At 68.7% G+C, this 51,910-nt stretch carries 43 protein-coding genes, 1 tRNA gene and 1 pseudogene; 25 read left to right on the top strand and 20 right to left on the bottom strand.

The features are described from left to right. Window positions 1–423 precede the first annotated feature (423 nt). The gene (locus GWI24_RS04765; protein WP_127353997.1) at window positions 424–990 is read left to right on the top strand and encodes a dihydrofolate reductase family protein; all 567 of its coding nucleotides are present in this window, start codon (window positions 424–426) and stop codon (window positions 988–990) included. Between the two features lie 171 nt (window positions 991–1,161). On the opposite strand, the gene GWI24_RS04760 is transcribed toward GWI24_RS04765, so the two are convergent. The 4 genes and pseudogenes from GWI24_RS04760 to dnaB all read right to left on the bottom strand — a co-directional run bounded on the left by GWI24_RS04760 (window position 1,162) and on the right by dnaB (window position 5,680). Continuing rightward, on the bottom strand, window positions 1,162–2,448 hold the full coding sequence (locus GWI24_RS04760; protein ID WP_210944631.1) for an FAD-dependent monooxygenase: 1,287 nt from the start codon (window positions 2,446–2,448) through the stop codon (window positions 1,162–1,164). A 270-nt stretch (window positions 2,449–2,718) separates the two neighbouring features. After that, window positions 2,719–3,402: a maleylpyruvate isomerase N-terminal domain-containing protein gene (locus tag GWI24_RS04755; RefSeq protein ID WP_210944630.1), complete on the bottom strand. Its 684-nt coding sequence runs from the start codon at window positions 3,400–3,402 to the stop codon at window positions 2,719–2,721. Continuing rightward, window positions 3,399–3,548 (bottom strand): annotated as a pseudogene (locus GWI24_RS44885) (M15 family metallopeptidase); the annotation flags it as partial. The gene GWI24_RS04755 and the pseudogene GWI24_RS44885, both read right to left, overlap by 4 nt. A 653-nt stretch (window positions 3,549–4,201) precedes the next feature. Beyond that, complete coding sequence (gene dnaB / locus GWI24_RS04745; protein WP_037954653.1) at window positions 4,202–5,680, bottom strand: replicative DNA helicase; 1,479 nt, start codon at window positions 5,678–5,680, stop codon at window positions 4,202–4,204. A gap of 460 nt (window positions 5,681–6,140) precedes the next feature. On the opposite strand from dnaB, the gene GWI24_RS04740 reads away from it, so the two are divergent. Beyond that, window positions 6,141–7,481 carry an MATE family efflux transporter gene (locus tag GWI24_RS04740; RefSeq protein ID WP_210944629.1) on the top strand — a complete coding sequence of 447 codons (1,341 nt, stop codon included), beginning with the start codon at window positions 6,141–6,143 and terminating at the stop codon, window positions 7,479–7,481. Window positions 7,482–7,639: 158 nt separating this feature from the next. Here GWI24_RS04740 and rplI read toward each other — a convergent pair whose 3' ends face one another. The 4 genes from rplI to rpsF all read right to left on the bottom strand — a co-directional run bounded on the left by rplI (window position 7,640) and on the right by rpsF (window position 9,388). Next, window positions 7,640–8,086 (bottom strand): 50S ribosomal protein L9, encoded by a 447-nt coding sequence (rplI, locus tag GWI24_RS04735; RefSeq protein ID WP_020869991.1) that lies wholly within the window; start codon window positions 8,084–8,086, stop codon window positions 7,640–7,642. A gap of 18 nt (window positions 8,087–8,104) precedes the next feature. Continuing rightward, the gene (gene rpsR / locus GWI24_RS04730; RefSeq protein WP_003978893.1) at window positions 8,105–8,341 is read right to left on the bottom strand and encodes a 30S ribosomal protein S18; all 237 of its coding nucleotides are present in this window, start codon (window positions 8,339–8,341) and stop codon (window positions 8,105–8,107) included. An 85-nt stretch (window positions 8,342–8,426) separates the two neighbouring features. Further along, entirely contained in the window at window positions 8,427–9,014 is a 588-nt protein-coding gene (locus GWI24_RS04725; RefSeq protein WP_037954647.1) for a single-stranded DNA-binding protein, read from the bottom strand. 83 nt (window positions 9,015–9,097) lie between these two features. Then, window positions 9,098–9,388 carry a 30S ribosomal protein S6 gene (gene rpsF, locus GWI24_RS04720; protein ID WP_210944628.1) on the bottom strand — a complete coding sequence of 97 codons (291 nt, stop codon included), beginning with the start codon at window positions 9,386–9,388 and terminating at the stop codon, window positions 9,098–9,100. Between the two features lie 229 nt (window positions 9,389–9,617). Here rpsF and GWI24_RS04715 point away from each other — a divergent pair, with 229 nt between their 5' ends. The 3 genes from GWI24_RS04715 to GWI24_RS04705 all read left to right on the top strand — a co-directional run bounded on the left by GWI24_RS04715 (window position 9,618) and on the right by GWI24_RS04705 (window position 12,270). After that, window positions 9,618–9,935 (top strand): hypothetical protein, encoded by a 318-nt coding sequence (locus GWI24_RS04715; RefSeq protein ID WP_210944627.1) that lies wholly within the window; start codon window positions 9,618–9,620, stop codon window positions 9,933–9,935. 118 nt (window positions 9,936–10,053) lie between these two features. Beyond that, window positions 10,054–11,172 (top strand): peptidoglycan bridge formation glycyltransferase FemA/FemB family protein, encoded by a 1,119-nt coding sequence (locus GWI24_RS04710; RefSeq protein WP_210944626.1) that lies wholly within the window; start codon window positions 10,054–10,056, stop codon window positions 11,170–11,172. 66 nt (window positions 11,173–11,238) lie between these two features. Further along, window positions 11,239–12,270, top strand: a complete 1,032-nt coding sequence (locus GWI24_RS04705) for an alanine racemase (protein WP_164435752.1) — start codon at window positions 11,239–11,241, stop codon at window positions 12,268–12,270. A gap of 54 nt (window positions 12,271–12,324) precedes the next feature. Here the strand turns inward: GWI24_RS04705 and GWI24_RS04700 are convergent, their stop codons facing one another. After that, window positions 12,325–13,809, bottom strand: coding sequence for a glycosyltransferase family 87 protein (locus GWI24_RS04700; RefSeq protein ID WP_210944625.1), 1,485 nt, complete (start codon window positions 13,807–13,809; stop codon window positions 12,325–12,327). Between the two features lie 214 nt (window positions 13,810–14,023). Beyond that, entirely contained in the window at window positions 14,024–16,696 is a 2,673-nt protein-coding gene (locus GWI24_RS04695; protein WP_210944624.1) for a transglycosylase domain-containing protein, read from the bottom strand. Window positions 16,697–17,053: 357 nt separating this feature from the next. Between GWI24_RS04695 and GWI24_RS04690 the strand changes: the two genes are divergently transcribed. The 3 genes from GWI24_RS04690 (at window position 17,054) to GWI24_RS04680 (ending at window position 20,319) form a co-directional block, all read left to right on the top strand. Next, window positions 17,054–17,764 carry a PadR family transcriptional regulator gene (locus tag GWI24_RS04690; RefSeq protein WP_201856565.1) on the top strand — a complete coding sequence of 237 codons (711 nt, stop codon included), beginning with the start codon at window positions 17,054–17,056 and terminating at the stop codon, window positions 17,762–17,764. A 49-nt stretch (window positions 17,765–17,813) separates the two neighbouring features. Beyond that, a complete protein-coding gene (locus tag GWI24_RS04685; protein WP_210944623.1) occupies window positions 17,814–18,896 on the top strand; it encodes an inositol-3-phosphate synthase in 1,083 nt (360 codons plus the stop codon). An 85-nt stretch (window positions 18,897–18,981) separates the two neighbouring features. Then, window positions 18,982–20,319: an MFS transporter gene (locus GWI24_RS04680; RefSeq protein WP_210944622.1), complete on the top strand. Its 1,338-nt coding sequence runs from the start codon at window positions 18,982–18,984 to the stop codon at window positions 20,317–20,319. A gap of 5 nt (window positions 20,320–20,324) precedes the next feature. Here GWI24_RS04680 and GWI24_RS04675 read toward each other — a convergent pair whose 3' ends face one another. Further along, the gene (locus tag GWI24_RS04675; protein WP_210944621.1) at window positions 20,325–21,815 is read right to left on the bottom strand and encodes a CCA tRNA nucleotidyltransferase; all 1,491 of its coding nucleotides are present in this window, start codon (window positions 21,813–21,815) and stop codon (window positions 20,325–20,327) included. A 180-nt stretch (window positions 21,816–21,995) separates the two neighbouring features. Here GWI24_RS04675 and GWI24_RS04670 point away from each other — a divergent pair, with 180 nt between their 5' ends. The 7 genes from GWI24_RS04670 (at window position 21,996) to trxA (ending at window position 31,817) form a co-directional block, all read left to right on the top strand. Then, window positions 21,996–24,356 (top strand): DUF6049 family protein, encoded by a 2,361-nt coding sequence (locus tag GWI24_RS04670; protein WP_210944620.1) that lies wholly within the window; start codon window positions 21,996–21,998, stop codon window positions 24,354–24,356. 48 nt (window positions 24,357–24,404) lie between these two features. Continuing rightward, window positions 24,405–26,795, top strand: a complete 2,391-nt coding sequence (gene murJ, locus GWI24_RS04665) for a murein biosynthesis integral membrane protein MurJ (protein ID WP_210944619.1) — start codon at window positions 24,405–24,407, stop codon at window positions 26,793–26,795. Window positions 26,796–26,905: 110 nt separating this feature from the next. Further along, on the top strand, window positions 26,906–28,621 hold the full coding sequence (locus GWI24_RS04660) for a protein kinase family protein (RefSeq protein ID WP_210944618.1): 1,716 nt from the start codon (window positions 26,906–26,908) through the stop codon (window positions 28,619–28,621). Window positions 28,622–28,657: 36 nt separating this feature from the next. Continuing rightward, window positions 28,658–29,347: an RNA polymerase sigma factor SigM gene (sigM, locus tag GWI24_RS04655; protein WP_210944617.1), complete on the top strand. Its 690-nt coding sequence runs from the start codon at window positions 28,658–28,660 to the stop codon at window positions 29,345–29,347. Further along, a complete protein-coding gene (locus GWI24_RS04650; protein WP_210944616.1) occupies window positions 29,344–30,342 on the top strand; it encodes a hypothetical protein in 999 nt (332 codons plus the stop codon). Before sigM ends, GWI24_RS04650 begins: the two co-directional genes overlap by 4 nt. A gap of 152 nt (window positions 30,343–30,494) precedes the next feature. Further along, window positions 30,495–31,445 carry a thioredoxin-disulfide reductase gene (gene trxB / locus GWI24_RS04645; protein ID WP_210944615.1) on the top strand — a complete coding sequence of 317 codons (951 nt, stop codon included), beginning with the start codon at window positions 30,495–30,497 and terminating at the stop codon, window positions 31,443–31,445. 42 nt (window positions 31,446–31,487) lie between these two features. After that, entirely contained in the window at window positions 31,488–31,817 is a 330-nt protein-coding gene (trxA, locus tag GWI24_RS04640) for a thioredoxin (protein ID WP_210944614.1), read from the top strand. Between the two features lie 75 nt (window positions 31,818–31,892). Here the strand turns inward: trxA and GWI24_RS04635 are convergent, their stop codons facing one another. From GWI24_RS04635 to rpmH, 9 genes are all read right to left on the bottom strand, one after another. Then, window positions 31,893–32,510 carry a GNAT family N-acetyltransferase gene (locus GWI24_RS04635; RefSeq protein ID WP_037954609.1) on the bottom strand — a complete coding sequence of 206 codons (618 nt, stop codon included), beginning with the start codon at window positions 32,508–32,510 and terminating at the stop codon, window positions 31,893–31,895. Window positions 32,511–32,835: 325 nt separating this feature from the next. Beyond that, entirely contained in the window at window positions 32,836–33,981 is a 1,146-nt protein-coding gene (locus tag GWI24_RS04630) for a ParB/RepB/Spo0J family partition protein (RefSeq protein WP_210944613.1), read from the bottom strand. Then, window positions 33,978–35,066, bottom strand: coding sequence for a ParA family protein (locus tag GWI24_RS04625; protein WP_078956777.1), 1,089 nt, complete (start codon window positions 35,064–35,066; stop codon window positions 33,978–33,980). The genes GWI24_RS04630 and GWI24_RS04625 overlap by 4 nt, the downstream gene beginning before the upstream one ends. A 226-nt stretch (window positions 35,067–35,292) precedes the next feature. After that, window positions 35,293–36,006 (bottom strand): 16S rRNA (guanine(527)-N(7))-methyltransferase RsmG, encoded by a 714-nt coding sequence (gene rsmG / locus GWI24_RS04620; protein ID WP_037954600.1) that lies wholly within the window; start codon window positions 36,004–36,006, stop codon window positions 35,293–35,295. A gap of 110 nt (window positions 36,007–36,116) precedes the next feature. Continuing rightward, entirely contained in the window at window positions 36,117–36,626 is a 510-nt protein-coding gene (locus GWI24_RS04615) for a R3H domain-containing nucleic acid-binding protein (RefSeq protein ID WP_210944612.1), read from the bottom strand. Between the two features lie 15 nt (window positions 36,627–36,641). Next, window positions 36,642–37,784, bottom strand: coding sequence for a membrane protein insertase YidC (gene yidC, locus GWI24_RS04610; RefSeq protein ID WP_210944611.1), 1,143 nt, complete (start codon window positions 37,782–37,784; stop codon window positions 36,642–36,644). A 3-nt stretch (window positions 37,785–37,787) separates the two neighbouring features. Continuing rightward, window positions 37,788–38,105, bottom strand: a complete 318-nt coding sequence (gene yidD / locus GWI24_RS04605; protein ID WP_020869966.1) for a membrane protein insertion efficiency factor YidD — start codon at window positions 38,103–38,105, stop codon at window positions 37,788–37,790. Then, complete coding sequence (gene rnpA / locus GWI24_RS04600) at window positions 38,102–38,485, bottom strand: ribonuclease P protein component (protein ID WP_164434876.1); 384 nt, start codon at window positions 38,483–38,485, stop codon at window positions 38,102–38,104. The genes yidD and rnpA overlap by 4 nt, the downstream gene beginning before the upstream one ends. Before the next feature lie 24 nt (window positions 38,486–38,509). After that, complete coding sequence (gene rpmH / locus GWI24_RS04595) at window positions 38,510–38,647, bottom strand: 50S ribosomal protein L34 (protein WP_003956500.1); 138 nt, start codon at window positions 38,645–38,647, stop codon at window positions 38,510–38,512. Between the two features lie 436 nt (window positions 38,648–39,083). Here rpmH and dnaA point away from each other — a divergent pair, with 436 nt between their 5' ends. The 10 genes from dnaA to GWI24_RS04545 all read left to right on the top strand — a co-directional run. Then, window positions 39,084–40,946 carry a chromosomal replication initiator protein DnaA gene (gene dnaA / locus GWI24_RS04590; protein ID WP_210944610.1) on the top strand — a complete coding sequence of 621 codons (1,863 nt, stop codon included), beginning with the start codon at window positions 39,084–39,086 and terminating at the stop codon, window positions 40,944–40,946. 860 nt (window positions 40,947–41,806) lie between these two features. Continuing rightward, window positions 41,807–42,937 (top strand): DNA polymerase III subunit beta, encoded by a 1,131-nt coding sequence (gene dnaN, locus GWI24_RS04585; RefSeq protein ID WP_210944609.1) that lies wholly within the window; start codon window positions 41,807–41,809, stop codon window positions 42,935–42,937. A gap of 105 nt (window positions 42,938–43,042) precedes the next feature. Next, window positions 43,043–43,924, top strand: coding sequence for a phosphogluconate dehydrogenase (NAD(+)-dependent, decarboxylating) (gene gnd, locus GWI24_RS04580; RefSeq protein ID WP_210944608.1), 882 nt, complete (start codon window positions 43,043–43,045; stop codon window positions 43,922–43,924). A gap of 57 nt (window positions 43,925–43,981) precedes the next feature. Beyond that, window positions 43,982–45,124, top strand: a complete 1,143-nt coding sequence (gene recF, locus GWI24_RS04575; protein WP_210944607.1) for a DNA replication/repair protein RecF — start codon at window positions 43,982–43,984, stop codon at window positions 45,122–45,124. Beyond that, a complete protein-coding gene (locus tag GWI24_RS04570; RefSeq protein WP_210944606.1) occupies window positions 45,121–45,681 on the top strand; it encodes a DUF721 domain-containing protein in 561 nt (186 codons plus the stop codon). The genes recF and GWI24_RS04570 overlap by 4 nt, the downstream gene beginning before the upstream one ends. 307 nt (window positions 45,682–45,988) lie before the next feature. After that, complete coding sequence (gyrB, locus tag GWI24_RS04565) at window positions 45,989–48,019, top strand: DNA topoisomerase (ATP-hydrolyzing) subunit B (protein WP_210944605.1); 2,031 nt, start codon at window positions 45,989–45,991, stop codon at window positions 48,017–48,019. Between the two features lie 42 nt (window positions 48,020–48,061). Next, window positions 48,062–50,686, top strand: coding sequence for a DNA gyrase subunit A (gene gyrA, locus GWI24_RS04560; RefSeq protein WP_210944604.1), 2,625 nt, complete (start codon window positions 48,062–48,064; stop codon window positions 50,684–50,686). A 3-nt stretch (window positions 50,687–50,689) separates the two neighbouring features. After that, window positions 50,690–51,463, top strand: a complete 774-nt coding sequence (locus GWI24_RS04555) for a DUF3566 domain-containing protein (RefSeq protein ID WP_210944603.1) — start codon at window positions 50,690–50,692, stop codon at window positions 51,461–51,463. 62 nt (window positions 51,464–51,525) lie between these two features. Then, window positions 51,526–51,599, top strand: a tRNA-Ile gene (locus GWI24_RS04550). A gap of 191 nt (window positions 51,600–51,790) precedes the next feature. Continuing rightward, window positions 51,791–51,910 (top strand): DLW-39 family protein (locus GWI24_RS04545; RefSeq protein ID WP_210944632.1); only part of this gene is annotated, 120 nt, incomplete at its 3' end.

The following is a 51,910-nucleotide window of genomic DNA, read 5'->3' as shown; positions in this document are numbered from 1 at the left end:
ACGAGCACCCCGTTGGGCTCCCCGCTGAAGAGCTGATCACGACTGCCGTACATGTCGTCCCAGAACTGTCTGTCCATGCCCACCAACCTGCCCCCACCCAGGACAACCTGACAAAGTTCTTTGCGAGAGCAGCAAAGTGTGGGTCGGACAGCGGTGCAGGGTCTCGCCGCTCGTGACCTGTCGATCTTGCGTGACCTGGGCGTTCTTGGCTGTCTCACGGCCTTGTCACCCATGAACAGTCTCAAATCCGTAGCATTTCCCCGCGAGGGCGAGGTCGAGATCAGGCGGCTTGTCCGAGTCGGCCGAGTACACCGCGCTGAGCCCCGAACACGAGGACTACCGGCGAGCCCAGATCGCGCACCGATGAGTTTCCCGCGCCGCGCTGGTCTATACGCCGGAGACCCACGGATGGAAGGCTGCGCCATGCGGAAACTGATCTACGGCATGAACCTGACCCTGGACGGCTACATCGCCGCGGCCGGCGACGACATCGGCTGGAGCGGACCGCCGAGCGACGAGCTGTTCCAGTGGTGGCTCGACCACGAGCAGGCGAGTGGCCTGTCGCTGTATGGGCGCAAGCTGTGGGAGACGATGAGCTCCTACTGGCCAACCGGCGACCAGCAGCCCAACGCCACCCCGGCGGAGATCGAGTTCGCGCGCAACTGGCGGGACACGCCGAAGGTGGTGTTCTCCTCGACGATCGACAAGGTCGACTGGAACACCCGCCTGGTCACCGGCGACGCGATCGCCGAGATCACCCGGCTCAAAGCCGAGGACGGCGGCCCAATGAACATCGGCGGCGCAACGCTCGCCGGGGCGGCCATGCGCGCCGGGCTGATCGACGAGTACGCGATCGCCGCCTATCCGGTCCTGGTGGGCAGCGGCACGCCGTTCTTCACCGCGCTGGACAGCTGGGTGAACCTGAACCTGGTGGAGACGCGGACGTTTCCCGGCGGCGTGGTCCTGACCAGGTACGAGACGAGGCGCTGAGCGGCAGCACCGATTCTCATCCGTCTTGTCAGTTTTCCGAGCCAACACCGCCTCATCGGAACGTGGCCTGGCCGCCGAACGGGCGCTCCAACGCGCACCATGTGGCATGAGCGGAGGTCGTCCGGCGGTGTCCTACCGAAGCGTGGTCCCTCTCGACACGTGATGTGACACCTACGGCTTGGCCGACGAGGTGATCGGCGATCCGGCCGGGGCTGCGGAGTCCACCCCCGCGTAGTCGGGCAGCTCGACGCCGTTGATCGCGCGCCCGACCAGCTCCGTGAACCATTCGCTGGCGAAATCGGGGCGCGGCTCGGCGTCTGGCCCGGGGACGTCGCGGCTGCGGGCGTTCAACCGGCCGATCTCCTGGTTGGCCTCGACGAACGAGCGCATCCGCGCCTCGTAGCGGGCGAACCCGGCGTCGGGGTCCCATCCGGCAGCGGCCAGCTCTCCGGCCAGCAGGTAGGCACCGACCAGTGCCAGCCCGGTGCCCTGCCCGGACATCGGCGACGAGCTGAACGCCGCGTCCCCGAGCAACCCCACCCGTCCACTCGACCAGCGGTCCATCACCACCTGGGCGACCTGGTCGAGGTAGAAGTCCGGAGTGTCGTCCAGGTGCGCGAGGATGTCCGGGGTCAACCAGCCCAGGCCCGCCATCCGCTCCCGCAGCAGGACCTTCTGGGCCGCTACGTCACGGTGGTCGACGTCGAAGTCGGCCGAGGCGAAGTAGAACACGGCCATCGCCCGGGTGGCGTCCTGGATGGGCCGCAGGAGGGCGGAGCGCCCGGACTCCTGATCCTGGTACTCCAGCAGCCAGTGGTCCAGCCCGAACTCGTTGGGCACACTGTAGAAGGCCAGCGCGTGCCCGAGGTGGCGGAGGAACCGCTCATGCGGCCCGAAGACCATCGCTCGCAGCTCCGAGTGCGGCCCGTCTGCCCCGACCACCAAGTCGAAGCGCCGCCGGTTGCCGCCCGCGAAGACCACGTCGACCCCGTCCGCGTCCTGTGCGAGCTCGGCGATTCGGTCGCCGAAGACGTACTCGACGCCGTCGCGGGTGTCGTCGTAGAGCACCTGGGACAGGTCCCCGCGCAGGATCTCGATGTCCGCGATGAACCCGTCGCCACCGTCGTCGTCCACGCGGAAGGTCTCCAGCACCTGCCCGTCCGCGTCCACGGTGTGCGCGCCGGCGGTGTCGGTGCACGCCGCGCGCACCGCCGGGTCCAACCCCATGCGCCCGATGACCTCCCTGGCGACCCCGCGCGCGTCCACCGCCTGCCCGCCGGGACGCAGCTCGGGAGCCCGCTCCACCACGGTCACCTCGGCCCCCCGCCGGCGCAGCCAGTGGGCCAGCGCGGGTCCCGCGATGCTCGCCCCCGCCACCAACACCCTGGGACCGCTCACCCGCGTCCCCTGCCCGCCCGTCCGGATCGCGTGCCCCTGGTCGGAGTCGTCGGCGCTCATCACAGCCTCCATGTGCTTCCTCCCGCGCTGGAACGTCCCCAGCACAGGCCCACCGCTGTCGGTGTATCCAGCCGTATCGACCACGGATCCGCACAAAACTCATCGGTCACGGCAGACATTGATGAGGAACGCCAACTCCGATGAGACTCACATCAACGTCTCACGGTGACGCTCGGTGGCATAGCTTCCGTCTCACGGACGTGTCATTTCCTCGGGCGACGGCCACGGTCCCCCGGCCCGACGCCCTGTAGATCCACTCCAACGACGTTTTCACCCCAGCGCGAGCCACCGGATGCCCAGGCGGTCGACGTCACCCGCTTCTTCCCTTGTGATCGGCTCACGTCCGGTCGCCTTGCGCAGGAAGCGAAGCTGCCCCCAGCCCAGCTTCTCCAGTGCCGCCACGCCATCCGGGTCGAGCAGAAGGTCCTGCACCAGATCTGCGGCCTGGGAAGTCAGCCACGGTTCGCGTCCCAAGGCGTCGGCCAGGTCCAGGCCGTGCAGGGCGACCTCAACCACCCGCGTCAGCAGGAACTCCGACAGGAGCATCGGATCGCCATGCCTGGTGCAGACCACGCGCCCTTCCGGCTCAGCACGGCATAGTCGGTCCACACGCCGCCAAGTGGCTTTGAAGTCCTCGACGAGCGCGGTGCCACTCACTTGCTCGGCCGCATGAGCCTGGGCCAGAGCGATCCGAGCCGCGTTGGTTTCCGGAGCGAAACGGTCGTCGGGCCGGTAGTACTCCGCTGCCGAGACCTCGGCACGAGTCGGCGCCGGTGCGGTCAGCATGTCGGGAAGCCAGGCAATCACCACCCGAACATGCGCCAGCAAGTCGCACGCTTTCCACGGTTCACACCGCGTCGGCAAACGCCACTCAGCCTCCGAAACCTCAGTCATCGCCCGCGCGAGTTGCCCGGCCTCAAGACGAAACGCTTTAACTACCCGATCGTGGTTCATACCGTATCCAGTTCCTTGGGCCCGTAATGGGCGGCATCCGCTCCCGTCATCAAGGCCCAGTAACGGTCTCCGTATGACCAGTGCCACCACTCTGTGGGGTAGTTGACCAGGCCAGCAGCGGTAAGCGCCGTGCCCAGGATGTCTCGATCATCGACGAGCAGAGAGTTGTCCCGTCGCACATCGACGAGCCGTTCACCACACTCCTGAACGGCACGGCTGCGACCCTCGGGTCGGACATCAAGACGATCTCAGTCATGACGCGATCATCTCGTGGCCTTGTGCCTCCATAGCTCTCTTCCCCTCACTCGCCGAGGAAGGACTCTCGGCCTGCCACTGCCTGTGTTGTTGCGGCCATCAGTCTGGGGCGGTGAGACGCTTGGTGGCCTCTGCCACCTTCCTGCCGAGGGAGTGGGCCGCATCCTGCGGCCTCGTTCAGCACGTTCAGCACGGTCTGAAGCAGGAAGGGCTGAGCCACGATGCCGTGGACGCTGCGATCGAAGTCTGCGAAGAGCAATCGGGCCGGCTCCAGGCGGGATTCGTAGAGCACGTGGTCGCGCGTGGTCGCTGACCAGTAGGTACCCGATTAGTGCTTCTGCCCTCGGTGCCAGCGGAAAACCCCAGACCGTGGTTCGTACGACCGGACTCTCCGCCGTCGAGAGCAGACGCCTGAGTTTCGAGCCAAGGAGCCCGAAAGAGTGAACGCGCCGACCTGCTTGTCTCACGGCCGCTTCATAAGTGCGGCCGATATGAAGCGGAGCGTGAGACTGTGCAGCGAAATCTGAGGCGCTACAAGCGGCTGTCAGGTCTGGGCCATGTCCACGAAGCGGGAGTAGTGACCCTGGAAGGCCACCGTGATCGTGGCCGTCGGACCGTTACGGTGCTTGGCCACGATCAGGTCCGCCTCGCCCGCGCGCGGCGACTCCTTCTCGTAGGCGTCCTCGCGGTGGAGCAGGATGACCATGTCGGCGTCCTGCTCGATGGATCCACTCTCTCGGAGGTCCGAGACCATCGGCTTCTTGTCCGTGCGCTGCTCGGGGCCTCGGTTGAGCTGGGAGAGCGCGATGACCGGTACTTCCAGCTCCTTGGCCAGCAGCTTCAGGTTTCGCGACATGTCCGAGACCTCCTGCTGACGGCTCTCGGGGCGCCGGGCGCCGCCGGACTGCATCAGCTGGAGGTAGTCGATGACGACCAGTTGGAGGTCATTGCGCTGCTTGAGGCGGCGGCACTTGGCGCGGATCTCCATCATCGACAGGTTCGGGGAGTCGTCGATGTAGAGGGGGGCCTGGGAGACGTCCGGCATCCGGCGGGCCAGCCGGGTCCAGTCCTCGTCGGTCATGCTGCCCGAGCGCATGTGGTGGAGCGCCACCCGGGCCTCGGCGGAGAGCAGACGCATGGCGATCTCGTTGCGGCCCATCTCCAGGGAGAAGATGACGCTCGGCATGGCGTGCTTGATGGAGCAGGCGCGCGCGAAGTCGAGGGCCAGGGTGGACTTACCCATGGCGGGGCGGGCGGCGATGACGATCATCTGGCCCGGGTGCAGCCCGTTCGTCAGGGAGTCCAGGTCGGTGAAGCCGGTGGGCACGCCGGACATCTGCCCGCTGCGCGAGCCGATCGCCTCGATCTCGTCGAGCGCGCCCTCCATGATGTCGCCGAGCGGCAGATAATCCTCGCTGGTGCGCTGCTCGGTGACGGCGTAGATCTCCGCCTGGGCGTTGTTGACGATCTCGTCGACGTCCCCGTCCGCCGCATATCCCATCTGGGTGATGCGGGTGCCGGCCTCGACGAGGCGGCGCAGCACGGCGCGCTCGTGGACGATCTCCGCGTAGTACTCCGCGTTGGCGGCGGTGGGGACCGACTGGACGAGGGTGTGGAGATACGAGGCGCCGCCGACCCGGGCGATCTCGCCGCGCTTGGTCAGCTCCGCGGCGACCGTGATCGGGTCGGCCGGCTCGCCCTTGGCGTAGAGGTCCAGGATGGCCTGGTAGACGGTCTCATGGGCGGGCCGGTAGAAGTCATTGCCCTTGAGGACCTCCACCACATCGGCGATGGCGTCCTTGGAGAGCAGCATGCCGCCGAGGACGGACTGCTCGGCGTCGAGGTCCTGGGGCGGAACGCGCTCGAAGCCGGAGCCCTCCCAGGGGGAGCCGCCGCCTCCGTCGCGGTCCTGGCCGTCGCGGCCCCGGCCGCCGCCCTCACCGCGGCGGAAGCGGGGGGACGGGAACCGGTCGGACGGGCCGGAGTCCGCCCATGGGTCGTCCATGGGCTCGGGCACGCTCACCCCGCCACCTCCTCCCGTCCGCGAAGCGAACCTCGCCGTGCCCGTCCTTCTTACGGCACGGCTATGACACAACTGAGCGGCCGGCTTTCCGGACACGGCGCATCGGAGGCTGGGGGTTCCAGGGCCGGATCGGGTGGCGGGCGCCGGACCACGTTAGGCCCGTCGGGACCGCCAGCCAACTTGGTTATCCACAGGGCATGTGGATGATGGGATCCATCCTGTGGGTAAGTCGCGCGAACCTGTGCACGGGCCGGGGGACAGTGCTGTGGACAAACACACAATCACCCCGAGAGTCCAGGCCTGACCTGCGGTTTCTCTATCCAGTGGCTGTGCAGAAGAAAAACTTCCGCCCCCAGCGCAAGATCACGACAAAGGGCGCAGAGAAGATCGTCCCGCGCGCCGCCCTGTAAGGACCAGGAGCAGCTTGTGTCTCTTACCTGTGGACGATTACATTGCCCTCATGACACAGGCCCCCACGAGCGCGCGGAGCACCCCGCGCCACCACGACCGCGAGATCATCGCACTCGCGCTTCCCGCCTTCGGCGCACTCGTGGCGGAACCCCTCTTCGTCATGGTCGACAGTGCCGTCGTCGGCCATCTGGGCACCGCCCAGCTGGCCGGTCTGGGCGTCGCCGCGGCCCTGCTCGCCACCGCCGTCAACATCTTCGTCTTCCTCGCCTACGCCACCACCGCGGCGGTGGCCCGCCGGGTCGGCGCGGGCGACCTCGCCGGAGCGATACGTCAGGGCATGGACGGCATCTGGCTGGCCCTGCTGCTCGGCGCCGCCGTCATCGCCGTGGCGCTTCCCACCGCCCCCGCCCTCGTCGACCTCTTCGGCGCCTCGGACACCGCCGCGCCCTACGCCATCACCTATCTGCGGATCAGCACCCTCGGCATCCCCGCGATGCTGGTGGTGCTCGCCGCCACCGGTGTGCTGCGCGGCCTCCAGGACACCCGCACCCCGCTCTATGTCGCCATCGGCGGCTTCGGCGCCAACGCTGCGCTGAACGCCACCCTGGTCTATGGGGCCGGGCTGGGCATCGCGGGTTCGGCCTGGGGCACGGTGATCGCCCAGAACGCCATGGCCGCCGTCTACCTCGTCGTGGTCATCCGGGGTGCTCGGCGCCATGGCACCTCGCTGCGGCCCGATGCCGCGGGGATCAGAGCCTGTGCCCACGCCGGGGCACCGCTGCTGATCCGTACGCTCTCGCTGCGCGCCGTGATGCTGATCGCGACGGCCGTGGCGGCTCGCCTCGGCGACACCGACATCGCCGCTCATCAGATCGTGCTCACCCTGTGGAGCCTGCTGGCGTTCGCCCTGGACGCCATCGCCATCGCGGGACAGGCGATCATCGGACGCTATCTGGGCGCCGGCGACGAGGAGGGGGCACGGGCCGCCTGCCGTCGCATGGTGCGGTGGGGCATCGCCTCGGGCGTGGCGCTGGGCCTGCTGGTGGTCGCCTCCCGGCCGCTGTTCATCCCCCTGTTCACCACCGACTCCGCGGTACGGGACGCCCTGCTGCCCGCCCTGCTGGTGACCGCCCTCATCCAGCCGGTCTCGGGTGTGGTCTTCGTCCTCGACGGCGTGCTGATGGGCGCGGGCGACGGGCCGTATCTGGCCTGGGCGATGATCGCCACGCTGGCCGTCTTCGCCCCGGTGGCGCTGCTGGTGCCCTCGCTCGGCGGGGGCCTGACCGCGCTGTGGTGCACCATGGCGCTGATGATGTCGGTCCGGATGGCGACCCTGTGGCTGCGCACCCGCTCCGGCCGCTGGATCGTCACCGGCGCGGTACGAAGCTGAGCCCACGTCCGGCCACTCAGCCCCTGGCACGGCGGAGGGCAACGCGGCGGAGGGCAGGCACGACAGAAGACCGACACAGCGGAGGGCCGCACCCACAACAGGGGTGCGGCCCTCCGGTGCACTGTGCACGGTGCCGGCGGCGACCGTCACGGCCGTCGTCAGGCGGCGACGACCTCGACGCCGACCTTGGCGGCAACCTCGGCGTGCAGCCGGACCGAGACCTGGTGCGCGCCCAGGGTCTTGATCGGGGACTGCACCTCGATGCGGCGCTTGTCCACCTCCGGGCCACCCGCGTCCTTGATCGCCGAAGCGATGTCGGCCGGGGTGACGGAGCCGAACAGCCGGCCGGCGTCGCCGGCACGTGTCTTCAGCCGCACCTTGACGCCCTCGAGCTGAGCCTTGACCTCATTGGCCTGCTCGATCGTGGCGATCTCGCGGATGCGACGACCGCGGCGGATCTGCTCGACGTCCTTCTCGCCGCCCTTGGTCCAGCGGAGCGCCAGACCACGCGGGACCAGGTAGTTACGGGCGTAACCGTCCTTGACGTCCACGACGTCACCGGCGGTGCCGAGGCCGGAGACCTCGTGGGTGAGGATGATCTTCATGAGTCAGTCACCCTTCCCTTATCGCGCGGTGGAGGTGTAGGGCAGCAGCGCCATCTCACGGCTGTTCTTCACGGCCGTGGCGACGTCACGCTGGTGCTGGGTGCAGTTGCCGGTGACCCGGCGGGCACGGATCTTGCCGCGGTCGGAGATGAACTTCCGCAGCAGGTTCGTGTCCTTGTAGTCGACGTAGGAGATCTTCTCCTTGCAGAACACGCAAACCTTCTTCTTAGGCTTGCGAGCAGGCGGCTTCGCCATTGTCTCTCTCCAGTGTGATCAAGAAGTGTGTGCTGGTCGCCCTGACCAGACCGCGCGCTGTTTCACGTGAAACAACGCCTCGGGTCTAGAAGGGCGGCTCGTCCGAGTAGCCCCCGGAGTTGCCGGAGCCGCCGCCCCAGCCACCACCACCGCCGCCCTGGCCGCCGGCCGGAGCGCCGGTCGCCCACGGGTCGTCGGCCGGAGCGCCGCCGCCCTGCTGCTGGCCGCCGCCGCTGGGGCCACCGCCCCAGCCACCGCCGCCCTGGCCGCCACCGCCACCGCCACCGTAACCACCCTGACCACCGCGACCGGTGGTCTTGGTGACCTTGGCTGTGGCGTTGCGCAGGCTGGCGCCGACCTCGTCGACATCCAGCTCATAGACCGTGCGCTTGATCCCCTCGCGGTCTTCATAGGACCGCTGCTTCAGACGGCCCTGCACGATGACGCGCATGCCGCGCTGAAGGGACTCGGCCACGTTCTCCGCGGCCTGCCGCCACACCGAGCACGTGAGGAAGAGGCTCTCGCCGTCCTTCCACTCGTTGGTCTGCCGGTCGAAGGTACGGGGAGTGGACGCGACGCGGAACTTCGCGACCGCCGCACCGGACGGGGTGAAACGCAGCTCGGGGTCGTCGACGAGATTGCCGACGACCGTGATGACGGTCTCGCCTGCCATTGGGGGAACCTCTCGGCGGGTACTGCTGGGCTGCTTGCTACTCGTTGCGATTCGGCCCCGATGACCGCTGAACGCTTATGCGGTCAGTGGGTCTCGGGACGGAGGACCTTGGTCCGGAGGACCGACTCGTTCAGGTTCAGCTGGCGGTCGAGCTCCTTGACGACCGCGGGCTCGGCCTGCAGGTCGATGACCGAGTAGATGCCCTCGGGCTTCTTCTTGATCTCGTACGAGAGACGACGACGGCCCCAGGTGTCGACCTTCTCGACCTTGCCGCTGCCCTCACGGACGACGGAAAGGAAGTTCTCGATCAGCGGGGAGACAGCGCGCTCCTCGAGATCGGGGTCGAGGATGACCATCACCTCGTAGTGACGCATGTGGAACCCACCTCCTTTGGACTCAGCGGCCACGGTCGTTCCGTGGCAGGAGGGTCGTGATGCGTATCCGCTTCGGCGCCAGTACAGACACCACCGCGGACGGTACACAGTACCCGGCTCCGGCCGCCCGCTTGAAATCCGGGCGTCTTGGCCCGCAATCTGTACACATCGGGTGTGAGCGGCGTAACAGTTCGCCGCCTTGCTCTATGTGCCTACCTGGAGGTGCCCCATGGCACAGGCAGCACGATCCCACCACGGCTTGTTCACCTTCCTGGACACCGACGGCAAGTCGCATCCCGTAGAGAACACGGTCGCCGTGGTGACCGTGGTGATCGGCGTGATCGCCTTTGTCACGGCTCATTTCCCCCACCTCCACCTGGTCAGCTCATGGGTCGGGCTGATCGGGATGATCAGCGGTGCCTGGGGCCAGCTGAGGTCCGTGACCACCGGGGAGCGGTTCCTGCTGATCATCGGGCTCGGTGCCGCCGGGGTCGGCTTCTATCTCGGCATGGCACATGGAGGGCTCTTCGGCGGCCTGCTGGGCTGAGCCCGCCCGGAGCCCGGTTGTCCCCGGGCCCGAACGGGGCGTGTCCCGGTCGCAGTAGGCTTCGGCGCGAGAGCCGGAGCCCCGACCCTGGGGACAAACCTGCCGAGGAGCGCCCCACATGAGCCTGACCCTGAGGACGATCAGCCGAGAGCAGCATCTGGCGTACATCCAGAGCCTGCCGGCGGCAAGCCACATGCAGGTGCCTGCATGGGCTGACGTCAAGTCGGAGTGGCGCTCGGAGAACCTCGGCTGGTTCGACGCCACGGGTCAGCTCGTCGGCGCCGGTCTCGTCCTCTACCGTCAGCTGCCCAAGATCAAGCGCTATCTCGCCTATCTCCCCGAGGGCCCGGTCATCAACTGGTACGCCCCCAACCTCGAGGACTGGCTGCGCCCGATGCTCGCGCATCTGAAGCAGCAGGGCGCCTTCTCCGTGAAGATGGGCCCGCCGGTCATCATCCGCCGCTGGGATTCCGCCGCGATCAAGTCCGGCATCCAGAGCCCCGACGTAAAGCGGCTGCGCGATGTCGAGGCCACCTTCATCGAGCCGCGCGCCTTCGAGGTGGCCGAGCGGCTGCGGCGCATGGGCTGGCAGCAGGGCGAGGACGGCGGGGCCGGCTTCGGTGACGTCCAGCCGCGGTACGTCTTCCAGGTGCCGCTGGAGAACCGCTCCCTCGAGGATGTCCACAAGGGCTTCAACCAGCTGTGGCGCCGCAACATCAAGAAGGCCGAGAAGGCCGGTGTCGAGGTCGTCCAGGGCGGCTACGAGCATCTGCCCGAGTGGCAGCGGCTCTATGAGATCACCGCGGAGCGCGACCACTTCCGGCCCCGCCCGCTCAGCTACTTCCAGCGCATGTGGACGGCCCTCAACACCGAGGACCCCAACCGGATGCGGCTGTACTTCGCGATGCACGAGAACGAGGCCGTGGCCGCCGCCACGATGCTGATCGTCGGCGGCCATGTCTGGTACTCCTACGGCGCCTCCGCCAACCACAAACGCGAGGTCCGGCCCTCGAACGCGATGCAGTGGCGGATGCTCCGCGACGCCTACGCGCTGGGCGCGACCGTCTATGACCTGCGCGGCATCAGCGACTCCCTCGATGAGACGGATCATCTCTTCGGCCTGATCCAGTTCAAGGTGGGCACCGGCGGGCAGGCTGCCGAATACCTCGGCGAGTGGGACTTCCCGCTCAACAAGCTCCTGCACAAGGCGCTCGACATCTACATGTCCCGCCGCTGACCACGATTCGCTGTCTCCCATACCTCCAATACACCGCGGCTACGAGAAAGGTTCCGGGACCGGCCAATGGCGCTCACCCTCTACGTCGACACCGCTCGCTGGCGGGCGCATCAGCAAACGGTGATCCAGCAGTTCCCGGGGATAGTCCCGGTCTGCAAAGGCAACGGCTACGGCTTCGGCCATGAGCGGCTGGCCGAGGAAGCCGCCCGCTTCGGCAGCGACATCCTCGCGGTCGGAACCACGTACGAGGCCGCCCGGATGAAGGACTTCTTCAGCGGTGACCTGCTGGTGCTCACCCCCTTCCGCCGCGGTGAGGAGCCGGTGCCGCTGCCGGACCGGGTGATCCGCTCGGTCTCGTCGGTCGACGGCGTCTACGGCCTGGTGAACGCGCGCGTGGTCATCGAGGTCATGAGCAGCATGAAGCGGCACGGCGTCACCGAGGAGGACCTGCCCAAGCTGCACGCCGCGATAGAGAACGTCCGGCTGGAGGGGTTCGCCATCCACCTCCCGCTCGACCGCACCGACGGCCTGGACGCGGTCGAGGAAGTCATCGCCTGGATGGACCGGTTGCGGGCGGCGCGGCTGCCGCTGCACACCATGTTCGTCAGCCACCTCAAGGCCGAGGAACTGGCCCGGCTTCAGCAGCAGTTCCCGCAGACCCGCTTCCGGGCGCGGATCGGCACCCGGCTGTGGCTGGGCGACCACGATTCGACGGAGTACCGGGGCTCGGTGCTCGACGTCACCAGGGTCTCGAAGGGCGACCGCTTCGGCTACCGCCAGCAGAAGGCCGCATCCGACGGCCATCTGGTCGTGGTCGCGGGCGGCACCTCCCACGGCGTCGGTCTGGAGGCGCCCAAGGCGCTGCACGGAGTGATGCCCCGCGCGAAGGGGGTCGCCCGCGCCGGTCTGGCGACGGTCAACCGCAACCTCTCGCCGTTCGTGTGGGCGGGCAAGCAGCGGTGGTTCGCCGAGCCGCCGCACATGCAGGTGTCCATCCTGTTCGTGCCCAGCGATGTCCAGGCACCCCAGGTGGGGGATGAGCTGGTGGCGCATCTGCGGCACACCACGACGCAGTTCGACCGGCTTTTCGACCGCTGAGCCCACGCCGCCGGGAGGGGCTCCGCACCGCAGGGAGGGGTTCCGGTCCGGGGCTCACTCCCGGTGGACGCCCCAGTCCACCAGCGCCGCGCCCTCGTAGCGGGACGCGCGCCGCGCCTCTCCCAGCACGAACGCGTCCGGGGCCCGGTCCAGCACGCCTCCCCCGGGGTCGTCCGACCCGTCCCGGCGCACCGGGTCCCGCTCCGGCACCAGCGCGTCCCGGATGATCAGGGCGCACAGATACAGCGTCCCCAGCAGATGCACGGCGATCGCCAGCTGATAGCCCTCCGCGGGCAGCCCCCGGTGCTGGTCGCCGCTGCCCGTGTACGCGAGGTACATCCAGATCCCCAGGAAGTACATGACCTCGCACGCCTGCCAGACCAGGAAGTCCCGCCAGCGCGGCCTGGCCAGTGCGGCCAGCGGGATCAGCCACAGCACGTACTGCGGTGAGTAGACCTTGTTGGTGAGCACGAACGCCGCGACGATCAGGAAGGACAGCTGGGCCAGGCGCGGACGGCGCGGGGCGCACAGGGCGAGCGCCGCCACCCCGAGGCAAGCCAGGGCCATCAGCACGGTCCCGTAGGTGTTGACGTCCTCCAGGGAGTTCCCGGTGCGCTGGGAGATGATCAGCCACACGGAGCCGAAGTCCACGGGGCGCTCCTGGCTGAAGGTGTAGAACGTCTTCCAGCCGTCGCGGATGTGCAGACCGCCCTGCGTGCTGACCATCACGGGGAGGTTCACCACGAGCCAGGCGGCCAGGGCTCCGCCCGCGGCCGTCCAGAAGGCCCGCAGCCGCCCCGCCCTCAGGCAGAGCACCAGCAGCGGGCCGAGCAGCAGCGCGGGGTAGAGCTTGGCGGCCGTCGCGAGCCCCAGCAGCACACCGGCGGCCAGCGGACGGCTGCGGGACCACATCAGCAGGGCGGCGGCCGTAAGGGCGACGGCGAACAGGTCCCAGTTGATGGTGGCCGTGAGCGCGAAGGCGGGAGCGAGGGCGACCAGCAGCGCGTCCCAGGGGCGGCGGCGGTGCGTACGGGCCACACAGACCGCGATGACCGCGGTGCAGACCATCAGCATGCCCGCGTTGACCAGCCAGTAGATCTGCTCGCGGTCCTGGATGGAGCCGCCGTGCGGGGTCATCCAGGAGGCGACCTCCATAAAGAGGCCGGTGAGGACCGGATACTCCAGGTACTGCATCCCGCCCGAGACGTTGTCCGGTATCCGGTTGAAGTACGGGACGAGGTCGAGGGCGAAGCCGCGGCCGTTGTAGAGGTGCGGTATGTCGGAGTAGCAGGCGTGGGTGTACTGGGCGGTGGCCCCGTAGAACCAGCCGCCGTCGTAGCACGGCAGCTTCTGCACCATGCCCAGGGCGAACATGCCGATGGCGACGATCGCCACGATCCGCACCGGGGTCCACCAGCTCGTGCCGAGCAGGGCCCGGCGCCCGGTCGGCCCACCGATCAGCTCGCTGCCGGACGCGGCCACCGGGTCCTCGGAGGTCGGCCTGACGGGCTGGGCCTGTGGGTCCTCGCGCACGCTCATGGCCCCATCCTGCCGTACGAGCCCCTCCGGAGGAGTCAGGACCGCCCCAGCGGCCGCTGAGCGCGCCGCGGACGCCCGGCCGGGCTCCGAGTCGGGGAGAGGCGTATCAGGGGCGCAGAGAGCCGTCCAGGGCCTGGAACGGCGTCGGCCGCGCCGGAGCGGGTTCGCTCCGGCGCGGCCGGCGAGGGGTGAACGGGTCGTACGGGACCGCGGGCTATTCCTCCCTGCGGGCCCCGGACGGGCCGCCGAATATGCCCCCGGGGCCGCCCGGGTCCTCCGTGGTCGGCGACGTGGACGGACCTCCCGGACCGCCGTTGCCGTTGCCGCCGTTGCCGTTACCGCCGTTGTCCTTGCAGTCCAGGTCCAGCGGGTCACAGGTGTCCGTCGGGGTCGGGCTGCCGGACGGCGACTCCGAGGGGGACTCCGACGGAGTTTCCGAAGGCGACTCCGACGGGGACTCGGACGGCTTCTCCGTCGTCGGGGTCGGGCTCGGGCTCGCGTCCTCGCCGAAGACCTTCTGCCCGATCGGGGTGGCCGCGGGGAAGTCCTTGACCGGCACTCCCTTCAGGGCACCGCGCATGTAGTCGGCCCAGATCTCCGCCGGGAACGACGCACCGTGGATCGTCTTCTGGCCGCCCACACCGCGCATGGACAGGAACTTCTGGCTCTTGGCCTGGTCGTCCACCCGCCACATGCCGATCGCGGTGGACAGCTGCGGGGTGTAGCCGGAGAACCAGGCCGACTTGTTCTCGTCGGTGGTTCCGGTCTTGCCCGCGACCGGACGGCCGATCTTGGCCGAGGTGCCAGTGCCGCGCTGGACCACGTTCTCCAGGACGTCGGTGACGTTGTTCGCCACGTTCGAGTCGAACGCCCGCTTGACCTCGGCCTCCTGCTTGTGGTCGTAGACGGTGCCGTTCTTGTCCTCGACCCGCTCCACCGAATACGGCTCGGCCTGCTGGCCGCTGGCCGCGAAGGTGGCGTACGCCCCGGCGAGCCGGATGGCGCTGGGTGCGGAGGTGCCGAGCGAGAACGTCGGGGTGATCGAGGACAGCTGCTCCTTGTTGAGGCCCGCGGCCAGGGCCGCGTCCCGCACCTTGTCGGTGCCGACGTCCATGCCCAGCTGGATGAACGGGGTGTTCACCGAGTACTGCATCGCGGTGCGCAGGCTGATCGGGCCCTTGTCCTCGTCACCGTCGTTCCGCTGGTGCCACTCCTTGCCGTCCTTGTCGTGCCAGACGGTTCCGTCGTAGTCCCGCAGGGTCACCTTGTTGTCGCCGTTGTAGACGCTGCTCGGCGAGACCAGGGTGCGCTCGGAATCGGGTTGGTCCCGTGGGCCCTTCGGATCGCGGGCGCCATTGGTCATCGCGGCGGCCATCACGAAGGGCTTGAAGGTCGAGCCCACCTGGACACCGGTGTAGTCGGCGTTGTTGCGGTAGTGCTCCAGCGCGTTCTTGCCGCCGTAGATGGCAAGGATCTTGCCCGTCTTGGGCTCCACCGAGGCGCCGCCGAACTGGACGTGCTTGTCCACCTCGCGCTCCTTCGGCTTGATGTTCTCCTTGGAGACCTTCTCGACCGCCCGGGTCAGCTCACTGATCTTCTTCCGGTCGAAGGTGGTGTGGATCTGATAGCCACCCTTGTCCAGTTGTGACTTGCTGATGCCGGTGTTGGCGATGATGTAGTTGTCGGCGAGGTCGGTGAGGTAGCCGATCTGGCCCTGCTTGTTCGTGGCCACCTTGGGGTTCTGCGGCATCGGGAAGCCCTTGCCGATCCACTTCTGGGCCTCGGTCCTGCTCATCCTGTGCACGGCGACCTCACGCCGCAGGGTCCACTCCCAGCGCTGCTTGGCGCGCTTGGTGTTGGCCTCCTTGGTGGCGGCGGCGCCATAGCCGCCGTTGGGGTCGTAGAGGTTGGGGCCGTTGAGCGTCGAGGCCAGGAAGGCGCTCTGGCTGGGCGTCAGCTTCGAGCAGTCCCGGTCGAAGTAGGCGCGGGCGGCCGCCTGGCAGCCGTAGGCACCGCGTCCGTAGTACGCGGTGTTCAGATAGCTCCCGAGGATGTAGTCCTTGTCCTTGGTCGCGCCCACCTTTATGGAGATGAACAGCTCCTTGACCTTGCGCGTGAGCGTCTGTGACTGGTCGAGGTAGGTGTTCTTCACGAACTGCTGGGTGATGGTCGAACCACTCTGGGTCGCCCCACCCTTCGCCATGTTGACGACCGCGCGGGCGATACCCATCGGGTCGACGCCGCTGTCGTCGTAGAAGCTGGCGTTCTCCGCGGAGATCACCGCGTTCTGCATGGACTTGGGGATCTTGCTGAGGGGGACGATCTGGCGGTTGAGGTCACCACCGCCGGAGACCACCATCTGCTTGCCGTCCGCCCAGTAGTAGACGTTCTTCTGGGTCTGGGACGCGGCCTGGGCGGTCGGCACCTCCACCAGCCACAGACCTATGCCGACGGCGCCGAGCAGCACCGCGAAGAAGAAGATGAAGGTTCCCGTCACCAGCCTCCAGGACGGAACCCAGCGCCGGAAACCCGACCGCCCACGGCGCGGGTAGTCGATGAAGCGCTTCTTGCCGGGGGGCCCATCGCCGCCCGGGCCACGTCCGCGGCCGCCGCCGGTCCCCCGCCGGCCGCCTCCGCGACCGCCGGGGCCCGCGCCGGCCGCGCTCGCGTCGGATCCTCGTCTACGGCCACCGCCACGTTGGGCGGCACGGCGGGCCGCCGCGCGGCCACCGTAAGGGCGCTCTTCCCCCTGCGGGGTGGCACCCGACCCGGCTGCGGCGTTGTGCGTCGGTGCTGCGCGGCGGCCGGACGACTGCTGTCCGGCTCGCCGGGCCGCTGCTCGTCCGCCGCCTTGGGGTTGCGGCGGCTTGCGACGGTGCTCGCTCATGGAACGACTTCTCCTCGGGCAGGCGCTATCGCCTGAAAGCGGCAGATGGCTTCCGGTCCCCCCAATGTGCGATCCGGTCGCACCAGGCAACCGGACGCACTGCATCCGGGACGAGGACGCATCGCGGCGTCACTTGGTTCCCATAGGTCTGCATGGCGAACAGAGTACGCACGGTCAAAACCCGCCCAGCCGCCACCTTCACTCCATAACCGTCAGATTGAGTGTCTCGAATTGGTGATGTGACGGCGTTCACCGTGGTCCCTCTTGTCCCTCCCCGCGCACGGTTCTATCGTCTTGATGTATCGAGTCGATACATCAGCTCGACATAGCGGGCCTGGAGGAGAGGAGAGGCGGGGAATGAGCAGACGCTCGGGCGTCCTGGAGTTCGCCGTTCTCGGCCTGCTGCGCGAGTCACCGATGCACGGATACGAGTTGCGGAAGCGGCTCAACACCTCACTCGGGGTGTTCCGCGCGTTCAGCTACGGCAGCCTCTATCCCTGTCTCAAGACGCTGGTCGGCAACGGCTGGTTGATCGAGGAATCCGGCAGCGCCTCCCAGGACGCTCTCGCGGCACCTCTCTCCGGCCGCCGGGCGAAGATCGTCTACCGGCTCACCGCGGCGGGGAAGGAGCGGTTCGAGGAGCTGCTCTCCCACACCGGGCCGGACGCCTGGGAGGACGAGCACTTCGGCGTCCGGTTCGCCTTCTTCGGCCAGACGTCACGAGACGTTCGGATGCGGGTGCTGGAGGGGCGGCGCAGCCGCCTGGAGGAGCGCCTGGACAAGATGCGCGCCGCCATGGCCCGTACCCGCGAGCGCCTGGACGACTACACCCTCGAGCTGCAGCGACACGGGATGGAGTCGGTGGAGCGCGAGGTGCGCTGGCTGAACGAGCTGATCGAGAGCGAGCGGGCCGGGCGCGATCGGCGCGACGGCACCGCCGGACAGGGCCGGACGACCGAGCGGGACGAGGACCGGCCGCCACAGCAGGACCAGTCAGAAGATGCGGACGGCCCGCCCCGGCACCGGGGTGGTTCCCGGCCGGATCCGTCCGATGACACCGCCAAGTGAGGCCCGGCATCCGCGGGGCCTCGTCCAGTACACACAGGGAGCAACCGGAATGGGTTCGGTTCGTGTAGCCATCGTCGGTGTGGGCAACTGCGCCGCCTCGCTGGTGCAGGGCGTCGAGTACTACAAGGACGCCGACCCGGACACCCGCGTGCCGGGTCTGATGCACGTGCAGTTCGGCGACTACCACGTGAAGGACGTGGAGTTCGTGGCCGCCTTCGACGTGGACGCGAAGAAGGTCGGCCTGGACCTCGCGGACGCCATCGGCGCCAGCGAGAACAACACCATCAAGATCTGCGACGTGCCGACGGCCGGTGTCACGGTCCAGCGCGGCCACACGCTCGACGGACTCGGCAAGTACTACCGCCAGACCATCGACGAGTCCGACGAGGCCCCGGTCGACGTCGTCCAGGTCCTCAAGGACAAGCAGGTCGACGTTCTGGTCTGCTACCTCCCGGTCGGCTCCGAGGACGCCGCCAAGTACTACGCCCAGTGCGCCATCGACGCGAAGGTCGCCTTCGTCAACGCGCTCCCGGTCTTCATCGCCGGTACCAAGGAGTGGGCGGACAAGTTCACCGAGGCCGGGGTGCCGATCGTCGGTGACGACATCAAGTCGCAGGTCGGAGCGACCATCACGCACCGGGTGATGGCCAAGCTGTTCGAGGACCGGGGCGTCATCCTGGACCGCACCATGCAGCTGAACGTCGGCGGCAACATGGACTTCAAGAACATGCTCGAGCGGGAGCGTCTGGAGTCCAAGAAGATCTCCAAGACCCAGGCCGTCACCTCCCAGATTCCCGACCGCGACCTGGGCGCCGACAACGTCCACATCGGCCCCTCGGACTACGTGGCCTGGCTGGACGACCGCAAGTGGGCCTATGTCCGCCTGGAGGGCCGCGCGTTCGGCGATGTCCCGCTGAACCTGGAGTACAAGCTCGAGGTGTGGGACTCCCCGAACTCCGCGGGTGTCATCATCGACGCGCTGCGCGCCGCGAAGATCGCCAAGGACCGCGGCATCGGCGGCCCGATCCTCTCGGCCTCCTCGTACTTCATGAAGTCGCCGCCGGTGCAGTACTTCGACAACGAGGCGCGGGAGAACGTGGAGAAGTTCATCAAGGGCGAGGTCGAGCGCTGAAGCGCCATGCGCTGATTCCCGCCGCGTGATCACGGGCCTCCGGGTAATCCACCCGGAGGCCCGTGTGGTGTGTGAGGCTGACGCCATGCCTGTTGTGCGTGATCTCCGCGTACTGCTGCAACTGCGGGACTTCCGCCGCCTCCTGGCCGTCCGGCTGCTGTCCCAGTCGGCCGATGGCGTCTACCAGGTGGCGCTCGCCACCCATGTGGTCTTCTCCCCGGAGAAGGAGACCTCCGCCGCGGCCATCGCCTCCGCCATGGCCGTCCTGCTGCTCCCCTACTCCCTGCTCGGCCCCTTCGCCGGGGTGCTGCTGGACCGCTGGCGCCGGCGGCAGGTGCTGCTCTACGGCAATCTGCTGCGCTCGGGGCTGGCCGCCGGAACCGCCGTACTGGTGCTGGGCCAGGTGCCGGAGTGGCTCTTCTATGTCTCGGCCCTGTCCGTGACCGCCGTCAACCGCTTTGTGCTGGCCGGTCTTTCGGCGTCCCTGCCCCGGGTCGTGGACAGCCAGGAGCGTCTGGTCATGGCCAACTCCCTCTCGCCCACGGCCGGAACGCTCGCCGCCACGGCCGGCGGCAGCCTCGCCTTCATCGTCCGGCTGTCGGGTCCGGGAGGCACCTCCTCGGACGCGCTGGTCGTCCTGGTGGGCGCCGCGCTCTATCTCATCGCCGGGCTCACGGCCCTGCTGATGGCACCGGGTCTGCTGGGGCCGGATCCCGCGGCCCTTCAGCCCCGCCTCTCCGCGGCCCTGATGAGCACCGCGCGCGGCCTGGTCGCGGGCGTACGCCATCTGCTGGAGCGCCGGGATCCCACCGTGGCGCTGACCGCGATGACGCTGATGCGCTTCTGCTACGGCGCGCTCACGGTGACGGTGCTGATGCTCTGCCGCTACGCATGGGCCGACACCGAGTCCCAGGGGCTCGCGCTTCTGGGGCTGGCCGTCGGCGTCTCGGGCGCGGGCTTCTTCGCGGCGGCGGTGATCACACCATGGGCGGTGGCCCGGCTCGCTGCCCGTACGCCCTCCCGGCCGGACGGCCGGCTCTCCTGGGTGATGGTGTGCGCGGGAAGCGCGGCCCTCCTGGAGCCGGGGCTCGGACTGCCCTTCGAACCCGCCCCCATGCTGATCGCCGCGTTCGTGCTCGGGCTGATCACCCAAGGCGCGAAGATCGCCACCGACACCGTGGTGCAGTCCGCCATCGCCGATGACTTCCGCGGGCGGATCTTCTCCCTCTACGACGTGCTGTTCAATGTCGCCTTCGTGGGAGCCGCGGCGGTCGCCGCGGTGATGCTGCCACCGGATGGCAGATCGGCCGCACTGCTGATCTGTGTGGCGCTGCTCTACGCGGCCACCGCGGCCCTGGTGAGGTTTCACGTGAAACATGACCGGCAGAGCGCCAAGCGGGTCGATGTTTCACGTGAAACATGAGGGGCTCAGCCCTCCGGCTGGGCTTCCCACCACTCCTGGAGTGCGGCGATCACGGTGTCCCGCTCCATGGGGCCGTGCTCCAGTCGCAGCTCCAGCAGATGCTTGTACGCCTTGCCGACCTGCGGCCCCGGGGGGATGCCGAGGATCTTCATGATCTCGTTGCCATCCAGATCCGGGCGGATCGCATCCAGTTCTTCCTGCTCCTGCAGCCGGGCGATGCGCTCTTCTAGACCGTCGTACGCACGCGAGAGCGCCACCGCCTTCCGCCGATTGCGCGTGGTGCAGTCCGAGCGGGTCAGCTTGTGCAGCCGGTCCAGCAGCGGACCGGCGTCACGGACATAGCGGCGGACCGCGGAGTCGGTCCATTCCCCCGTGCCATAGCCGTGGAAGCGCAGATGCAGCTCGACCAGGCGTGAGACATCCTTGATCAGCTCATTGGAGTACTTGAGCCTCGTCATCCGGTACCTGGTCATCTTGGCCCCCACCACCTCGTGGTGATGGAAGGAGACCCGGCCGTCCTTCTCGAAGCGGCGCGTCTTGGGCTTGCCGATGTCATGCAGCAGCGCGGCCAGCCGCAGCGTCAGATCGGGGCCCTCGGTCTCCAGGTCGATGGCCTGGTCCAGCACCGTCAGCGAGTGCTCGTAGACATCCTTGTGGCGGTGGTGCTCATCGCGCTCCAGGCGCAGCGCCGGAAGCTCCGGCAGGACGCGGTCGGCGAGCCCGGTCTCCACCAGCAGCCGCAGCCCCTTGCGGGGGTGATCGGCCAGGACGAGCTTGTTGAGCTCATCACGCACCCGCTCCGCCGAGACGATGTCGATGCGCTCGGCCATCGCCGTCATCGCGGCGACCACCTCGGGGGCCACTTCGAAGTCCAGCTGCGCCGCGAAGCGCGCGGCACGCATCATCCGCAGCGGATCGTCGGAGAAGGACTCCTCGGGCGTCCCCGGAGTGCGCAGCACCCGGGCGGCGAGATCCTCCAGACCGTGGTGCGGGTCGATGAACTCCTTCTGCGGAAGCGCCACCGCCATCGCGTTGACCGTGAAGTCCCGACGGACCAGGTCCTCCTCGATGGAGTCGCCGTAGGACACCTCGGGCTTCCGAGATGTCCGGTCGTAGGCTTCTGACCGATAAGTCGTGATTTCGATCTGAAAGCTCTGATCCGACCCGCTTCCGGGCAACATACCCTTTCGGCAGCCGACCGTGCCGAAGGCGATGCCGACGTCCCAGACCGCGTCCGCCCAGGGCCGTACGATCTTCAGCACCTCGTCCGGCCGCGCGTCCGTCGTGAAATCCAGATCGTTACCGAGCCGGCCGAGCAGCGCGTCCCGTACCGAGCCGCCGACCAGGGCCAGGCGGAAACCGGCCTGCTGGAAGCGACGGGCAAGATCGTCGGCAACGGGAGAGACCCGCAGGAGTTCGCCCACGGCGCGGCGCTGCACCTGGCTGAGCTCGTTGGTCGACTGCGGGGATCGGCTGTCATTGTTGGCGTTCGGCACAACAGAACAGGGTACGTGGCCGTGCGCCCCCGAGAGTCCACCCCCGATGGGGCCACCACTGCGTAACGATCTTGTGGAGCCGTCCACAGCACTTCGTCACAGCGGGGATCGTTACCATTTCGTGGACGCACATTGCGACGACCACTGACGACCTACTGACGACAAGGGACGGGCGAGCGCGTGGCCGATGCGGCAGACCTCCGGGGGACAACTTCCGCTCGTACCCGGCGATGGTTGCGGCGCACGGCGGCCCTGCTGGCCGCGGCGCCGATGCTCGCGGGCCTGACACAGATTCCGGGGGCACCCGCCGCCCACGCCGAGAGCAAGGCCACGGGCTCGCGGTCGGTGGATGTCTCCATCACCTCACTGACCCCCACCGCGCCGAAGAAGAGCGACACCCTCACCGTCAGTGGCACCGTCACCAACGACACCAAGGGCACGGTCTCGGGGGCGCGGGTGGGTCTCCGTGTCGGCCCGACCATGAGCGGCCGCAGCGCGATCGACACCACGGCCCACCGCACCGGCTATACGGAGGGGCTCGACGGCACCGAGATCGACCGCAAATACGCCAAGAAGATCGGCAAGCTGGCGGCCGGCACCAGCCGTGACTTCTCCCTCTCCATACCGGTGGATCAGTTGCACCTGGGGGAGAACGGCGTCTATCAGCTCGGCGTCTCGCTCACCGGTGGCACTTCCCATCAGCCCTGGCCGCAGGTGCTGGGCATCGAGCGGACCTTCCTGCCCTGGCAGTCGGGCCCGTCCCAGAAGAAGTCCCAGCTCACCTATCTGTGGCCGCTGATCTCCGCCACCCATGTGACCGCCCGCACGGACAACGACGAGGACCGCACCCCGATCTTCCGGGACGACCGCCTGGCCAAGGAGCTGGCCCCGGGAGGCCGGCTGCAGCAGATGGTCGCCCTGGGGAAGAACCTCCCCATCACCTGGGTGATCGACCCCGACCTGCTCGCCACGGTCGACGCGATGACCAAGAAGTACGAGGTCCAGAACCCCTCGGGCAACGGGACCAGGGCGGGCCGCGGCCAGACCGTCGCCAAGCAGTGGCTGGACGCCCTCCAGAAGGCCGTGGACGGCAAGCAGGTGGTCGCGCTGCCGTTCGCCGACCCCGACCTCGCCTCGCTCGCCCACCGCGGTAAGAACGTCACCGGCGCCCTCAGCCACCTCCAGGGCTCCACCGAGCTCGCCTCGACGACCGTGGAGACCATCCTCGGGGTGCGGCCGCGCACGGACTTCGCCTGGCCCGTCGAGGGCGCGGTCGACTCCTCGATCGTGGACGTCGCCACCTCCGCGGGCGCCCACAACGTAATCGCCCGCAGCGACAGCCTGCGTGAGACCGGCGGGCTCTCCTACACCCCGACCGCGGCCCGCCAGATCGGCGGCGGCAATACGGCGGTGGTCGCCGACGCACGGCTCTCGACGGCCTTCACCGGCGACATGTCCAAGGCGGAGAACTCCACCCTCGCCATCCAGCGGTTCCTGGCCCAGAGCCAGATGATCAACCTGCAGGCACCGGACAGGCAGCGCAGCATCGTGGTCGCCCCCCAGCGGACGCCCACCACCAGCCAGGCGCAGGCGATGGCGGCGGCCTTGGAGGGCCTCTCCGGGCAGTGGACGCAGCCGCTGAGCCTGGGGCAGGCCGCGAAGGCCAAGCCCGACCCGAGCGCCACCCAGCGGGTGCCGAGCACCCGCTCCTACCCCCGGTCACTGCGCGCGCGGGAGCTGCCCACCGAGGCGTTCGACAGGATCCAGGAGACCCAGAAGACCCTGGACAATTTCGAGCCGATCCTGACCGCCAAGTACCGGGTGGTCACCCCCTTCGGGAACGCGATCAGGCGCGAGATGTCGACCTCGTGGCGGAGCGAGGCGCAGAACGCGACCGGCTTCCGGCACGATGTGCAGACCTATCTCTCCGGGCTCACCAAGAAGGTGCGCCTGGTCCCGAAGACGGACATGACCCTCTCCGGGCGCAGCGCGACCGTCCCGGTGACCGTCCAGAACAACCTGGTGCAGAGCGTCGAGCTGCGGCTCGTACTGCGCTCCCAGCAGGGCAACCGGCTGGCGGTCAGCGACCCCCAGCTGGTCAATGTGGAGGGCGGCCACAGCCAGTCCGTGAAGTTCGGGACCACGGCCAACGCGAACGGCCCGGTGTGGGTCTCGGCGCAGCTCTACACGCCGGACGGCCAGCCGTACGGCAACGAGATGCTGTTCGAGGTGAATGTCACCGAAATCACGTCGACCGTGATTCTGGTGATCGCCGGCGGTGTGCTGCTGCTCGTCCTCGCCGGTGTCCGGATCTATGTCCAGCGCAAGCGCGCGGCCGCCAGGAGCGGTGAGGACGGCGGGGACGGGGAAGACGTCGAGGAGGCGCACGGGCAGGATGATGAGGATGACAGCGAGGCCCCGGAGTCCGACCGGTGTGACCCCGCACACGCCCTCGTGCCCGAGCAGCCGAGTGACCCGGCGTCGGACACCGGATCGCAAAGCGCTGGCCCGTCCGGCTCGGGTGAGAAAGTGGACCGTTGAGCAATGCCGGGGCCGGTGGGCCGCAGTGGACGATGAGGTGGGGTAGCGATGAACGCGCCGTATGACGGTGATGGCCGAGTGCCACCGCCGCCACAGCCGTCCCCTCACGGCCCCAACGACCCTCACGGCCCCCACGACTCTTACGGACAGGAACCGCACCAGCGGGATCCGTATCTGGGCGACGCCCACCAGGCGCCCCCGGCCGATCCGCGCCAGTCGTACGGCCAGCAGTACTACGCACCGGATCCGTACCTGGACGACGCGTACGCGACGGGCAGCTTCACGCCCTACCCGTATCCGACGCAGGATCGGTACGCCCACGATCCGCTGACGGACCCCCTGTACGACCGGCGCTCCTCCCACGCACCGCAGCAGGACGGCTACCAGCAGCAGTACTACCAGCAGCCCCCCACACCGCAGGGCCCCGACCCGCGCGCCTGGTCCCCCGAGGCCTCCGCCGGCCACCAGGGCGCGGCACAGCAGCCGTACACGGCCGATCAGGCGGGCCAGGGCTATCCGGGGGCCGCCGAGGGCTACGGCGCGGGGGAGCAGCCGCAGCGGGACGCCTTCGCGCACCTCTACCGCGATCAGCAGCCCTATGAGCCCCGGCCCGGCCAGGGCCAGGGCTACCCACCGGGCCCGGAGAACTACCCCCAGGGCCAGGCGCCCGCTCAGGGGCAGGCGCCGTTCCCCGGACCGCCCAGATCCGAGTCCGCGGGCGCGACGGCCGCCGCCCCCACGGTGGCCGCCCCGGTGGTGACCGCCCCCGCGACCGAGCCCGAGCCGAAGAAGCCCTCAGGGGGCCGGGCGGCGGGTCTGCTGCAGTCAAGCGCGCTGATGGCCGCGGGCACCTTGGTCTCCCGCCTGACCGGCTTCCTCCGGCAGATGGTGATCGTCGCGGGACTCGGCGCCGCCAGCCTCGGCCAGGCTTACCAGGTCGCCTTTCAGCTACCCGCGATGATCTACTTCCTCACGGTCGGCGGCGGTCTGAACTCGGTCTTCGTCCCGCAGCTCGTGCGCGCGATGAAGGAGGACGACGACGGCGGAGTCGCCTACGCCAACCGTCTGCTCACGCTGACGATGGTCGCGCTCGGCAGCCTCGTCGCGGTTTCGCTGTTCGCGGCCCCGGCGCTGATCCGGATGCTCTCCGCTGACATCGCCAGCGATCCCCCCGCCAACGAGGTGGCGGTCACCTTCGCCCGCTACTGCCTACCCACCATCTTCTTCATGGGTGTGCACGTCGTGGTCGGTCAGATCCTCAACGCCCGGGGCAAGTTCGGCGCGATGATGTGGACCCCGGTCCTCAACAACATTGTCGTCATCGCCACTTTCGGCCTCTTCATCTGGGTGTTCGGCACCTCCAGCAACTCCAACATGGGTGTCACGACCATTACGCCGGAGGGCATCCGGCTACTGGGCATCGGCACACTCCTCGGCCTCACCGTCCAGGCCCTGGCGATGTTCCCCTACCTCCGAGCAGCCGGCTTCCGCTTCCGGCCACGCTTCGACTGGCGTGGCCACGGACTCGGCAAGGCCGCCAAGCTGGCCAAGTGGACCGTGCTGTTCGTGCTCGCCAACCAGGCGGGCAACATCGTGGTGACCCAGCTCGCCACCGCGGCCGGCACGGAGGCCGACAATGGGGGACACCCAGGAGCGAGCTACGTCGGCTACACGAGCGCTCAGCTGATCTGGAACATGCCCCAGGCCATCATCACCGTCTCGGTGATGGCGGCTCTGCTGCCCAGGCTCTCCCGGGCGGCCCACGACGGCGACCCCGGAGCGGTCCGCGACGACATCTCGCAGGGTCTGCGCACCTCCGCCGTCGCCATCGTCCCCCTCGCCTTCGGCTTCATCGCGCTCGGTATCCCCCTCTGCACCCTGTTGTTCGGGACCTCGGGCACCGAGACGGCCCAAGCCATGGGCTACATCCTCATGGCGTTCGGCCTCGGGCTCATTCCGTTCTCCGTGCAGTACGTCGTCCTCCGTGGCTTCTACGCCTACGAGGACACCCGCACCCCCTTCTACAACACCGTCATCGTCGCCGCGGTCAACGCGGCGGGGTCCGCGCTCGCCTATCTCCTGCTCCCCGCCCGCTGGGCCGTCGCCGGTATGGCGGCCGCCTACGGCCTGGCCTACGCCATCGGCGTGGGTGTGGCCTGGAAGCGGCTGCGCAACCGGCTGGGCGGCGATCTGGACGGCCCCCGCGTCGTACGCACCTACACCCGCCTCGTCGGCGCCAGCATCCCCGCCGCCCTCCTGGGCGGCGGCTCGGCCTACACCATCATGCAGACCCTCGGAATGGGCGTCGTCGGCTCCGTAGCGGCTTTGCTGGGCGGCGGTCTCGTTCTTATCGCGGTCTTCTACATTGCTGCGAAACGGATGCGCGTTGATGAGCTGACGGCCATGGTCGGTATGGTGCGCGGACGACTCGGACGCTGATCATTGAGCACAACCATCGTCCGCCACCGTGTGTCGTGCATAGCGGCGGACTGTGGGCACAATTGTCTTGGCTCGGAGTAGGCGCAACGGATGGGGAGGCAGGAACGACGGTGGCGGAACGGAGCACGGCTGCCGTCGACGTGGCCGACAGCGGTGGAGAGGAGCCGCTGACCGCCGAGGCGGGTAAGGCCACGGCCGACGGGGCGGGGACGAAACAGAAGGTCGGCAAGGGGACAGAGGCCGCGGTCACCGACGATACGGGCGCCGCGGCCGAAGCGAACCCGCTCGAACTGCACAGCGGTCACAAGCTGGCCAGACGCTACCGTCTGGAGGAGTGCGTCACCCGTCTGGACGGATTCAGCAGTTGGCGTGCCGTGGACGAGAAACTGCGGCGTGCCGTCGGGGTGCATGTCGTGCCCGCGGACCATCCGCGCGCCAGGTCGGTGCTCGCCGCCGCCCGTTCGGCGGCCCTGCTGGGCGATCCCCGCTTCGTCCAGGTCCTCGACGCCGTCGAGGAGAACGATCTTGTCTATGTCGTCCATGAGTGGCTTCCCGACGCCACCGAGCTCACCGCCGTGCTGGCCGCCGGGCCGCTCGAGCCGCACGACGCGTACCAACTGGTCAGCCAGGTCTCCCAGGCCATGGCCGCCGCCCACCGCGAGGGCCTGGCCCATCTGCGGCTGAACCCCGGCTCCGTACTGCGCACCGAGTCCGGTCAGTACCGCATCCGCGGACTGGCCGTCATGGCCGCCCTGCGTGGTATCAGCGTCGACCACCCCCAGCGCACCGACACCGAGGCGATCGGCGCGCTGCTGTACGCGGCGCTCACTCAGCGCTGGCCGTACGAGGCCGACGCCTACGGCCTCTCCGGGCTGCCCAAGGGTGTGGGCCTGATCGCCCCCGACCAGGTCCGTGCCGGAGTGCACCGCGGTCTGTCCGAGCTCGCGATGCGCGCGCTGGTCAACGACGGGGCCACCGCCTCCCGTCAGGACCAGCCCTGCACCACCCCCGAGGAGCTGGCCAAGGCCGTCGCGGCCATGCCGCGCATCCGGCCGCCGGAGCCCGCCTTCACCCCTTCCCAGGCCTACCAGCGCACGACGTACCAACAGGGTATGTACGGCCAGCAGCCGAACCGCGGCGGTACCGCGCACACGGCCCGTCCGGCCGCTCCCGTGCCGCCTCCGCCGCCGCTGCAGAGCCGCACGGGCAAGGCCCTCAAGTGGACCGTCTCCGCCCTTCTGATCGCCGCTCTCGGCCTCGGCAGCTGGCAGCTCGCGGACACCCTCCTCAAGGAGGAGAACAAGTCCAGCCCGGGCAAGTCCACCGGTGAGAAGGACGACGGCAAGGGCCTGAAGCCCGTGGGCAAGCCGCTCAGCATCGAGAGCGCTACGGAGTTCTCGCCGCTGGACGCGCCCTTCGCCCCGGACAAGGTCGATGGCACCGTCGACGGCGATACGGACACCGCCTGGGTGACCAAGGAGTTCTACAACTACCCGAACTTCGGTAATCTGCCCAACCGCAAGCAGGGCAGCGGCATCATCGTCGACCTCGGCAGCGTCAAAAAGGTCTCGAGCCTCGACATCGACTTCTACAGCGCCGGCCAGAAGGTGGAAGTCCTCGCCGCCGATCCCTCCGCCTCCGACCCCACCTCACTCAGCGCCTTCTCCAAGCACCTCACCGATCTGACGAGCGTCGGGAAGAAGCTGTCCGCCGTTCTCGACAAGCCGGTACGGACGCGATACGTCCTGGTCCACATCACGGAGCTTCCGGCCAGCACCGCTGATCGCTACCGTGGCGGCATCTCGGAGATCAAGGTCAAGGGCTGACCCTCTACGGTCGGCCGAGAGGGGAGGGGCTCAACGTTGGACGACGCCACGATCGGCGGAGCGAGCGACGGCGAGCTCCTCGCCCGGCACGTCGACGGCGACCCGGACGCCTTCAGTGAAATAGTGCGGCGCCACCGCGACAGACTCTGGGCGGTGGCGCTGCGCACCCTCGGCGACCGTGAGGAAGCGGCCGACGCGGTCCAGGACGCGCTCGTCTCCGCCTACCGCGCCGCCCATACGTTCCGGGGCCAGTCCGCCGTGACCACCTGGCTGCACCGCATCACGGTCAACGCCTGTCTGGACCGGGCCCGCAAGGCCGCCTCCCGTCGCACCTCCCCCGTCGACGACACCGAGCGGCTCGAGCAACTCCTGGAACCCCATGAGTCAGCCGCCGCCCCCGCCGAGCGCGGTGACCTTCACCGCGAACTCCTCCAGGCGCTGCGCACCCTCCCTCCCGAGCAGCGTGCGGCCCTGGTGCTGGTCGATATGCAGGGCTACCCCGTCGCGGAGGCGGCGAAGGTTCTGGACGTTCCCACCGGCACCGTGAAGAGCCGCTGCGCCCGGGGCCGCGCACGACTGCTGCCACTCCTCTCACATCTCCACCCCAGTGGGAGGGATAGCTCACCCTCGGGCATGGGAAGGAACCGGACGCAGGGGACGTCCGTCCCACCGACGGCAGGACCGAACGACACAGATGCCGTGAAGGGCGGAGGTGGGCGAGCGTGACATCCTCGACGGACACGGAAGAGCACCCTGAAGTCGCGGAGATCTCCGCACTCACCGAGGGTCTGCTCTCTCCGTCCCGCGCCGTCGATGTGCGCACTCACCTCGCGAGCTGCGTGCTGTGTGCGGACGTATGGGAGTCCCTGGACGAGATCCGCTCCCTGCTCGGGACGCTCCCAGGGCCGGTACGGATGCCCGCCGATGTCGCGGGCCGCATCGACGCGGCACTGGCCGCCGAAGCGCTTCTCAGCGCGACCGCCCCCGAGGGCGTGGCCGATGTTTCACGTGAAACTCCGGATCCGGACGCCGCGCCCACCCCTGTTTCACGTGAAACGGCCGATGACGCTGATGACGCTGATGACGCCTCCAGCGATCCCGAGTCCGACACCGTTGAGCCCACGGCCAAGCCGTCCATCGCGGCGGACCGGCCCGCCGGGCGCCCGCGTGGGGCCACCGGGCCTGGACGAGGATTCACCGGACCCGGCACCCGCCCCGGCCGTGCCCGCCGCTGGCGCAAGGCCGTCCTCGGCGGCGCATGCGCCGCCGCGGTGATCGGCATCGGATCCTTCTTCCTCCAGAGCGGCTCCTCCGGCGATCACAGCGACAGCGACACCCAGGCGCACGCCAGCCAGAGCTCCACCGGGAAGTCCACCCTCTCCTCGGGCACGCTCAAGGACCGCGTGCACGAGCTGCTCGCCGACCGGAAGTCCACCGCGTCGGACGGCATCACCGGGCAGGGCAACTCACCCGATGTGCCACTGCGCGCCGACGACGACCCTCAGGTGCCCTCCTGCGTACAGAGCGGCACCCGCCGCAAGGAGCCGGCTCTCGCGGCGCAGCAGGACACCTACGACGGCCAGAGCGCCTATATCGTCGTCCTCCCGCACCCCTCCGACAGCTCGCTCGTCGATGCCTTTGTGATCGACGCGTCCTGCGTCTCGGCATCCCCGACGACTCCCGGGGAGCTGCTGGTGACCCGGACCTATCCGCGGCGCTGAGGCACACCGCACACCGGGGCCCTGCCTGACAGCGCTCGGGAATGCCTGACCCGTAGGATCCGTTGGGTGGGGTGGCAGCGGAATTCCGGCGGGACCCGGAGCCGCCCGCCCAGTCAGCATTCCGGCAGTCGGCAGAGACAAGGAAGACATCCGTGAGCGACGTCCGCAACGTGATCATCATCGGTTCCGGGCCCGCGGGCTATACGGCCGCGCTCTACACCGCCCGCGCTTCCTTGAAGCCGCTGGTCTTCGAAGGCTCCGTGACCGCGGGTGGTGCCCTGATGAACACCACCGATGTGGAGAACTTCCCGGGCTTCCGGGACGGGATCATGGGCCCCGACCTGATGGACAATATGCGGGCCCAGGCCGAGCGCTTCGGCGCCGAGCTCGTTCCGGACGACGTGACCGCGGTCGACCTCAGTGAGCAGATCAAGACCGTCACCGACTCCGCCGGTACGGTCCACCGGGCCAAGACCGTCATCGTGACCACCGGCTCTCAGCACCGCAAGCTGGGGCTGCCGCGCGAGGACGAGCTCTCCGGCCGCGGTGTCTCCTGGTGTGCCACCTGTGACGGGTTCTTCTTCAAGGACCAGGACATCGCCGTCATCGGCGGCGGCGACACGGCCCTGGAGGAGGCGACCTTCCTGTCACGGTTCGCCAAGTCGGTCACGGTGGTCCACCGCCGGGACACCCTGCGCGCCAGCAAGGCGATGCAGGAGCGGGCCTTCGCCGACCCGAAGATCTCGTTCATCTGGGACAGCGTGGTCGAGGAGATCCACGGCGACGGCAAGCTCTCGGGTCTCACGATCCGCGACGTCAAGAGGGACGAGACCTCCGAGCTGCCGGTCACCGGACTGTTCATCGCGATCGGCCACGACCCGCGCACCGAGCTGTTCAAGGGCCAGCTGGTCCTGGATGACGACGGGTACCTGAAGGTGGACGCGCCCACCACCCGGACCAACCTGCCCGGTGTCTTCGCCGCCGGCGATGTCGTGGACCACACCTACCGTCAGGCGATCACCGCGGCCGGCACCGGTTGCTCGGCGGCACTGGACGCCGAGCGGTACCTCGCCTCGCTGGGCCAGGGCGACGCCACCGTCTGACTCCGCTTCCCACCTCTGCATCAACTCACTAAGGAGATTGCCATGGCCGGTGCCACGGTCACCGTGACGGACGCCGACTTCGAGGAGAAGGTCCTCAAGAGCGACAAGCCGGTACTCGTCGACTTCTGGGCCGCCTGGTGCGGTCCGTGCCGCCAGATCGCCCCCTCCCTGGAGGCCATCGCGGCCGAGCACCCCGACAAGATCGTCATCGCCAAGCTCAACATCGACGAGAACCCGGCGACGGCCGCCAAGTACGGCGTGATGTCCATCCCGACGCTCAACGTCTACCAGGGCGGCGAGGTCGCCAAGACCATCGTCGGCGCCAAGCCCAAGGCCGCCATCGAGCGCGATCTGGCCAACTTCATCGGCTGAGCACACCACGCGTCGCCCTCACACACGAAGGGGCTGCCCATCGGGGCAGCCCCTTCGTGTTTCACGTGAAACCCGCTACAGCGGCCGAAGCGCGGGCTCCTTCTGGACGGCGCCGAGCAGCCGGTCCAGCGCCAGCTCGACATCCTCCTTCCAGGAGATCGTCGTCCTCAGCTCCAGCCTCAGCCGGGGGTAGCGCGGATGCGGCCGTACGGTCTTGAAGCCCACGGCCAGCAGATGATCGGCGGGCAGCACACACGCCGGTTCCTTCCAGGTGGCGTCCCCGAACGCCTCCACCGCCTTGAAGCCCCGGCGGATCAGATCCTTGGCGACGGTCTGCACCATCACCCGGCCCAGCCCCTGCCCCTGATATCCGGGCATCAGCCATGCCGTCATCAGCTGGACGGCATCCGCCGCGACCGGACTGGTCGGGAAGGCCGTCGAGCGCGGCACATACGCCGGAGGCGCGTACAGCACAAAGCCCACCGGGACCTCATCGACATAGACCACCCGGCCGCAGGATCCCCACTCCAGCAGAACGGCGGAGATCCATGCCTCTTTCTCCAGCTCCGGCCGCCCGGCCCTTACGGCTGCTTCGCCGCTGACCGGATCGAGCTCCCAGAAGACACAGGCGCGGCAGCGCTTGGGGATGTCCGGGAGGTTGTCCAGCGTGAGCGGTACGAGCCGACGCCCCATGAAGCCAGTCCTTCACTTCCGTGGCCAGCCGCGCCACGGGCGGCTGACAGCGCACTACGCTCCCTGAGCAGACTGCCGACGAAACCGCCGACAGCTCCCAGGCCCAATCCTGTGGCCAACAGTCCGGTGCGGCTCACCGATCGCATGGCCCTGCCCTCCACATGCGGCGCCTCCACATGGATCCGCCCTACCTGATCGCATCGTATCCGTGCCGAGATTGCACCGATACCGCCCTTGGGCAAACAGCGGGTCGCGTTCCGACCATGTCGGAACGCGACCCGCCCCGCGCTGCCCTTCCGTACGGCATGACCGCACGGGCAGCGCCTCACTCGTCCTCGTCCGCCGCTCCGCCCTCGGAGGAGAGCGGCTGCTCCAGCACCGGCCCCTCACCGGGGGCCAGCGTGCCGAGGATCCGCTCGAGATCCTCTATTGAGGCGAACTCGACGACGATCTTTCCTTTCTTCTGACCGAGGTCGACCTTCACCCGCGTCTCGAACCGATCGGAGAGACGTGAGGCCAGATCCGTGAGTGCGGGGGACACCCTCGCGCCCGCCCTCGGGCTCTTGGGCTTGGTCGTGCCGCCCGATCGCGATCCCATCAGAGTGACGATCTCCTCCACCGCACGCACCGAGAGCCCCTCGGCGACGATGCGATGGGCCAGCCGGTCCTGCTCCTCCGCGTCGTCCACGGAGAGCAGCGCCCGGGCATGCCCCGCGGAGAGAACCCCGGCCGCCACCCTGCGCTGGACGGACGGGGAGAGCTTCAGCAGCCGCAGCGTATTGGAGACCTGCGGGCGCGAGCGCCCGATGCGGTCGGCCAGCTCGTCATGCGTGCAGTTGAAGTCCTTCAGCAGTTGGTCGTACGCCGCCGCTTCTTCCAGCGGATTCAGCTGGGCCCGGTGGAGGTTCTCCAGCAGCGCGTCCAGGAGGAGCTTCTCGTCATCGGTGGCCCGGACGATCGCGGGGATCTTCTCCAGCCCGGCCTCACGACAGGCCCGCCAGCGCCGCTCGCCCATGATGAGCTCGTAGCGCTCCGGCGCCAACTGCCGTACGACGACGGGCTGGAGGAGACCGACCTCCTGGATCGAGGTGACCAGTTCGGCCAGCGCGTCCTCGTCGAAGACCTCACGGGGCTGCCGCGGGTTGGGGGTGATGAAGTCCAGCGGCAGCTCGGCGAAGTGGGCCCCGGCCACCTCCTCCGGCATCGCCTCCGGGGCGGCGGCCTCGGGCTCCTGCTCCCTCGGCGCGGGCTCGGTTTCCTGTGGAACGGTGTGCGTGGCCAGTCCGGCCACCTTGGCCGCCGCCACCCCGCGCTCCTGGGTGAGCACCGGGACCGCGGTCGGTGAGGTGGTGGCCCCGGTCGTCGTGACCGTTCCCGCCCCCGCCGAGGACGCGGCGTTGTCCGTCCCCTTCGGCGCGGGAGGGATCAGGGCACCGAGCCCACGGCCCAGTCCTCTGCGTCGCTCACTCACTGAATCCCCTCCTGCATGCTGCTGTGCTGGTCGTGCTGGCTGAGCTCGGGCAAGGCATGGGCGTGCTGGGCTTCGTAGTGCACGCCGACACCTCTGAGGGCGATCTCGCGGGCCGCCTCCAGATAGGAGAGGGCCCCACTCGACCCCGGGTCATAGGTGAGGACGGTCTGCCCATAGCTGGGGGCCTCGGAGATGCGCACCGATCGGGGAATGCTCGTCCGGAGCACCTCACCGCCGAAGTGGCTCCGCACCTCGTCGGCGACCTGGGAGGCCAGCCGGGTGCGACCGTCGTACATGGTGAGAAGGATCGTCGAGACATGGAGCTTTGGATTGAGGTGGCCCCGCACCAGATCCACATTCCGCAGCAGCTGCCCCAGCCCCTCCAGCGCGTAGTACTCGCACTGGATCGGGATCAGCACTTCCGCGCCGGCCACCAGCGCATTGACCGTCAGCAGGCCCAGCGAGGGCGGGCAGTCGATGAGGATGTAGTCCAGCGGCTGCTCGTACGCCTCGATGGCCCGCTCAAGCCGGCTCTCCCTGGCCACCAGGGAGACCAACTCGATCTCGGCACCGGCGAGATCGATCGTGGCCGGAGCACAGAAGAGGCCCTCCACATCCGGGACCGGCTGCACCACATCGGACAACGGCTTGCTGTCGACCAGCACGTCATAGATCGATGGAACCTCGGCATGGTGGTCGATCCCCAGCGCCGTCGAGGCATTGCCCTGTGGGTCGAGATCGATCACCAGCACGCGACCACCGTGCAGGGCGAGCGAGGCGGCCAGATTGACCGTGGTCGTGGTCTTCCCGACCCCGCCCTTCTGGTTGGCGACCACCATCACCCGGGTCTGCTCCGGCCTGGGCAGCCCCTCACCGGCGCGGCCCAGGGCTTCGACCGCCAACTGAGCGGCACGGCCGATAGGGGTGTCGTCCATCGGAGGCGGCGTTTCACGTGAAACATCCTCCCCCGGCGATTCGGTACGGGGGCCGGGGACCGGATCGGTCATCGGCCCCGCGATGTTGGCGTCGGACCGCAAGGATTCACTCTCCTCGACATCAGGCTCGCAATAAGCAGAGCCTGCCATGCTTTTGGGGTCGTGAACCAGCGAGGCCCGTTCTCCTGTGGATGAATCCACGTTGATACGGGGTCGGCGGTCGCGGGGCAAGGCCGCCGCACGACCGCGACTGATGATTCCATGCAGCAGGGAGCGACGTTTCACGTGAAACACGATGCACGGGAGGCCTCGTCGATGGGTCGCGACACTCCGGTATGTGTAGTTTTGCCAGCTTGTATGGAGCAATGCTCCTGATTCAGGGCCGACGGCGCGGCGACCGGCGAGCCGCCTTGGCCCGCTTAGCCGCGAAGCGCACACCCCCAGGGCTCTCCCCGACCTCGACCCGCACCACTGTGGACGGCGGGTCCACCACTCCCTCACCGACATGCAGCACCGAGGTCCCCACCACGCCCAGCTTCCCCAGCGCGGCCCGGGCCTGCTTCAGCTCCTCCTCGGCGGTGTCGCCCTTCAGTAGCAACATCTCGCCGTACGGGCGCAGCAGCGGAACCCCCCACCCGGCCAGCCGGTCCAGCGGGGCCACCGCCCGTGCCGTCACCACATGCATCGGGGTCAGCTTGCCGAGGACCTCCTCGGCGCGGCCGCGCACCACGGTCACATGCTCCAGCCCCAGCAGCTCCACCACTTCCCGCAGAAAGTTGGTCCGGCGCAGCAAGGGCTCCAGCAGCGTGATCCGGAGATCGGGACGGGTCAGGGCGAGCGGGATACCGGGGAGCCCGGCGCCCGAGCCCACGTCGCAGACGGTGACGCCCTCGGGCACCACTTCGGAGAGCACGGCGCAGTTCAGCAGATGCCGCTCCCACAGCCGCGGCACCTCGCGCGGGCCGATCAGCCCGCGGGTCACGCCCACATCGGCCAGCAGCTCGCCGTATCGGACGGCCTCCGGGAAGCGGTCACCGAATACGTCCCTTGCCTCGGGGGGCGCCGGGGGGAGCTCCGCTGCTTCCGTCACGGGGACCGTCCTTCCGTACCGAACACTCTGCTGAACGATGATGTAAGGCTGACAAGGTTCGGCCCCGTCTGCGTGCAGACGGGGCCGTGTGGATCACGAGCGGAACCGCTTCAGACCGGAAGCACGACCACGCAGCGCTGGGGCTCCTCGCCCTCGGACTCGCTGCGCAGTCCGGCGGCGGCCACCGCGTCGTGCACCACCTTCCGCTCGAAGGGCGTCATCGCCTTGAGCTTCACCGGCTGACCGGTGCCCTTCGCCTCCTCGGCCGCCTTGGTGCCCAGCTCGGTCAGTTCGGCACGCTTACGGGCCCGATATCCGGCGATGTCGAGCATCAGCCGGCTGCGGTCACCGGTCTCCCGGTGCACCGCGAGGCGGGTCAGCTCCTGAAGGGCCTCCAGCACCTCGCCATCGCGGCCGACCAGCTTCTGCAGATCACGACTGGTCGAGTCGCTGATGATCGACACCGCTGCGCGATCGGACTCGACGTCCATGTCGATGTCGCCGTCGAGGTCCGCGATGTCCAGCAGCCCCTCGAGGTAGTCGGCCGCGATCTCCCCTTCCTGCTCAAGGCGGGTCAGGGTGTCGACACCCTCGGCTGCCGGGGTGGTGCCTTCCGTCACGGATGGACTCCTTCGTTACTTCTTGGACGGGTGCTTGGGGCGCTGCTGGCCCTTGCGCTGGCCGGACTTCGAGCCACGGGAGGAGCCGGAAGCCGAGCCGCCGCCGGCCGGCTTGCCGCCCTGCGCGCCCTTCTTCTGCCCCGGGCCCTGCTTCTCGGCGGGCTTGTCCTCGGTGGACTTCTCCGTGGAGACCGAGGAGGCCGGCTGCGAGCTGGCCTTGCTGTGGCCGGTCGTGGAGCGCTGTGCCTTCGTCTGGCGCTTGGGCTGCTGACGGTTGGCCCGCGCCGTCTCGGCCGCCTCCTTCGCGGCGACCTCGGCCGGCTCCTCCTTCAGCTTGCCGCTGGCCCGCAGCCGCTCCTGGCGGGCCTTGAAGGCCACGCTGCCCGGGGTCGGGTTCCGGCGGATGACGAACATCTGCTGGCCCATGGTCCAGACGTTGGTGGTCAGCCAGTAGACGAGGACACCGACGGGGAAGTTGATGCCGAAGACGGCGAACATGATCGGGAAGACGTACATCAGCATCTTCTGCTGCTGCATGAACGGCGTCTTCACCGTGAGGTCGACGTTCTTGGTCATCAGCTGGCGCTGGGTGAAGAACTGCGAGGCCGACATCAGGACGATCATGGTGATCGTCACGATGCGGACGTCGGTCAGCGAGGCGCCGAGGGATTCGACCTTCGAGGCCGAGTCCATGAACTTCACCGACAGCGGAGCGCCGAAGATGTGGGCGTTACGGGCGCTGTCCAGCAGCGACTGGTCGATGACACCGACCGTCCTGTTGTTCGCGATGTGGTTGAGCACCTGGTACAGCGAGATGAAGAACGGCGACTGCGCGAGGATCGGCAGACAGCTCGAGAGCGGGTTGGTACCCGTCTCCTTGTAGAGCTTCATCATCTCTTCGGACTGGCGCTGCTTGTCGCTCTTGTAGCGCTCCTGGATCGCCTTCATCCTGGGCTGGAGCGCCTGCATGTTCCGCGTCGACTTGATCTGCTTCACGAAGAGCGGGATCAGGCAGATCCGGATCAGCACCACCAGGGAAACGATGGACAGACCCCACGCCCAGCCACTGTCCCGATCGAAGATCAAGCTGTAGAACGAGTGGAACTGGACGATGATCCAGGAAACTACGTCATAAAGAGGACCGAGGATCGTGTCCACGAATCAGGCTCCTTGGGCTTTGGGCTGGGTCTCGGGCTGTGCGGCAGGCTCCACAGCCGGATGCCCGCCGAGGCGGTTCCGCAGCCGCTGGTGCCACACCGGACGCTTCCGGGGCGGGACGTGGTCGACGCCACCGAGTGACCATGGATTGCAGCGCAGGATGCGCCAGGCCGTCAGCGCCGTTCCTTTTACCGCACCGTGCCGGTTGATGGCCGTATAGCCATAGTGCGAGCACGACGGGTAGTACTTGCAGACCGGTCCCAGCATCGGGCTGATGGTCCACTGGTACAGCTTGATCAACCACAGCAGCGGGTACTTCATCGCGGCACCCCTCCCAGTAGCCGCTGCACTGCCGTGTCGAGATCGCGGGCGAGCTGGTCGTAACCCGCCTCACCCGCGCCGGGCAGCGCCCGTACGACCACAAGGCTACCTGCGGGAAATCGGTCGATGCGGTCCCGCATCAGGTGGCGCAGTCTCCGCTTCACCAGATTGCGGACGACGGCACCGCCGATCGCCTTGCTTACGACGAAACCCGCACGCGCCGGAGGAGCACTCTCCCCGGATGCGTGCGGGTCCGTATCACCGCTGGTGAGGCCGGTGCGAAGGTGCACGACAAGGAGCGGGCGCCCGGCCCTGCGTCCTCGGCGTACCGCGGCCGCGAAGTCCTCGCGCCGCCTCAGCCGATGTTCGGTAGGCAGCACGTCATGGACCTTGGGTCAGGCTGCTCAGGCCGACAGGCGGGCGCGACCCTTGCTACGGCGGGACGCGAGGATCGCGCGGCCGGCACGGGTGCGCATCCGCAGCCGGAAGCCGTGGGTCTTCGCGCGACGACGGTTGTTCGGCTGGAAGGTGCGCTTGCTCACTCGGGGGCTCCAGAAATGAATCGGATGGTGGCGGTCTATCGCTTGGCTGTCACCGTGCGCCCACGAGTAGCTCGCAATACGCCCGAGTGCACCGCTTCACGACCACGGACCATCAGCCCGTGAATCCTTGCCCATCGGAGGCAGGCGGCAGCAGCCATCGACAACTCGACCTGGTTACGGTACGCGCGGTTACGCCATCCGGTCAAACCGGTGGCCGACACCCTGACAGCGCGCCATCCCCCACAACCTAGGGGCAAGGGAACGCCCGGCGACATCGCATGGCACATTTGTACACACCCTGTGGACAACGACTTGAACCGCGCACCCCGGCCTGACTACCGTGGCTGGGCTCCGATTCCTTCACGCCCGTCCCGAGAACCACGCATTCGTGGGACCTGTCGGCGTCCCCCACCCAGCGAGTGAGAGAGCGTGCCCTGTGGCTGACGTACCCGCCGATCTTGCCGCAGTGTGGCCACGTGTGCTCGAGCGGCTGCTGGGAGAGGGCTCCGGGCAGGGCGGACAAGGCGTCGAAGCCAAGGACGAGCACTGGATCAAGCGGTGCCAGCCCCTCGCGCTGGTCGCCGACACCGCGCTGCTCGCCGTCCCCAATGAATTCGCCAAGGGCGTACTGGAGGGCCGGCTGGCCCCCGTCGTCAGCGAGACGCTGAGCCGGGAGTGCGGCCGCCCGATCCGCATCGCGATCACCGTGGACGAGTCCGCCGGCGAACCGATCGTCCCCCCGCAGCCCCATCGCGAGCAGCGCGAGTCCTACGAGAGCTACGACGGCCGGGACGGCTATGGCCGCCAGGCGCCGGACGATCTTCCGTCGGCCCGCCCCGCGTACCCCGGGTATCAGCAGTCGCGCCCCGAACCGGGCGCCTGGCCGCGGGGCCGTGACGACTACGGCTGGCAGCAGCCCCGGCTCGGCGGCTTCCCCGAGAGCGACCCGTACGCATCCCAGCGCGCCTCGTCCAGCTATGACCAGCAGTCCGGCTACGACCAGCAGTCCGGCTATGACCAGCAGCCGTACGAGCCGCAGCCGCGCGGCGACTACCGCGGCCCGGGTGCCGAGCGCCCCGGGCCGGGCGGTCCCGGTGGCATCCCCGGCCCCGGGGCGAGCCCCGAGCGCCCGCCGTACGAGCAGCGCCACGATCTGCCCGACCCGCTCGAGCGGGCCCGCGGCGGCCCGCCCGTGCTGCCCTCGCAGACCGGCGCCCCCGGCCCGCTCGCCGCTCAGCCCGCGCCCGCGTCCGGCCCCGGTGAGCCGACCGCGCGGCTGAACCCCAAGTACCTCTTCGACACCTTCGTCATCGGCGCGTCCAACCGCTTCGCGCACGCCGCGGCGGTCGCCGTCGCCGAGGCACCGGCCAAGGCGTACAACCCGCTGTTCATCTACGGCGAGTCCGGGCTCGGCAAGACCCACCTGCTGCACGCCATCGGGCACTACGCCCGCAGCCTCTACCCCGGCACCCGGGTGCGCTATGTGAGCTCGGAGGAGTTCACCAACGAGTTCATCAACTCCATCCGCGACGGCAAGGCGGACGCGTTCCGCAAGCGCTACCGCGACATGGACATCCTGCTGGTCGACGACATCCAGTTCCTGGCGAGCAAGGAGTCGACGCAGGAGGAGTTCTTCCACACCTTCAATACGCTCCACAACGCCAACAAACAGATCGTGCTCTCCTCCGACCGGCCGCCCAAGCAGCTGGTCACCCTGGAGGACCGGCTCCGCAACCGCTTCGAGTGGGGCCTGATCACCGATGTGCAGCCGCCGGAGCTGGAGACCCGCATCGCGATCCTCCGTAAGAAGGCGGTGCAGGAGCAGCTGAACGCACCGCCGGAGGTGCTGGAGTTCATCGCCTCGCGGATCTCCCGCAACATCCGTGAGCTGGAGGGCGCGCTGATCAGAGTGACGGCCTTCGCGAGCCTGAACCGGCAGCCGGTGGACCTCGGACTCACCGAGATCGTGCTGAAGGATCTGATCCCCGGCGGCGAGGACGCGGCCCCGGAGATCACCGCCACCGCGATCATGGCCGCGACCGCCGACTACTTCGGGCACACGGTCGACGATCTGTGCGGCGCCTCCCGCAGCAGGGTGCTGGTCACCGCGCGGCAGATCGCGATGTACCTCTGCCGGGAGCTGACCGATCTCTCGCTGCCCAAGATCGGCGCGCAGTTCGGCGGCCGCGACCATACGACGGTGATGCACGCCGACCGCAAGATCAGGGCGCTGATGGCCGAGCGGCGCTCCATCTACAACCAGGTGACCGAGCTGACCAACCGCATCAAGAACGGCTGAGAGGGGCCCGCAGGGCCACCGCGAACCGCTGAAGGGCGCTCCGGGACGGACATCTCCCGGGGCGCCCTTCGTCGTCCTCCCTCGTTACATCGCCGTCCCTCGTCGTTCACCGCTACGAAGCTGTTCGATTCCCTGCCCGGCCGGCCCGGTTCTCCACAGATCCACAGCTCATCCACCGTCCACACCCTGGGGACATGGGAGTTGTCCCGATAGCGTCCACAGGGTGTCCGGTGGAAAGGGGATCCCCCGAGGTCAGCGGGTTGTGGAATTGTGGCTAACGGGAGTCCACAGACTGTGGATGATCGAGATGCCCACAGGCCGCGCGTCAGCTTGTCCACCGGCAACCCACAGCCAAAAGCCCGTTGCCCACAGCTTCTCCACACCGCTGTCCACTGTTCGGCAACGAAACGGCCACGGTCACCGGGCCGAGTGAAAGGCGTCACACCGAAGAGGCGGGTTGGGCTGTGGGGAAGGTGGGTAAAACTGGGGACGGCGCTGGGGAGAACCGGGCGATGTCTGTGCATCGCATGTGCAGAACTCTTCGGCGTCCACAGAAAGCCCTGGTTGTCCACCGCCCCCACCCACAGGCCCGGTGGACAAAAAATCGCCTCTGACCAGGGAAGATCGAGTTTTCCACGGTTTCCACAGGGCCTACTACTACGACCACATAGAGATAGCGAGGAAATCGCTTCGAAGTGGGGCCTGTGCACAACCTCGGGCCGAGCCGCCCGACACCCCGCGCACCGACTTGACCCCGAGCCGCACCGACTGTCGGCGGCGTGCGTCAGACTGGTCTCCGGCGACACAGCCGACGACGAAGGCCAGCAGGGCGAGCCAGCAACAGCAGGAGGCGGCTTACGGTGAAGATCCGGGTGGAGCGCGATGTACTCGCGGAGGCAGTGGCCTGGACGGCCCGCAGCCTCCCGGCCCGACCGCCGGTGCCCGTCCTCGCGGGGATCCTGATGAAGGCGGAGGAAGGCGCGCTCAGCCTCTCCGGCTTCGACTACGAGGTCTCGGCCCGCGTCTCGGTGGAGGCCGACATCGAGGACGACGGCACCGTCCTCGTCTCCGGCCGGCTCCTCGCCGACATCTGCCGCGCCCTTCCCAACCGCCCTGTGGAGATCTCCAGCGACGGGGTGCGGGTGACCGTGGTCTGCGGCTCCTCGCGATTCACACTCCACACCCTGCCTGTGGAGGAGTACCCGGCACTGCCGCAGATGCCGACCGCGACCGGCACCGTCCCCGGTGAGGTCTTCGCCGCCGCCGCGGCCCAGGTCGCCATCGCCGCCGGCCGTGACGACACCCTGCCGGTGCTCACGGGTGTGCGGATCGAGATCGAGGGCGACACCGTCACGCTGGCCTCCACCGACCGCTACCGCTTCGCGGTCCGCGAGTTCCTGTGGAAGCCCGAGACTCCCGACATCTCCGCCGTCGCGCTGGTGCCCGCCAAGACGCTCCTCGACACCGCCAAGTCGCTGACCAGCGGTGACACCGTCGCGCTCGCGCTCTCCGGCTCGGGTGCGGGCGAGGGCCTGATCGGCTTCGAGGGCGCCGGGCGCCGTACGACCACCCGGCTGCTCGAGGGCGACCTGCCGAAGTACCGCACGCTCTTCCCCACCGAGTTCAACTCGGTCGCGGTGATCGAGACCGCCCCGTTCGTCGAGGCCGTCAAGCGTGTGGCCCTGGTCGCCGAGCGCAACACCCCGGTGCGGCTCACCTTCGAGCAGGGCGTGCTGATCCTGGAGGCCGGATCCAGCGACGACGCACAGGCTGTGGAAAGGGTGGACGCCCAGCTCGACGGCGACGACATCTCGATCGCCTTCAACCCGACGTTCCTGCTGGACGGGCTCAGCGCGATCGACTCGCCGGTCGCCCAGCTGTCCTTCACCACCTCGACCAAGCCCGCCCTGCTGAGTGGCAAGCCCGCCATGGACGCCGAGGCGGACGAGGCGTACAAGTACCTGATCATGCCGGTCCGACTGAGCGGCTGAAAGCCGAGCGAATGAGCAGGTGTAGCCCACATCTGTGCGGCTACCCGCGGGCGTAGGCTCGGATTCACCGCGAAACGCAACGGACTACGGCACAAAGGATCACTGATGGAGCTCGGTCTCATCGGCCTCGGCAAGATGGGCGGCAACATGCGCGAGCGCATCCGCCGCGCAGGCCACACCGTCATCGGATACGACCGCAACCCGGACGTCGCCGATGTCCACAGCATCGATGAGCTCGTCAACAAGCTCAAGGGCCCGCGAGTGGTGTGGGTCATGGTCCCGGCGGGCGTCCCCACCCAGATCACCATCGATGAGCTGGCCGAGCTGCTGTCGCCCGGCGACATCGTCGTGGACGGCGGGAACTCCCGCTGGACCGACGACGAGAAGCACGCCGAGCAGCTCAACGCCAAGGGCATAGGCTTCGTCGACTGCGGTGTCTCCGGTGGTGTCTGGGGTCTGGAGAACGGCTACGCGCTGATGTACGGCGGCGCCGCCGACCATGTGGCCCGGGTCCAGCCGATCTTCGACGCGCTCAAGCCCGAGGGCGAGGTCGGCGCCGTCCACGCCGGCAAGGTCGGCGCGGGCCACTTCGCCAAGATGGTCCACAACGGCATCGAGTACGCGATGATGCAGGCGTACGCCGAGGGCTGGGAGCTGCTGGAGAAGGTGGACTCGGTCACCGACGTCCGCGAGGTCTTCCGCTCCTGGCAGGAGGGCACGGTCATCCGCTCCTGGCTGCTGGACCTGGCCGTCCGCGCCCTGGACGAGGACGAGCACCTGGGCAAGCTGCGGGGCTACGCGGAGGACTCCGGTGAGGGCCGCTGGACCGTGGAGGCCGCGATCGACAACGCCGTGCCGCTGCCCGCGATCACTGCGTCGCTCTTCGCCCGGTTCGCCTCCCGCCAGGAGGACTCGCCGCAGATGAAGATGGTCGCCGCGCTGCGCAATCAGTTCGGTGGCCACGCGGTCGAGAGCAACGAGAAGTAACCACCCCTCGGGGTCGGAAGCAAGCAGTACTGCCGGGGGAGGTCGGCGCAGCCCACTATGCACGTCACGCATCTCTCGCTCGCCGACTTCCGCTCGTACGTCCGGGCCGAGGTGGCGCTCGACCCGGGCGTCACGGCCTTCGTCGGGCCCAACGGCCAGGGCAAGACCAATCTCGTCGAGGCCGTCGGCTATCTCGCCACCCTCGGCAGCCACCGGGTCTCCTCCGACGCCCCGCTGGTCCGCATGGGCGCGGAGCGGGCCGTGGTCCGGGCCGCGGTCGTCCAGGGGGACCGGCAGCAGCTGATCGAGCTCGAGCTCAACCCGGGCAAGGCCAATCGCGCCCGTATCAATCGATCGTCGCAGGTCAGACCGCGTGATGTGCTGGGGATCCTGCGGTCGGTGCTGTTCGCGCCCGAGGATCTGGCCCTGGTCAAGGGCGATCCGGGCGAGCGCCGCCGGTTCCTGGATGAGCTGATCACCGCGCGGGCGCCCCGGATGGCGGGGGTCCGCTCCGACTACGACCGGGTGCTGAAGCAGCGCAACACCCTGCTGAAGACCGCCGCCCTGGCCCGGCGCCACGGTTCGCGCAGCGGGGGCGGCGACGCGGCCCTGTCCACTCTCGACGTCTGGGACCAGCATCTGGCCCGGGCCGGTGCCGAGCTGCTCGCCCAGCGGCTCGATCTGATCTCCGTGCTCCAGCCGCTCGCCGACAAGGCGTACGAGCAGCTCGCCCCCGGCGGCGGCCCGGTGCTGCTGGAGTACCGCGGCTCGGCTGGTGAGGGGCTGGCCGACGCGGGCAGCCGCGAGGAGCTGTACGAGCTGCTGATGGCCGCCCTCACCGAGGCCCGTAAGCAGGAGATCGAGCGCGGGGTCACGCTGGTGGGCCCGCACCGCGACGACCTGGTGCTCAAGCTGGGCCGGCTCCCCGCGAAGGGCTACGCCAGCCATGGCGAGTCCTGGTCGTACGCCCTCGCCCTGCGGCTGGCCTCCTACGATCTGCTGCGCGCCGAGGCGGGCGAGCCGGTGCTGGTGCTCGACGACGTCTTCGCGGAGCTGGACGAGCGGCGCCGGGAGCGGCTGGCCGAGCTGGTCGCCCCCGGGGAGCAGGTGCTGGTGACCGCGGCGGTGGAGGACGACGTCCCGCATGTGCTGACCGGTACGCGCTATGCGGTGTCCGAGGGCGAGGTGCGGCGCGTATGACCGACGGGATGGACCAGCCCGCGCGGCCCTCGGCGGCGCCCGGGTCCTCGCCGGTGCCCGAGCCCTCAGGGGTCGATCTCGCGCGGGTGGCGCTGCGCGCCGCCAAGGAGCAGGCGCGCGCCCGGGGGGCGGCGGCCCAGCAGAAGAAGCAGGCGCGCAGAGGGGGCCTGCGCTCCGGCGCGCGCGCCGATGGCCGCGATCCGCTTCCGCTCGGTGCGGCGATCAACCGGCTGATCACCGAGCGTGGCTGGGAGACCCCGGCCGCGGTCGGCGGGGTGATGGGCCGCTGGCCCCAGATGGTGGGCCCCGAGGTGGCCCAGCACTGCGAGCCCCAGCGCTACGACGAGGACGCCCGGGTGCTCACGGTGCGCTGCGACTCCACGGCGTGGGCGACCCAGCTGCGGCTGCTCGCGCCCCAGCTCGTGGCCCGGCTCAACGCCGATCTGGGCCAGGGCACGGTGAAGCTGATCAAGGTTCTGGGCCCCGGCGGCCCGCCCCGGCGCTACGGCCCGCTGCGCTCCCCGGGCTCCACGGGCCCGGGGGACACCTACGGCTGACCGGCGTTCGAGCGCTGGTGTTAACCGGGGGTAACAGGGTGACTGCTGAGACCCCGGTCACGGTAGCCGGTGGTTGACAGCCCGAAGCGCTGAGTGGCGGCGTGAGCCTCTTGGAGCCCGTCCCCGCATATGGGGAGTCGCTGGCGGCCGGTTCAGGGCGGCACATGCGGACTCAGACGGCAGCAAGCCCCCATTCTTGTCGGCGCTACCGGTAGACTGGGGCCGTACACCGTCGCCGCTGGCGCACCGAGCGCTTGCGGACACATGTTGAACGACGCAGCCGCTCCCGCCTGCCCGGAGACGGCTTGTGCTGTGCCAGAAAGGGCGCTTCGTGGCCGATTCCGGCAACCCCATCGAAAACATCCCGTCCACGCCCGACGGCGAGGCCCTGGCTCCGCCGTCGTACGACGCCAGTGCGATCACCGTTCTGGAGGGGCTGGAGGCGGTCCGCAAGCGACCCGGTATGTACATCGGTTCCACCGGTGAGCGCGGCCTGCACCACCTCGTCCAGGAGGTCGTCGACAACTCCGTCGACGAGGCCATGGCCGGTCACGCGGACACCATCGAGGTCACGATCCTCGCCGACGGCGGCGTCCGCGTCGTGGACAACGGCCGCGGGATCCCCGTGGGCATCGTCCCCTCGGAGGGGAAGCCGGCCGTGGAGGTCGTGCTGACGGTGCTGCACGCGGGCGGTAAGTTCGGCGGCGGCGGCTACGCCGTCTCCGGTGGTCTGCACGGCGTGGGCGTCTCCGTCGTGAACGCCCTGTCCAGCAAGGTGTCCGTCGAGGTCAAGACCGACGGCCACCGCTGGACGCAGGACTACAAGATGGGCGTCCCCACGGCGCCGCTCGCCAAGCACGAGGCCACCGAGGTGACCGGCACCACGGTCACCTTCTGGGCGGACCCGGAGGTCTTCGAGACCACCGAGTACTCCTTCGAGACGCTGGCCCGGCGCTTCCAGGAGATGGCGTTCCTCAACAAGGGCCTGTCGATCTCGCTGACGGACGAGCGCGAGGCCCATGTGGACGAGGAGGGCAAGCCGCTCTCCGTGAAGTACCACTACGAGGGCGGCATCGTCGACTTCGTCACCTACCTCAACTCCCGCAAGGGCGAGCTGGTCCACCCCACGGTGATCGGCTTCGAGGCCGAGGACAAGGAGCGGATGCTCTCCCTCGAGATCGCGATGCAGTGGAACACCCAGTACACCGAGGGCGTCTACAGCTTCGCGAACACCATCCACACCCATGAGGGCGGCACCCACGAGGAGGGCTTCCGCGCCGCGCTGACGTACCTGATCAACAAGTACGCGCGCGACAAGAAGCTGCTCCGGGAGCGGGACGACAACCTCACCGGTGAGGACATCCGCGAGGGCCTGACCGCGATCATCTCGGTCAAGCTGGGCGAGCCCCAGTTCGAGGGCCAGACCAAGACCAAGCTGGGCAACACGGAGGCCAAGACCTTCGTCCAGAAGATCGTCAACGAGCATCTCGCCGACTGGCTGGACCGCAATCCCAATGAGGCGGCGGACATCGTCCGCAAGGGCATCCAGGCGGCCACGGCCCGCGTCGCGGCCCGTAAGGCGCGCGATCTGACCCGCCGCAAGGGGCTGCTGGAGACCGCTTCGCTGCCGGGCAAGCTGAGCGACTGCCAGTCCAACGACCCGTCGAAGTGCGAGATCTTCATCGTCGAGGGTGACTCCGCCGGCGGCTCGGCCAAGTCCGGCCGCAACCCGCAGTATCAGGCGATCCTCCCGATCCGAGGCAAGATCCTCAACGTCGAGAAGGCCCGGGTCGACAAGATCCTTCAGAACAACGAGGTCCAGGCGCTGATCTCCGCCTTCGGCACCGGGGTGCACGAGGACTTCGACATCGCCAAGCTCCGCTATCACAAGATCATCCTGATGGCGGACGCCGATGTCGACGGCCAGCACATCAACACCCTGCTGCTGACCTTCCTCTTCCGTTTCATGCGCCCGCTGGTCGAGGCGGGGCATGTCTTCCTGTCCCGTCCGCCCCTCTACAAGATCAAGTGGGGCCGGGACGAGGTCGAGTACGCGTACTCGGACCGGGAGCGGGACGCGCTGATCCAGGCCGGCCGGGAGCAGGGCAAGCGCATCAAGGACGACTCGGTCCAGCGCTTCAAGGGTCTGGGCGAGATGAACGCCGAAGAGCTGCGGGTGACCACGATGGACCAGGACCACCGCGTTCTTGGCCAGGTCACGCTGGACGACGCTGCCCAGGCCGACGACCTGTTCTCGGTCCTCATGGGTGAGGACGTCGAGGCACGGCGCTCGTTCATCCAGCGCAACGCCAAGGACGTCCGCTTCCTCGACATCTGAGTCGGCCCCCAGCCGCAGACGACAGAAGGACTTTGACCAGCAATGGCCGACGAGAACACCCCGAACACGCCCGACGACCTGACCCCCGACGAGCTCGCCGAGGGCGCCGCCCTCCGCGTCGAGCCGGTCGGCCTCGAGACGGAGATGCAGCGCTCGTACCTCGATTACGCGATGAGCGTGATCGTCAGCCGTGCGCTGCCCGACGTCCGGGACGGCCTCAAGCCGGTGCACCGCCGGGTGCTGTACGCGATGTACGACGGCGGGTACCGCCCCGAGAAGGGCTTCTACAAGTGCGCCCGCGTCGTCGGCGACGTCATGGGCACCTACCACCCGCACGGCGACTCGTCGATCTACGACGCGCTGGTGCGGCTGGCCCAGCCGTGGTCCATGCGGATGCCGCTGGTCGACTCCAACGGCAACTTCGGCTCCCCGGGCAACGACCCCGCGGCGGCCATGCGGTACACCGAGTGCAAGATGGCGCCGCTGTCGATGGAGATGCTCCGGGACATCGACGAGGAGACCGTCGACTTCCAGGACAACTACGACGGCCGTAACCAGGAGCCGACGGTCCTGCCGGCCCGCTTCCCCAACCTGCTGATCAATGGCTCGGCGGGGATCGCGGTCGGCATGGCCACCAACATCCCGCCGCACAATCTGCGCGAGGTGGCCGAGGGCGCCCAGTGGGCCCTGGCCAACCCCGAGGCCACGCAGGAGGAGCTGCTCGACGCCCTGATCGACCGGATCAAGGGCCCGGACTTCCCGACCGGGGCGCTGGTCGTCGGCCGTAAGGGCATCGAGGAGGCGTACCGCACCGGGCGCGGCTCGATCACCATGCGCGCGGTGGTGGAGGTCGAGGAGATCCAGGGCCGGCAGTGCCTGGTGGTCACCGAGCTGCCGTACCAGGTGAACCCGGACAACCTCGCGCAGAAGATCGCCGACCTGGTGAAGGACGGCAAGGTCGGCGGCATCGCCGACGTCCGTGACGAGACCTCCTCGCGCACCGGCCAGCGCCTGGTCATCGTGCTCAAGCGGGACGCGGTCGCCAAGGTCGTCATCAACAACCTTTACAAGCACACCGATCTGCAGACCAACTTCGGCGCCAACATGCTGGCCCTGGTCGACGGTGTGCCGCGCACCCTCTCGCTGGACGCGTTCATCCGCAACTGGGTCACCCACCAGGTCGAGGTCATCGTCCGCCGGACCCGCTTCCGGCTGCGCAAGGCCGAGGAGCGGGCGCACATCCTGCGCGGTCTGCTCAAGGCCCTGGACGCGATCGACGAGGTCATCGCGCTGATCCGGCGCAGCGACACGGTGGAGACCGCGCGCGAGGGCCTGATGGGCCTGCTGGAGATCGACGAGATCCAGGCGAACGCGATCCTCGAGATGCAGCTGCGGCGGCTGGCCGCCCTGGAGCGTCAGAAGATCGTCCAGGAGCACGACGAGCTGCAGGCCAAGATCAACGAGTACAACGCGATCCTGGCCTCGCCCGAGCGGCAGCGGCAGATCATCAGCGAGGAGCTGACCGCGATCGTCGAGAAGTTCGGCGACGACCGGCGCACCAAGCTGGTCCCCTTCGACGGCGACATGTCCATCGAGGACCTGATCGCCGAGGAGGACATCGTCGTCACGATCACGCGTGGCGGCTATGTGAAGCGCACCAAGACCGAGGACTACCGCTCGCAGAAGCGCGGCGGCAAGGGCGTGCGCGGGACGAAGCTGAAGCAGGACGACATCGTCTCCCACTTCTTCGTCTCGACCACCCACCACTGGCTGCTCTTCTTCACCAACAAGGGCCGGGTCTACCGGGCGAAGGCGTACGAGCTCCCGGACGCGGGACGTGACGCGCGCGGCCAGCATGTGGCGAATCTGCTGGCCTTCCAGCCCGATGAGAAGATCGCGCGGATTCTCGCCATCCGGGACTACGAGGCGGTGCCGTATCTGGTGCTGGCCACCAAGTCCGGCCTGGTCAAGAAGACCCCGCTGAAGGACTACGACTCGCCCCGCTCGGGCGGTGTGATCGCGATCAACCTCCGGGAGATGGAGGACGGCCGCGAGGACGAGCTGATCGGCGCCGAGCTGGTCTCCTCCGCGGACGATCTGCTGCTGATCAGCAGGAAGGCCCAGTCGATCCGGTTCACGGCGACCGACGACTCGCTGCGGCCGATGGGGCGCGCGACCTCCGGTGTGAAGGGCATGAGCTTCCGCGAGGGCGACGAACTCCTCTCGATGAATGTCGTCCGGCCCGGTACGTTCGTGTTCACCGCCACCGACGGCGGGTACGCGAAGCGGACCAATGTCGATGAGTACCGCGTCCAGGGGCGCGGCGGTCTCGGTATCAAGGCGGCGAAGATCGTCGAGGACCGTGGTTCCCTGGTCGGGGCGCTGGTGGTCGAGGAGACCGATGAGATCCTCGCCATCACGCTCAGCGGTGGCGTGATCCGCACCCGGGTCAATGAGGTCAGGGAGACGGGCCGTGACACCATGGGCGTCCAACTGATCAACCTGGGCAAGCGCGATGCCGTCGTCGGCATCGCCCGGAACGCCGAGGCCGGTCGTGAGGCTGAAGAGGTCGAGGAAGAAACCGCGACCGTGAACGCGCCGGCCGAGGAGGCCGAGTCCGAGGCGGCCGAGGGCACAGCGCCCCCGGCCGACGAGACCGAGGAGTAAGTCGTGAGTGGAGCCACGGGTGCCGCGGGCGGCGGTGCGGACGCCGGAGGGCGTCCGGGATCAGGGGCCCCGACGGGTGGTCACACCGCTGGGGACGGCGCCCGTGGCCCGGCCGGGGACTCCGCCGCCGCGGCGGTGACCGAGACCCGGAAGCTGCGGCCGCAGCGCGATCCGCACCCCAAGCCCCAGCACTCCAGCCCGCTCCCCAACGAGCGTCCCGCCCCCGCCCAGCCCGCGCAGCCGTACCACCCGCCGCAGGCGTACGCCCCGCCGCCCGGCGGCGGGGCCGGACGGGGCGGCTCCGCGGTGCCCGGGCAGTCGGCCCAGACCGCCCAGACGGGGCACCAGCAGGCCGCCACGGCCGTCCGCCGCCCCCGTACGTCCGCGGGGGCCCGTCCGGCGCCGCGGACCCGCAAGGCCCGGCTGCGGGTCGCCAGGGTCGATCCGTGGTCGGTCATGAAGGTCAGCTTCCTGCTGGCGATCGCGCTGGGGATCTGCACGGTGATCGCGGTGGCGGTGCTGTGGATGGTCATGGACGCCATGGGCGTCTTCAGCGCGGTGGGCGGCACCATCAGCGACGCCACGGAGTCGCAGAAGGGCAGCGGGTTCGACCTGGAGTCCTTCCTGTCGCTTCCGCGTGTCCTGGGGTTCACCGGGATCATCGCCGTGATCAATGTGGTGCTGGCGACCGCGCTGGCCACGCTCGGGGCCTTCATCTACAACCTGTCGGCGGGCTTCGTGGGCGGCGTCGAGCTGACCCTGGCCGAGGACGAGTAGCGGCCCGCCCGTTACCGATTTTGGGACAGGGCAGGTGGTGCGCTAATCTTTCGGTGCAGCGCGGGGCTATAGCTCAGACGGTTAGAGCGCTTCCCTGATAAGGAAGAGGCCACAGGTTCAAGTCCTGTTAGCCCCACCGTCGCGATCAGCCTGGATGGAGATCTTCTCCGTCCGGGCTGATGTCGTATGGGGGCAGGGAGTTGATCCCCGCTTCCTTCCCGGTTTCTCATCGGCCAATGCCGGTCATAGGTCACCGATCGGTATCGGTCGGTGTGTATCATCAGGCGCCAGAGGTCCCCTACGTCAAGAAAGAGACGAGGTAGCGCGGTGAAGAAGCTGCTCCTGGTCGCACTGGCCGCCATCGGCGGGCTCCTCGTGTACCGCCAGATCCAGGCGGATCGCGCCGAGCAGGATCTGTGGACGGAGGCGACCGACTCCGTGCCCGCA

Source organism: Streptomyces sp. MK37H, from assembly GCF_018035285.1.
Lineage (GTDB): Bacteria > Actinomycetota > Actinomycetes > Streptomycetales > Streptomycetaceae > Streptomyces > Streptomyces endocoffeicus.
Note: the sequence above shows the minus strand (reverse complement) of the source record. Positions and strands in the feature narration are given on the sequence as shown.

Coding starts and splice junctions, on each gene's coding strand:
- GWI24_RS04765 (WP_127353997.1), top strand. CDS start 424: ATGCGGAAACTGATCTACGGCATGAACCTGACCCTGGACGGCTACATC.
- GWI24_RS04760 (WP_210944631.1), bottom strand. CDS start 2,448: ATGAGCGCCGACGACTCCGACCAGGGGCACGCGATCCGGACGGGCGGG.
- GWI24_RS04755 (WP_210944630.1), bottom strand. CDS start 3,402: ATGAACCACGATCGGGTAGTTAAAGCGTTTCGTCTTGAGGCCGGGCAA.
- GWI24_RS04740 (WP_210944629.1), top strand. CDS start 6,141: ATGACACAGGCCCCCACGAGCGCGCGGAGCACCCCGCGCCACCACGAC.
- rplI (WP_020869991.1), bottom strand. CDS start 8,086: ATGAAGATCATCCTCACCCACGAGGTCTCCGGCCTCGGCACCGCCGGT.
- rpsR (WP_003978893.1), bottom strand. CDS start 8,341: ATGGCGAAGCCGCCTGCTCGCAAGCCTAAGAAGAAGGTTTGCGTGTTC.
- GWI24_RS04725 (WP_037954647.1), bottom strand. CDS start 9,014: ATGGCAGGCGAGACCGTCATCACGGTCGTCGGCAATCTCGTCGACGAC.
- rpsF (WP_210944628.1), bottom strand. CDS start 9,388: ATGCGTCACTACGAGGTGATGGTCATCCTCGACCCCGATCTCGAGGAG.
- GWI24_RS04715 (WP_210944627.1), top strand. CDS start 9,618: ATGGCACAGGCAGCACGATCCCACCACGGCTTGTTCACCTTCCTGGAC.
- GWI24_RS04710 (WP_210944626.1), top strand. CDS start 10,054: ATGAGCCTGACCCTGAGGACGATCAGCCGAGAGCAGCATCTGGCGTAC.
- GWI24_RS04705 (WP_164435752.1), top strand. CDS start 11,239: ATGGCGCTCACCCTCTACGTCGACACCGCTCGCTGGCGGGCGCATCAG.
- GWI24_RS04700 (WP_210944625.1), bottom strand. CDS start 13,809: ATGAGCGTGCGCGAGGACCCACAGGCCCAGCCCGTCAGGCCGACCTCC.
- GWI24_RS04695 (WP_210944624.1), bottom strand. CDS start 16,696: ATGAGCGAGCACCGTCGCAAGCCGCCGCAACCCCAAGGCGGCGGACGA.
- GWI24_RS04690 (WP_201856565.1), top strand. CDS start 17,054: ATGAGCAGACGCTCGGGCGTCCTGGAGTTCGCCGTTCTCGGCCTGCTG.
- GWI24_RS04685 (WP_210944623.1), top strand. CDS start 17,814: ATGGGTTCGGTTCGTGTAGCCATCGTCGGTGTGGGCAACTGCGCCGCC.
- GWI24_RS04680 (WP_210944622.1), top strand. CDS start 18,982: ATGCCTGTTGTGCGTGATCTCCGCGTACTGCTGCAACTGCGGGACTTC.
- murJ (WP_210944619.1), top strand. CDS start 24,405: ATGAACGCGCCGTATGACGGTGATGGCCGAGTGCCACCGCCGCCACAG.
- trxA (WP_210944614.1), top strand. CDS start 31,488: ATGGCCGGTGCCACGGTCACCGTGACGGACGCCGACTTCGAGGAGAAG.
- GWI24_RS04635 (WP_037954609.1), bottom strand. CDS start 32,510: ATGGGGCGTCGGCTCGTACCGCTCACGCTGGACAACCTCCCGGACATC.
- GWI24_RS04625 (WP_078956777.1), bottom strand. CDS start 35,066: ATGGCAGGCTCTGCTTATTGCGAGCCTGATGTCGAGGAGAGTGAATCC.
- yidD (WP_020869966.1), bottom strand. CDS start 38,105: ATGAAGTACCCGCTGCTGTGGTTGATCAAGCTGTACCAGTGGACCATC.
- gnd (WP_210944608.1), top strand. CDS start 43,043: ATGGAGCTCGGTCTCATCGGCCTCGGCAAGATGGGCGGCAACATGCGC.
- recF (WP_210944607.1), top strand. CDS start 43,982: ATGCACGTCACGCATCTCTCGCTCGCCGACTTCCGCTCGTACGTCCGG.
- GWI24_RS04570 (WP_210944606.1), top strand. CDS start 45,121: ATGACCGACGGGATGGACCAGCCCGCGCGGCCCTCGGCGGCGCCCGGG.
- gyrA (WP_210944604.1), top strand. CDS start 48,062: ATGGCCGACGAGAACACCCCGAACACGCCCGACGACCTGACCCCCGAC.